The sequence below is a fragment of the Bacillus nakamurai genome, assembly GCF_001584325.1.
Classification (GTDB): Bacteria; Bacillota; Bacilli; order Bacillales; family Bacillaceae; genus Bacillus; species Bacillus nakamurai.
Genome location: NZ_LSAZ01000015.1, coordinates 1 through 57,671 on the forward strand (window position 1 = coordinate 1; position 57,671 = coordinate 57,671).

Genomic DNA, 57,671 nt, shown 5'->3' on the forward strand with positions numbered 1-57,671 from the left:
TCTATGGGGTCAGTCCCGTATGGATCGGGTGTTTTTTATATAATGAGAGATAGCGAGATTCAAAAAAAGCAGACCATTTATCATGATCTGCTTTTTTCAATTCTTTTTTACCAATCTTTTGTAAAACTTAGTAAATGGTTTAAATTGTTCATTTACTAACCCTGTTACCTCTGCTATGATTTGCATAAATACAATCAATACAAAAATGATAAACAGCGAAAGCCAAATCGTCGCGCTTTTCAGCAGGATTGCACTGATGCTGAAAATGAAACCTATTAAATAGATGATAATGACCGCCGTGCGGTGAGACAGCCCGAAGGCCATCAGCCGGTGGTGTATATGTGACTTATCTGGCGCGGAGATGGGCTGTTTATTTAATATTCGCCTGATCACAGCGAATGTCGTATCAAAAATCGGCACGCCCAGAATGATGATCGGAATGATGATACTGAACAACGTAACACTTTTATATAGGCCTAATAATGAGAGAACTGAAATGACATACCCCAAAAAGAGTGAGCCTGTATCCCCCATAAATATTTTTGCCGGATGAAAATTATAAAATAGAAATCCGAGTGTACTTCCAATGACAACAAGCGAAAGTGACAGGATGAGGATTTTCCCTCCGGAAAGCGCCATCACTGCGATGGTTGACAGTCCGATGATCGACAGGCCCGCCGCGAGTCCGTCTAATCCGTCAATCAGGTTCATCGCGTTTGTAATACCTACGATCCACAACACAGTTAACGGGTAAGCGACCCATCCTAATTCTAAACGTTCCGTTAAAAACGGAACTGAGAAAAAGTCCATCTTCAGCCCCGTGCTCACAATCATAATGGCAACGGCTAATTGGACGAAGAATTTCACTTTTGCGCTTAATTGGTATTTATCATCAAGGATTCCTAAAATGACAATAATAAACGCGCCTACCGTGATGGCGGTCAACTTATTTTCATTATATATGCCGGCTGCAAGAACACCTGCCGCCACGCCGATAAAAATGGCCAATCCGCCCATACGGGGCATTATTTTATCATGTACTTTTCGGTTGCTGGGCTGGTCAACTGCACCTATTTTGATCGCAATTTTTTTTACGATAGGAGTTAGGATTAAAACCGTTAGCAGAGAGACAAAAAACGCAACAACTATGCGAAACATGCGTTCGTCAAGCATAAAGAAGTCTCCTTTGGAATTATATGAAGTCTTTTCTGATATTGAACCGTTCCTTCCATTATAATTCTTACTAGTTATTATAACAAGCTTCATCAAAAAGAAACACATATAATAAAAAATGCGCCTTCCCTTTTAATGGGAGTGCGCTTTTTTTAAAATGCCTGTGCATTCCAGCATATGACGGAATAAAACATTCCAGTCCCGGCGGCGGGCCATTTCACGGCGCAATGCCTGATATGATCCGTGCCGGTCTGCTTCCAACAGCGTGTCACAAGCCGAGATAAAGTCTGACGGATCGCTGCCTTCGATGTATTCGTAAACATACTGTTTTTTTATTTTTGCCGTTGAAGAAAGGTTGCAGCCGACAACAGCTTTCCCGGCCGCTAAAAATTCGAAAAGCTTGAGCGGAAAGACCGCATCATTATACGGTGATTTTTTATAAGGCATAATCCCGATGTCAATGAGCTGCATATAGGACGGAACCTCATCCGGCGCGGCCGGTCCCGTCCAAATGACATTCGGGCGGTTCAGAAGAGAAATGAAATCCGGATCGTCCTCTGCGGTATTCGGCCCCACTAACAAAATCGTCCAATCAGGACGCTGGTCTGCTGTCTGTGCTAACAGTGAGAAATCAAGCTTCGGTTTAATGCCGCCGATGAAGCCGAGAACCGCTCCGCTTCTTCCCTGTAAAATGTCTTGCTCAAGCTCCCTGTTATTCCCTGTAAACAGGTCATATTCAACTCCGTTTTCAATGGTAAATACATTTTGACGCTGATCCGCCAGTTTTTTGCCGACTTCGCGGTGGAGGCAGTCTGATGTGCAGGTAATTGAATCGGCACGCTGAATGATTCTCATTTCCGCATGCTTAATGATGTTTCTTCTTACATTTGCCAGAATACTGGAGCGGCCGTTAATCGGAGCCGCCCATAGATCACTGCAATCGTAAATGACTTCATCCCACGGATACAGAGCCGACAAAAGCGGAAAGCCGGGGAAGGTATACCATAAACAGCAGCGCGATCCGTCCCCTTCTTTTTTCAGCGTCTCTACTAATGGGGAGAGTTTGTGCTTGTAAAAAAAATCTGTGTACCTGCCGAACCGGAACATCTTGTTTTGCAGCAGATCCTTCACCGCAAATTGCCGAATCCCCTGTGTAATGTCTGTAAATGAGTCCTCTTGTTCTTTTGGTGACGGACACACCCAGATGACGCTCTTCGTTTCTTTTTGCCGGGCGAGAAATTCAGCCAGCCTGTGCCGTCTGTACCTCAGCTGGTCATGGCCCCATTCTGCCGCGCCGACGATGACATGAATCATTGATTCCACCTTCATCACCTAGCTCTCCGGAACGCCTACAGCCTTTTCATGACTGCGTTTTTCGCATATTGCACAAAGCACCACGAAGCCTTGATAAAATGCAGGCGTTCAATTTCTCTATAGACAAACCATGTTTTTTTTGCAGCTTTCCACTTGTTGCTTGAGATTGAGTTTTGAACCAATCTGTATTCAGCCAAGCATTCATTTAAGCCGTAAGCGGTAAATCCTCTTTTTAAGAGAGCAAGCCATGTCGCCAAGTCTTGCCGCGTTCTTATGTCCGGCATTTGAATCTGCCCCGTCTGTTCTCTGTCAATCATGACCGTCAAACATCCGATAATTGTGTTTTTTAAGGCTTCTTCATATGACAGGCTTTCGGGCGCGTGAATCGTTTTGTCAGTCGGCGATCCGTCCTGCTCCATCACGCTGTATCCTGTGAAGGAAAAAGCACAGGCGCGCTCAGACATAAATGCAAGCTGCTTTTGAAGTTTTTCCTTTTTCCATCTGTCATCGCTGTCCAAAAATGCAACATAACGGCCCTGTGCATGTTCGAGGGCTTTATTTCTGGCAGCGGCGGCTCCTCGGTTTTTGTCTAAATAGACGACGCGGATCCGCTCATCCTTTTTTTCGTATTGCCGTAAAATGTCTCTCGTTCCGTCGGTGGAGCAATCATCCGCAATAATCATTTCCCAATCCGGATGGCTTTGATCCAAAACCGATTGGATCGTGTCTTCAATATATTCACTTGCATTATAAGACGGTGTAATGACAGATACAAAAGGTTTCCAGTTTTTCATGGTCACAACTCCATCGCAGATTTTTAAAAGGACTCTCTAAAAAACTCGGGAATGACAATGTACATAAACGCAATTGCAATACCGATCAAAACCCCCAGAACCGCTTTCTTTTTCGGCGGCATCCCGTGTCCGGCTAATTCATTAGTCGGTTCAGAATTCATGACACTGGCTGCTTTCAAGTTGAGCTGTGTGTTTTTCAGTTCGTATAAAAACCTTTCCTTCTCTACTTTGGCATCCGCACTGACCGTTTCTCCTTCCAGCGCACCGATGCTCTGCCGAACCACCTTGGCTCTTTTTTCAAACAGCGCTTGATCATTTTTCAGAAAAGCCGCTATGATCGCCTGAAACACCGATTCGGCCTCCTGCTTATTTTGATCGGTGTAGCTGACAGTGATCAGTGCATCTGATTCTGTATTGACGGTAAGTTTACTTTTGACGGCCGCTCTGTCTTCGTCTGTCTTATCAGGCAAGGCCTGCTTTAAAAAGGCGTCGCTTGTGATGAGAAGCGGAATTTCTTTTGTATTGTTATAAAGCGGATGATCATAGTTTCCGGCCGCGATCGCGGCTTCTGATGTAAAACTGCTGCTGCCGGTGATTTTCGACGGCAATATATAACCCGCCGCCCCTAAAATGACGGGCAGCGCAATGAGCCAAATGATATTTTTTTTGATACGCCGGGCTATTCTTGTCAACATATCCTTCATCTCGCATCTCCCTGTTTTTCATAGTTCGCCGTAACGGCAGGCTCCTTTTGTGAACGCCTCAGAATGTTAACAGCCGCAATCACGAGTGAGAGAAATACCCAGTGAAAAAATAAATTTGATACGGAGCTTGGGCTGATGCTGCTTACTAAAAAACCGACCAATGCCGTTATAAGTCCTTCTGCGATCAGTTTTGACTGATTTTCCAATTTTCTTTCATGAAATTTGTAAAGTGTCCAAAAAAGGTACAAATAGACCGTGAGATAGCCGAGCATCATAAGCAAACCAAAGTTGGCCATAATCTCGACGAGCCAGTTGTGCACCTCGGCTACACCGCCTGTATCATAAACAGGCTCAGATGCTAAATAGTAAGACACATTTCCCGCTCCCACTCCGAAGCCGTAAGAATCAATCACATAGTGAAACGCGTTTTTCAACAGATTTGCCCGCGCCAGGTTGGAAGGAAGCGGCTGGTGCGCAGACACCATCTGCGGGGCAAAAAACAAATTCCAAACCGCATTGATGATGCGGCCGGCAAATAAAGCGGCAAACACGGCAGCGCCTGCGGCCGCAAAAAAGACGGCGAGTTTTTTTAACAAGGAAGGCAGCAGAATGAAGATATAAACAGCCGCCCCAGCACACACGCCGAGCAGGCTCGCACGCGAACCGGTCAAAATGATTAAGTACAAGGCGCTGAACGCCAGAAGGAGACAGACCGCCTTCACATAGCCGTTTTTAACGTTTTTGACTGCCGCCGCATACAGAAAGAAACTGATTGACAGAAACGTCGCGAAATCATTTTGATTAAAGAAAACGGACGTCGGATAGTGCTGTTTGTACTGCGGCCCGTTATAGAGCGTGGAGGTCGGCAAATGGTGCAGCGTAAAATGGTTGTAAAAGCCGATCACCATGATAAAAACGGTCATCACGAGCCAAATCGTATAAAAAATGACCAGCTGATCCATCTTCTGAATAAACATCACGATGAGATAAATCATAAAAATCCCCATCGCCATTAAAGCTAAATATTTAATGCCGTATGTCACAGATTTTGCCCACAGCAGCGAAACGAGCCCGTATGTAAACCATAAAGCGAAAAACAGCAGTATGCCTTTTACATTCACCCGATTCCATCTGTCGATATGAGTGCGGTTTTTCAGGATGCCGGCAATGTGCAGGCCTCCTGCAGCAATTAATAACAGCCGGTACAAAAATAAGCTGAAGAATCCGAGATGGATGGCGAAGAAAGCTTGATTTAAAAATGTACAGGCGATCAGTAAATAGATCAGCCCCATAAACATCCGGCCGTTCGTTGTGAAGGCGGACAAAAAAGCAAGTCCGGCTGCACCGATCATAAACACAATCAGCAGGACGGTGATTTTTCCAAAGCCGACATCCGTCCGGACCGCCTCCAGCATAATGAAGACTCCTGCGATGACAGCGGCAAGCATCACAATGATATGGACCGCTGAACGTTTGATACTCACATGACAAACCCCTTTCCAAAACCGGCAGCCGAGCCGCGGCGGCCGAGAGCCTGAACCTTTTTCTATTGTGCCAGTTCTTTCATTTGTTCATCAGCATGGACCGCCGGACGGCCGATTGAATGATAGGTGAACCCGGAGGCCCTCATATATTCCAGCGGGAAGATATTTCTTCCGTCAATGATGAGCGGCTGTTTGAGCAGCTTCTTCACTTTCAGAAGATCCATCTCCTTCACTTCCGGCCAATCGGTTGTGATCAAACACGCGTCTGCATTGGCTAGGGCATTGTACAGCTCTGTGTGATATTCAATGCCGTCCCCTAAAACAGCCGACGCTTCCGGAATCGCGATCGGATCAAAAGCTTTAATGTGGGCGCCCTCCTTTTCGAGCCTCGCAATAATATCGAGAGCCGGGGCAGACCGCACATCATTTGTATTCGGCTTAAAGGCAAGACCTAATACGGCGATGGTTCTTCCCTTTATATTTCCAACAGCATTAATCAATTTTTCCGTGATACGCTCCCGCTGCTTTTCATTCGTTTCAATCACGGCTTCCATCATCTTAAACGGATAGTCAGCGGCGTTTGCCATATGCAATAAAGCCGTCGTATCCTTCGGAAAACAGGAGCCGCCGAAGCCGATTCCCGCCTGAAGGAATTTACTGCCGATGCGGCTGTCCAGACCGACACCCTCAGACACTTTAGAAACGTCCGCCCCGACCCGCTCACAAATATTGGCGATGTCGTTGATAAACGAGATTTTAGCGGCAAGAAAGGCGTTTGCGGCATATTTAATCATTTCTGCGCTTTCCAGATCGGTTTTTACAATCTGCGTGTGAAAAGGCTTGTGAAGCTCTTCAATGACCGCAGCCGCTTTATCGCTTGTCGCCCCGATCACTGCCCGTTCCATCTGCATCGTGTCGCGGACAGCTGAGCCTTCCCGGAGAAATTCGGGATTGGATGCGACATCAAACCGATAGTTTCCCTTTGAGGCTTTGCGGATGATATTATAGACGAGCCTTCCCGTCCCGACCGGAACGGTGCTTTTATTCACAATGATTTTATAGCCGTTAAGCTGTTCGCCGATCGTTTGCGCCGCAGCCTTGATATACGTCAAATCTGCTTCGCCCGTCTGTGACATCGGTGTACCGACGGCTATATAGATAATGTCTGCGTTCTTTACCGCTGACGCAATCCCGGTTGTGAAGGACAAACGGCCTTTTCTGACATTCTTTTCGGCTAATTCGTCAAGCCCCGGTTCATATATCGGGATGACTCCGTTTTGTAAGCTTCTGATTTTCGCTTCATTGATGTCGCAGCAAGTGACATTATGACCGATTTCCGCAAAACACGTTCCTGATACGAGACCTACATACCCGGTTCCTAATACAGCGATTTTCTTCACAGCTTCATCCCTCTCTCGAAACATTCTCCTCTTTCGCGGCCCGTTTTATGACGGCCCGGTATCTCTCTTTCAGCGCCTTGGCGTTTTTGCTTGCGTCAAAATGAGTGCTGACGGTTTGATACAATTCATCGGCTGTTCGCGGCGTCCAAGCCCCGCCATGTTCATAATGCCTAATGGCTTGTGCCAGGGCTTCAGGTGAGCCGGGCTTGATCAGCAAATGCCGATGTCTTCCGAATAAGGAAGCCACACCGCCTACATCAGTGCAAATCACCGGAATCTTCAGCGCGAGCGCCTCGATGACAACCGTCGGCATCCCTTCACTGTAGGAAGGCAGCGCCAGCACATCTGACGCCAGCAAGTAGTCCTTTATCTTGTCATTCGGCACTTGGCCTGTGATGATGTGCCCCGCCTGCTCCCCCAATGAAGATTTGGCGGGCCCGTCACCGACAAATACGGCTTGATACGTGCCATCCAATGACTGAACGGCTTTTGACAAGTCGAACACGCCCTTTTCTTTTACGAGCCTGCCGATGAAAACGATCAGCTTTTTGTCCGGCGGAAGGCCGAGCTGCTTTCTGATGTCTTCCTTTGACTTCTTCCGTTCTTGAAAGGCATCAAGCGCGATGCCTATCGGGAGTACGGTGCAATCCGTTTCGCTGAGCTTTTTCATTTCTTCCCGAAGCCTGCCGCTGACGGCATATATGTCCGCGGCGCCTTGCACTGCAAGTGTAAAAGCTTTGTGAGCGCTTTTGCTGTAGTGCGGATAGACATTGACATCACTGCCGTGCAGTGTCAAAACATAAGGAATTCCCAGCGCCTTAGATACGATCGCGGCAGCTCCGCCTGACGGCATGGCAAAATGGGCGTGAATCAGCTCGGGCTTCAAGCCTTGCCTTCTTATGGCGGAAAGAACCGATGCCGCTATTCTTTTATGGGGCTGCGCCCACTTTAATTGACCGGGAACAGCCTGATAAAACGGACGGTGGACAGAGACACCTTCCCGCCATTCATGAGCAGGCCGTGCTTCCTTTTTCCGATATGACTTTTTCAGCATCCGAAACGGTGCGGCCAGTTTAGGCCTCGGGCAGATGACGGTGATCTCCGCGCCAAGCTTTCGCAGCTCCTGCACCTGAGTTTCATGAAAAACGCCTTCTCCCGGTTTTTCAGCGCTCGGATATACACTTGTCATCCACAATACCTTCATAACAAACGCCCTTTTCTTAATTTACTTTTCATATGCGGATACGCTTTTAATAATAGAAATAGATAAAATAACGCGCCGCAAGCCACCGAAATCGCCAGACGGAGCTTCACATCCAAGCTGATGCGCTCCGTCCCGAAGCTGGCTGCAAATGCAATGGCACCCATCGCTGCCGTGAGCAGAAACGGTTTTGCTACGGCTTTGAAATAAGCCGAAAGCTGCAGCTTAATGACATATGCCAAAAGCCAGCGTCCGATCAGAAAATTCAAGATGCTGATAAAGGCGTACGTCCAGGCTACAGTTAAAAGGTTTCCGGACAGGACGGCTGCATACAGAGATGCACCGTACAGCAGCATGACCCCTGCGTCCCAATAAAACGCCAAATCCGCTCGCCCTTTTGCCAGCAGCACAGATCCGTTCGGGTTCATCAACACTCTTAAAATGCCGACAATGGCAAGAACGTTTAAAACAGGAACGGCCGTAAGCCACTTTTCTCCGAAAACCGAAGCAACAAACGCATCCGACACAGAGACCAAGCCGAGCAAAAGCGGAAATGAAACCAGCGCGAGCATTTTTGTCATATTGAGAAATCCTTCTCTAAGGACGCTGTTTTCATGCTTATTTTTCGCAAAGACGGGAAACGCCACTCTTGTAATAATCGGATTAATCTTTAATACCGGAAGCGTGACAATTTGATAAGCCAGATTGTAAATACCGAGCGCCTCGGCTCCCATGAATCCGCCGATTAAAATCATATCAATGTTCGACCCAAGCCGATTCACAAGCCGGGATGACAGCTGAAAGGCTCCGAAAGATAAGAAGCCTTTCATTTCCCTCAGATCAAAAACAAGCGACGGGCTCCATGTTTTCCTGTATGAAGCCCAATACAGAAGGCCTTTGCAGGATTGCAGCAGCACCTGGGAAATCACATATGCGAAAATCGGGTCCATATAAAAAACCGTAACGGCCAAATAAATAAAGGACAGCATATTTGCAAAGATTTCAATTTTACTTAACGCGTTAAATGCCAACGCTTTTTGAAGCATATACTGATATTGCTGTCCGATCGGAGCGATTAAAAACATAATGGCCAGCACACGGATTAAGTGCGTCAGCTCCTCCCGCCGATAAAAATCGGCGATAAACGGGCTGCTGACATACAGCAATGCGAACAGCAGAATGCCAGTTGCGATATTCAGCCAATATAAGGAAGACAGCTGTCTTTCCGTCACATGATCTTTTTGGATCAGCGCAGCGCCAAGTCCCATATCAAGCGCGATTTGGGCAAACACGACAACCGTTGTGATCATGCCGACAAGGCCGAATTCCGCCAATGACATGACCCGGCCGAGCAAGGCAAACTGAATCACCTGTATGACCGTAATACATACAGTCGAGATACTTGTCCACTTAGCGCCGCTTAAAATTTGATTTGTAATACTAGGCATCGTTTTCCCTACTTTTTGTCTGCTGACATGATTTTTCTATCTTGCCCCGTCACCAGTCCAGATCACTTTGCATGTTTTGATCATAATTTTCACTTCCAATGAAAAGGTCAGGTTGCGGATATAATATAAGTCAAACATCAGCTTTTCCCTTGGTGTCATGTCATATCCCCCGTTAACCTGAGCCCAGCCGCTTAATCCCGGCTTAACGGCAAGCCGCTCTGTAAATCCCGGAATCTCAGCCTGAAACTGCTTTGTAAAAACAGGCCGTTCAGGACGCGGGCCGATCAGGCTCATTTCGCCCCGTAAGACGTTCAACAGCTGAGGCAGTTCATCAATACGCGTCCGCCTGATAAAAGCGCCGACCTTTGTCACACGGGGATCCTTTTTCAGCGCCCACACCGCCCCCGATTTTTCAGCATCTATTTTCATAGAACGGAGCTTATACAAATGAAACGGCTTCCCGTTTTTCCCTACGCGCTCCTGCTTATAAAAAGCCGGGCCGGGCGACTCCAAACAGATCAATATGGAGAACAGCGCCATGATCGGCAGCGCAGCCAAAAGCCCCGTCAGCGCAAACAAAATGTCCATGAATCGCTTAAAAGCCAAATAACGGGCCGTTTTTTCCGTTACAGCAATGGAATTGCCTTGCCGCAGTAAATACTCATCATTCACATTCATGCTTTTCTCTGCTCCCACTGACACACACCTCACGATTTGTTTGGGATGTTTGATGACCTATGCCAGTGAGTTTAGCAGATGGATGTTAATTGGAAGTAAAGGCGGTGTTAATGTTTGTTAGAATGTTTCGATTTTTGTTTTTTTATTGTAAATCTATTCATATCCATAAAGGGCTGTTACTATAATGGGAAAAGTAAATTTTAAGAGGGTTTCAGGTTCAGAAAAAAAGCCTGCCGATCATGTTGATCGGCAGGCTTCGGGCAAAACATATAAAGTTATTTATAATAAGATACGGCTCCATCATTTATTGCTTGAGCTGCCTTGTCCTTATAAGCTGCTTGCTTTAATTTACCTGCATCAGACGGGCTTGTAATAAAGGCAGTCTCTACTAGCACACTAGGCATTTTAGAATATTTGATGACATAGAAAGGGGCTGTTTTAACCCCTCTGTTTCTTGTGCCTAAAGCATTTACTACCTTAGGCTGAATCTGTTCTGCTAAACGTTTGCTTGCAGCGGCTTGATACGTTTCATCATAGTATGTCTCTGTTCCATTTGCAGAAGCTGCATCATTTGCATTGCCGTGGATACTGATAAATAAATCCGCTCCTGCTGTTGCGCCTTTATTCACTCTCTCCTGCAAGGAATAAAATGTATCATTTGATCTTGTCATGACCGGCAAAGCACCAGATGCATTTAATTTCGTATTGAGTCTCTTTGCGATATCCAGGTTTACGTCTTTTTCCAAAATTCCATTGCCTATCGCGCCGGAGTCTTGATCTCCATGGCCCGCATCAATCAAAATCGTTTTTCCCGCCGCTGGATTTTTCAGCTGATTTGCCACATTTGAGCTGACAGCCGGCGTATTCCCTATAATGGTAAAGCTGCTCAATTTTTTTCTGCCTATAATCACCCGTGTCTCTTTTGAAAGATTGCTGCCATTTGTAAGGATTATTGATTGCTTTTTCTTTGCAGCCAAAGCTGCACCGGCAATAGAGTCTGCATATCCGAATCCGTTGCTGACAAATACATTGCCTGTCGGCAGATTTAACTGCTGAACAAGATTTGCAGCAAGTTCATATCTGTTACTTCCGCTGATTCTTTTGGGAGAAGGTAGCTTATTATAAACAGAAGCGTTAATGCTCCCGGTGCCCCCGGCAACAATTGAACTTTTGATTCCTTTATTTTTAATAGCTCCTGTTGTCGCACTGTTTATGTCTGTTTGATTAGTAAACAAAATGGGATAACCGTTCATTGCGGCATATGGAATCACAGCTATTGCATCTGCATATAAAAATCCGTTTACAATTACGGCTTTTGATGCGGCCGGCATTTCTTTTGCTACTTTAGCTGCTGTATCATAACGGTTACTCCCGGAAATCCGCTTAATGCTGATTCCCAATGCTTTAATTTGATTTGCCGTATTCGCTGATACAGCAGGTGTTCCGCCGACAATAATCACCGTTTTTGTTTTTAATTCTTTCAGACGTGTTTTTGTCTCCGATGACAGATTATCTTTATTTGTATAAAGCAGCGGAGCATTTTTTTGATAGGCCAGCGGGGCGGCAGAAATAGCATCTGCATACGATCCTCCCCCGACTACAATCGCTGTATCGGCTGTCGAATACACCTGCTTGGAAAGTGCAGCTGCCGTGCCGTACCTGTTGCTCCCCCCTACTCTTTTGACCGCGTTGTCAGCTAATGCTGACGGGATAAATAAGATCAGTCCTAACATAGAAATCACCAGGACTTTAAGATAAGAATGCAATTGCCTTCCTCCTACTCTCGTTGAATTAATAGTTAGTCAATGTTGTGCCGGGATAGTAAAATTTCAAAATCGTACTATATGAATCTCCTGATGCAGCTCTTGCCTTAGCGCCATATTGACTCATTCCGATTCCGTGCCCATAGCCTTTTCCGTTTATGGTAAAAGCAGAACCAGTCTGGCTGACACTCACATAAGTGCTTTTAAATACTGAGGCTCCGATCATTGTTCTCAGCTCAGTTACCGGCACAGTCATTGTCGACGTTTTATTTGTCTCATAATTTCCGTTATTGCTTTTGGCAACATAACTCACTTTTAAAGACGCCGTTTTAGCCCGCTGTCCTTTCGTTGTTCCGCTGAATTTTAAATCTTCTATTTTCACAATTTTAATTGCGGACGCGCTTGTTTCCTTATTCTTCAACAGCCAGTTTTTGATTCCGGTCAGTTGAGCTGCATTCGTCTCATTCTTTGAAGCGAACCAAGATGCCGGCTTATTTAAATCAACGGTATCAGAGTTGATTTGCTGTTTAGATAGAGTAAGTGTCCAGCTTGTTTCAGGATCTTTTGTGTCCTTTTTTGCGGCTAAATAAGGGACGCTGGAACCCCACACTTCATCGCTGGCTTCTGTATATCCGCCATTACTGGAGGAATAAGCAGCCGTAATCAAATTTCCGTTGTAGGTCAGAACTTTATTCTTTGTCTCTTGAACGGCTTTATTGGTTGCAGCATTCCAGCTGTAACCGCCATACACTTGAAATGCTGTTGTATCGGCCACGGTGCTTCCGGCCTTCGTAATGGAGTATGTTCTTGCCGCAACGGTCTGTGCCTTCAGTGCTTCAAGCGGCCAGCTCGCAGGCATTTCATTGGGTACGACTCCTTTTAGATAATCTTCAAATGGAATGTTCTCATTTACAGGCCTGATATATGTGCCCGACTCTATTGAAAAGTTAACCGTACCGAGATACTCTTTTCCATTCAGGCTGATTCGGTTGGATTCGTTGTATGTTTCTGGTTTTATTCTGAGAGAATTCCCGTATGTTTTAATATTTTTCAGATTTAATTTTCCATTATTGATTTGTAAATCATAGGTGCTCCCGCCGGCCAGGTAAAAATGATTTGAAAGCTCATTTTCAACACCGGAAGAAATAGAGCTTGTACTTCCGATAAAGTCGTATGCGTATGAAGCCTTCTCCTTTGTTACTGATTTTGCTGCGGAAGGAACATCATCTTGTTTTATATATAATATTTGACTGCCTTTTTTGGCGGCGAGAGAAGCCCCAACCAAGACGTCCGCGTACTTAGTTCCATTAGTCATTACGACTTTATCAGCCTTCAACTTTAACTGGTTAATGATATTGGCAGTCAATTCATACCTTGTGGATCCCGGTATTCTCTGCACAGTTGAAGTTTTTTTAATTTGATTTTCTACAGCATCACTCACACTGAATGAACTGCCGATAATCAGTACTTGCTTCGGCAAATCATAATCTGGCAGCTTATCTTTTTCGGTAAGTAATATCGGGTAGCCGTTAGCCGCGGCGTATGGTGCAATGGCTAAAGCATCTTGAAAGACTTGTCCTGTTACAACAATTGCTTTATTGTAATTGCCCATTTGTTTTGCGATGTTTTCAGATAGCACATAACGATTTTTTCCGCTGATTCTTTTCACAGCTCCATAAGTTTTAAGCTTGTTTTCAACGTCCTTCGAAATGCTGTTTGCTCCGCCAATGACCAAAATATTATCCGGATTAAACCTAGCAATCTGTTTTTCTGTCGTTTTTGTCAAAGTGTCCGGCTGTGTAAATAACACTGGCGCATCTAACTTCTTTGCCAAGGGAATCACCGGTAATGCGTCGATAAAAATATCGCGGTTGACAAGGATAACTGTTTTAGGATTTGACCACTGGGCGTCGGATGCGAGAGCTGCCGTCTCGTATCGCGATGCACCTGAAAATCGGTCGGTAACAGCCACGTGATCTCCGGTAACTTGATATGACCCCGTTGGAGATAAAGAGATACTTGATTGATTTCCTATGTAATTTGTCAGCTTAACTGATATTTCCGAATCAGCTGCAAAAGAAACCGTCGGTAAAAACAATAAAATCACAGCAAGAGTCAGTCCTATTAATTGTTTGCAAGATTTCAAAATTACAGGTTCCTCCTATTCTTAATTGGTCTGTTCAATATCCTTCAGCAAAAGCTGACCTTTACTATTTTTTTGATACTTTACAGTCACTTTGTCGCCATTATTCAAATCCTTAATATCTTTTGCAGATTCATCAGTAATATCAAAACTGACAGGCTCGTTATCAACAGTGACTTCAATTGTATGAGTATCCGCCATCCCTACATAAGTGCCCTCTTTTGTCACTAGCTTCTCAGCTGCATCTTCGCCTTGGGATTTTTCGTTATTAACTCCGCATCCGGCAAGAAGCAGTATAAAGAACAAACATCCAAATATTTTTTTCATTTTTTTCACCTCATTATGGAGTATCGACAACATATTATTTATTTTAAAGAAAAATTAAGAAACAATGAAACTTTTTTCGATAGTATTCGACTATATTAGGATTTATTGTATTCTATTATAAAAACTTGTATTTGCTGGCAGTCTGGCTTTCAATTAAAACAGATGGGGTGTAATGAATGAGAAGTAAACGAAGAAAAAAGAAAAAGACTTTGTTACTGGTCTTTCTGACAATCATCGGCGTTTTCATTTTAGTATCCGGCGGCTTTACATACTATCTATGGCACAAAGCTGCCTCGACCGTCGCAAGCATTCACGAAGACATTAACAAATCGAAAAAGCGGAGCACTGAGGTGAACATAAACAAAAATGATCCGTTTTCTGTCTTGATCATGGGAGTAGATGAGCGTAAAAATGATAAGGGCCGGGCTGACTCACTCATTTATCTTACGGTTAATCCTAAGACAAACAAGACGGAAATGGTCAGTATTCCGCGTGATACATATACAAAAATAATCGGCAAAGGTACAATGGACAAAATCAACCATTCATACGCATTCGGCGGCACACAGATGGCGGTTGATACTGTTGAAAATTTCTTGAATGTTCCTGTTGATTATTTCATTAAAGTGAATATGGAAAGCTTTAAAGATGTTGTTGATACACTGGGAGGCATTACAGTACACAGCACATTCGCCTTCAGCTATGACGGTTACTCCTTTGGCAAAGGAAATATTTCGCTAAATGGCGATGAAGCGCTCGCCTACTCCCGAATGAGAAAAGAGGATCCGAGAGGCGACTTCGGCCGCCAAGACAGACAGCGGCAAATCATAGAAGGCATCATTAATAAGGGAGCAAATATCTCCTCTGTCACTAAGTTTGGAAATATGTTTAAAGTAGTAGAGAACAATGTAAAAACCAATCTGACTTTCGAGGATATGTGGGATATTCAATCTGGTTATAAAGGCGCCCGTAAGAAAGTGATTCAGCACGAGCTGAAGGGTGACGGCACCAAAATAAACGGAATTTACTATTATAAAGCTGATGAAGGCGAGCTGGCCTCTATCACAAAAGAGCTGAAAAACAGCCTTAATCTCTAAATCTGACAGAAACAGCAGCTTCGCACACTTTATGCGAAGCTGCTGTTTTAATGCACCTCAAACGAGTCAGGACGCTCTTTACGATACCCGTAATAATACAGCAATTCCTCTGCAATACGGCGGGACGCCTGGCCGTCGCCATAAGGATTAGAGGCTTGTGACATTTTTTCATATTCCCGCCCATCCGTTAACAGCTGCTTTGTAAGCTGATAAATTGTTTCTTCATCGGTCCCCGCTAGTTTCAGCGTTCCAGCTTCAACTCCTTCAGGCCGCTCGGTTGTATCACGTAATACAAGAACAGGTTTGCCTAGAGACGGCGCTTCCTCCTGAACCCCTCCGGAATCAGTCAAAATGAAATGGGATCTTGACGCAAAATTGTGAAAGTCGATCACTTCTAAAGGCTCAATTAAATGAACCCGATCCGAGTCACCGAAATGCTTCTGAGCCGCTTCACGTACGGCCGGGTTAAGGTGTACCGGATAAACGACCTGTACATCATTAAACTCATCTGCAATCCGGCGGATGGCTTTAAACATATGTTCCATGGGCTGGCCAAGATTCTCCCGGCGGTGCGCCGTCAGTAAAATCATTTTATCTGCACCGATTTTATCAATAATCCGGTGTGAATAATTGGTATGAACAGTCGTGCGCAACGCATCAATCGCTGTGTTTCCAGTAACGAAAATGGAATCCGTTTTTTTATTCTCATTTAATAAGTTTTGCTTCGCTTGTGCAGTCGGCGCAAAATGCAGATCGGCGATTGCTCCTGTCATTTGGCGGTTCAGCTCTTCAGGGAATGGAGAATATTTGTTTCCCGTCCGAAGCCCGGCCTCAACGTGCCCGACGGCAATCTGATGATAAAACGCTGCAAGGCTTCCCGCAAAAGTCGTCGTGGTGTCACCGTGAACGAGCACAATATCAGGTTTGATTTCCTTAAACAGCCCGTCCAGCTTTACAAGGGCATTAGAGGTGATTTCTGCCAGCGTCTGGCGCTCTTTCATAATATTCAAATCAAAGTCAGGCTTGATTTGAAAAGCATGAAGGACTTGATCCAGCATTTGTCTGTGTTGGGCGGTTACTGTAACATATGATTCAATTTCCTGATACTTTTTCAATTCGAGCACAAGCGGTGCCATTTTTATCGCTTCAGGTCTGGTGCCGAAGACTGTCATGACTTTAAGTTTTTTCATGTGTTTTTCTCCTGTATCTAGTTTCAGATTATATCACTTCTTTATCAATCCATTTTACATGATATACCCCAATGGTTAAATATCTCGTATCATTTTACCCTAAATGAAAAATGATATATCATTAGAGCTTTTCGGATAAAACTTGTTTAATAATGGTTTATCTTATATCATTAAAAGTGTTAAAAATGAAATATCGGGTATACAGAATATATCAGCAAACCTGAGTCTGTATTGATATAATATAACCTATAAATAAAGTGACGCTAAGGAAGGTGCTTTAAAGTGAAAAAAGTACGCAAAGCCATAATCCCCGCTGCAGGTTTGGGAACCCGCTTTCTGCCAGCAACAAAAGCTATGCCGAAAGAGATGCTCCCTATCGTAGACAAACCAACTATTCAATACATCATTGAAGAAGCGGTGGAAGCCGGTATTGAAGACATTATCATTGTTACAGGGAAAAGCAAAAGAGCAATTGAAGATCATTTTGATTACTCACCGGAACTTGAGAGAAATTTAGAGGAAAAAGGAAAAAAAGAGCTTCTGGAAAAAGTCCAAAAAGCCTCTAACCTCGCAGATATTCATTATATCCGTCAAAAAGAGCCAAAAGGCCTTGGTCATGCCGTTTGGTGTGCGCGCAATTTTATCGGTGACGAGCCATTTGCCGTTCTTCTAGGAGACGACATCGTTCAGGCAGAAACACCGGGACTTCGTCAGCTGATGGATGAATACGACAAAACGCTTTCTTCCATTATCGGAGTTCAGCAAGTGCCTGAAGAAGAGACACATCGCTACGGCATTATCGATCCGCTGACAAGTGAGGGACGCCGCTATCAGGTGAAAAACTTTGTCGAAAAGCCTGCACAAGGAACTGCTCCTTCTAACTTAGCGATTTTAGGCCGCTATGTATTCACCCCTGAAATCTTTATGTATTTGGAAGAACAGCAAATTGGCGCCGGAGGGGAAATCCAGCTTACTGACGCTATTCAAAAGCTGAACGAAATCCAGCGGGTATTTGCCTATGACTTTGAAGGCAAGAGATATGATGTTGGTGAAAAGCTCGGTTTTATTACAACTACTTTAGAATTTGCGATGCAGGATCATGAACTGCGCGATCATTTAATTCCTTTTATGGAAAACCTTTTAAAAAAAGGAGAAGTATAAGACAAAAAGCTATTGGATATAAAATCCAATAGCTTTTTTATTTTAATCTGCACGTTAATGTTTTGTTGTCATTATTGATGATGAAAACAGTTTTATCAGTTCCGGTAATAAATTGCTGATTACTGCTGCCCTTTAATACATCTTGATCACTTAAAGATAAAGAAGCCGGCGTAATCGTTGAAATCCCTCTGAAAGTAAGTTGATCTGCCTTACCATCTTTTATCACATAACTGACTTGCCCATTTTTGAGATAAAAGTTTTTTTGACCGTTGGCTGTTTCTTCATGCCCCTTTACTTCCTTCTGTATACGATTTTCACTTTCTCCCAAAAGTGAAACAAGATGTTCAGCGGAAGATGGTGATTGCGTAACATACGGTGCAAAATCGGAGACCTTCAAGTTTGTATTCTTTACATCATCAGCGGCTGCGTCTTGATGAATATAATATGAATTACCGTTTACTTTAATCTTAGCTGCATGTTTGCTTTTGGAATACACTTTGACTTCAGTCCCAAACGAAAGCACGATGCCTGCTTTATCTTTCAGCAGCTTATCTTTATAAACTTGTGTCTGATCCTTTAAAATGTAGCCTGTTTTATTCACCTTTACTTGGTCTTCCAATTGGCCTTTGCCCTTATTGATATCATCTTGATATCCAATCTTTCCGAAGGAAGCGATTGTGCGGAGCGGAGCACTAAAAAACATTGTTCCGGCCATAAACACAAGCAGGATTGATAAAATTGCAATCTGAATCGCATTACCAGCTGATCTGGGTTTATTCTTTTTCTTTTGATCACGGGCAATGGCCTGCTGCTCAGGTGATTCTTTTTTACGTTCAGCAACCTGCTCTTTTTTATATTTTTCCTTTTCTTTTTTGGAAAGCTTATTAAACCAATCAATAAATGATTTGTACTCCTTGACTACGGTCTCGGTATCATCAAACATTCTTAATTCACCGTAGTGCATCCAAGCGACACGATCACACATTTTTTCAATCTGACCGATGGAATGGCTGACAAAGAAAATCGTTTTCCCCTGTTTCTTAAATTCCTGAATCCGGTCAACGCATTTCTGATAAAATGTCTGGTCTCCTACAGATAGTGCTTCGTCAATAATTAGAATATCGGGATCTATATGGACTGAGATCGCAAAACCGAGGCGGGACTTCATACCGCTCGAATAGTTTTTGACCGGCTGATTAATAAAATCACCAATTTCAGCAAACTCAACGATGCTGTCATACATGTCATCGATCTCTTTATTGGTCAGCCCCATCATTAAACACTTAAGCCTTATGTTATCGCGGCCTGTTAATGCATTATTTAAACCGGCTGAAATCGCAATCAGCGACGGCTGGCCATTCATTTCGATTTCACCGCTTGTCGGCGGGATCACTTTCGCAAGCAAATTCGACATCGTCGATTTGCCAGACCCGTTAATTCCCACAAAGCCGATTGTCTCCCCTTCATACACGTCAAAGGAGACATTGCGCACAGCGAAAAAACCATTATCTTTAGCCGGGAAAAACAATCCTTTGATCTTGTCCGATTGTTTTTCATACAGATGATACTGCTTTGAAACATTTCGAAACGAAACCTTTAGTTTCATCGTACAATCTCCTTACGTATTAAAGAAAGTCAATAAACTTATCTCTGAATTTCATGTGCAAGATAGAACCTACTGTCAATAAAAACAATGTAAACAGCCAGAAATACAGTGTGTATTTTACATCTTGGAAAAACCACTGGCCATCTAAGAAACTGTTCCTGAATCCGTCAATGATATAAAAGAGCGGATTCAGCTTCAGGACAGGCACCAGTTCCGGGTGATTTGCACCAAGCTTCGAGTGAATATCCCAAAAGATCGGCAATAGGAAAAATAAAAGCCTTGTCACCGCTTGGAGCAGAAACTGATAGTCTCTGATCAGCACGCTTATAGTTGAGTTGAACAAGCTGAACGAAAATAAGAAGGCCATTAAACACACAAAATAATAAATATATTGCAGCCAATGAAGGCTCGGATAAATTCCGCTGGCGAGCAATGCAATGATATATATTACCATCATGATTGCATAACTGAACAAATTAGAGGCAATGGCAACGGATGGCAATGAACTGATCGGGAAATTCATTTTTGCAACCATTTTAATTCGCTTAAATACACTATTTGATCCGTCTAATATTGTCGGGCTTATAAAAAACCATGGGATCAGACCAGCAAGCATCCACAGAATAAAAGGCACTTCGCCTGCACCTGTAGCCATCGGACCTCCTTTTCTGATCCCCAATCCAAAAACAAACCAATAGGCAAGCATTTGAATAAGAGGATTTAAAAACTGCCATAAAACACCCAAATAATTCATTTGATATTTAGACTTTGTTTCGTAAGCCGCTAATCGCAGTATTAAAGGAAATGATGTTACTTGCTCTTTTAGTATTTTCACTACAGCATTCATTTTAATCTTCCTTAGATTGAATAGATTTTATAAAGCATCGCTGATAATTGTAACAGAAAACAAGTTTTTTTTCACTTTCCAGCCGCATGCAAATGCTGCTAAGAGAAAGCTTGGAAAACCAAAGCCTTTTTACGCATCTCTAATAGAAAAACCCCTTGATACAAAGGGGTTTTTTATTATTCAGACTCAAACACGATCTTCACGACCTTTTCAGAAGACCGTCCTGATTCTAAATAACAGAACTTATCATAAAAAGGTTCGAATGAAACGGGATGCTGATAATCCGGTGAAGAAATATGTTTGATTGCCTCAATTGTTTCCTCTGTTGTTTTCACTAACGGCCCAGGTGCATCTTTTTCGAAATCAAAGTAGAAACCTCTGAGTTTATCCCGATACGTTTCAATATCCGGTACGAAAAATAACATCGGACGCTTCAGATTTGCAAAATCGAAAAATACAGATGAGTAATCTGTAATTAACAAATCTGAAATCATATACAATTCACGAATGTCTTCATGTGCAGAGAAGTCATAAGCAAAACCTTCAAAAGGACCTAGATCAAAATTCTCAGCCACAAGATAATGCATTCTCAGAATAACCAGATATTCATTTCCAAGCTCTTCCCTCAGTTTATGCAAATCTAAATCAAGGTCAAATTTATACCGTCCTTTTGCATAAAACTGATCATCCCTCCATGTCGGTGCGTATAGGATAATTTTTTTGTCTTCTGGCAAGTTCAATCTTCTTTTGATCTCAGTTATCGTCTTCTCATTATTATCATTATGCAGAAAGTCATTTCTCGGATAACCGGACTCAATCATCGTTTTTTCAAATTGGAATGCACGGGCAAATATTTCAGACGAATAAGCATTCGGCGAGATTAAATAATCCCAGTTAGAAGCTTCTTTAATAAAATTCTTTTTATACCTTTTTGTATTTGTTCCCGGCATATGAACTTCTTCCATATCCATTGCAAGCCTTTTTAATGGTGTACCGTGCCATGTTTGAAGGTATGTGGTATGTTCCGGCTTCGGAATCCACAAGGGCAGACGGCTGTTGACTACCCAATACTCTGCCCGGGCCATAGCAAACAGCCATTTGATTGAAAGCCTGTTTATATATTGAATGCCCTTTTCTTTAAAAGGCGCCGCGTACTGTTTATTTACGCTCCAGTACATCTTATATTCAGGATGATTGATTTGCATGTATTCATAAATGGCTCTTGGGTTACAGCTGTATTGTTTGCCATTAAAGCTTTCAAAAATAATGGTTTTGCTCTTAACAGGCATTTTGCTAGCCATTCTGAAAACGACTTTATAGCCTTTTGTAATGAGGGAATTTCTGCGTTTTTTCAGTTTTTTCATTTTAGAAACGAACCGCTTCTTTTTTCCCTTTATAAAAAATTTCACTCTCGTTTTCAGGCTATAATCGTTTACACGTATGCAAACCGTCTGTTTTTTCCTCTTTTTATATACTTCATATCTGACCGGCCCATTTTCAGCGTTCACGATGCTTATAAGGCCTTTCAGTTTATTTTTTCTGTCTCCCAGCACCAGAGGAGTACTGTTAAGAACAATACTCTCAGCCTCCTCATTTTCGCAATGAAATTCCATAAACATACGGTAGACAAACCGTATTTCCGAAGAATAAGGAATATCCTTTAAAGGAATTGTCACTTGAAAATCGTAAATTTCAGGTATAAAGGCATCCTCCCGCAGCTGTTCCAAGTTTTCCGTTTTCTTAGTCATATGAATTGGAAAACGTTCTTCAATAGGAGTTTCTCCGCCTTTTTTAATTAAGAACTGAAGACTTTTTATTGATAGTTGGTTTTCTGAACTAAGGTAACCCGCATATCCAGTTATATTGATTTCTTCCGCATTCAATTGAATTTGATCAAACTTCACAACTTTTGCTTCTCTTTTTATTTTTAAAGAGAAATTGCCTTTATCTGTTGTGTACGGCAAAATCAAAAGTTCAGTCGTATGATCAAGATGGTAAGCACGTTCAATAGCTTCTGCATCAACAGATAAACGCACTTGCTTCGACTGTTCTTCATCCTCCGCCGCCTGTTCACCAAATACAACATAAAAATCATAGGTTTGTCCCATTTCTAAAGGTTCAGGGAACGAATGAATATTAATAGAGGTTTGGTATTGGTGCGGACCCTCTTTCTCTAAAAGAACGAGGTCCTCTGTTCCTGAACGCCGCTCTCTTAATTTTAAATAATATTTCACTTCCTTAGACAATAGTTCTTCGTTTTCAAGTGAAATGGAGAGCGCCAAGTTGCCCGCATTATTTTTTAAGCTTTTCAAAATACATTTAATCACAGTATTTTCATCCATACCTATTTTCTGCTCCTCTGTATCAAAGCTCTTCACTTAGCTGATTTATCTTTAATCAATGTGATCCTTTTTTGTCAATTTGATAGAGAAATTCCCTTTCACAGTCGTATAAGGTTCAAACACATAGCAGTTATTCTCGAACTGATCCTTTTCACCGAACTTGACTTCGCTGCTGGATATCCTTCTGAGGTTCTGAATGTGATCAGCCGTTATAAACTGTATATAAAAATCAAGAACCGAAGTTTGATTAGCCTCGATTTTTTCCATTTTTATGTCTTTCTCAGGACGAACGATAAACTGCTGAGTCATTTGATCCGAAGAAACGGAAATGATTTCAGCTTTGTTTTTTCGATCTATCCCCAGCAGGTTAATCTTTTGAATCGTTTCGTCTTGGCCGGACAATAACACGCTGATCGCTATGCCTGAGTCATCTTTTTTGAAGGATGTTATAGGCTGCTCCTTCGAACCCACTCTTTTGGCAAGCTGTTCTTTTTCTTTTCTGACTTCAATCATTCTAGAAAGGGCCTTCGACCAGTTTTTTATATAATTCGGTTTAGAGTATTTTTCCGCCATTTTAAATGCTTGCTGTGAAAATTTACTGTGAGTGCTTTCATCTTTCATTAAAGAAATGATGGCTTCAGCTAATTTCTCAATATTATATTGCTCGATCACATAGCCGTTTACTCCGTCTTCCACCAGACTTCTGGCCCCGTAATCGTAATCATAAGTCACTACCGGGCATCCATTGCTCAATGCTTCCATATTAGACAGACCAAAACCCTCAAAATGAGAGGTTGAAATTGTCAGCCAAGCTTTTTGGAACTCATAATCCGGATTGTTCGTGTACCCCTTTAGGAATACATTTGCCTGAAGATTTTGGGCTTTAATTTCATTCTTGATTTTTTCCAAATCTTCACCTGACCCGAATATTTCCAATCGAGCATCAGGAATTTCATTAACGACAAGTCTGAACGCTTTAACGGCATGCGTCAGATTTTTCATTGCAGCTAGCCTTGAGATAATAACAGCTTTATTTTTTTCACTAGGAACGTTTAAAACTTCTTCGTCCAGCGGTTTGTTAATGGTATGCGGCGTAAAGAAGAATGTCTCCCGTTCTCCTGAAATCAAAGTGAAATCTTCAATTTGCTCCTCGGTAATGAAAAATACGGCATCTAGATTATTCATCTGGCTGAAAACTTCTTTATAGCGGCCTTTAATTTGATACTTATTATCACCGTAGTGTTTGTTGTGAATGATCGCCGCATAATAGGAAGATGGCGCCTTTTTCACTTTAAAGACATGTTTATCCTGAGGTCTGCTGTCTACAAGAAATAGTTTAGGCTGATCATTTTCATTTTGAAGGCTCTCTATCCAATAACGCCGCATCTCAGATTCATCTTTAAATGTCATCGTATCTTCTTCTGTGTACCATGTAAAATGGGTGAATTGAACTTCTTTACTTTGGCTGTTCCACATATAGTGTTTTTCCAAATAAACCTTATTTTCGGTGTTTATATATTCCTGAAGGTAGATTTGATTAATTTTAGTATCATAATAAGAAACAATGGCAAGAATGCCTGCTTTATTGTATTCTTCTCTTTTTGTCACTTGTTTTTCATCATTCAGATAGTCAACATATCGTACCGCAGCGCCGTCTGAGTAGTAAGTCAGAACATATTCATTTGCTGATTTGCCGAATAACTTAGAGATTGCTTTACTTACTTTTCCCTTGCTGACATGTCTTTTGATTTCATCCAGCTTAATTTTTTCAGAATAGGCCCGCTTGCCCTTTGTCTTTTTGCTTAAGAAATCATCAAATAAATTGATGACTTGAGTATACTCAGAGTCAGCTTTTCCCTTTTCAAACAAATCATTTTTTTTCCTCGCAAATTCTAAATCATATCTAAAAGTAAGAAAGGCTGTATTCTTTTGACTTTCCTCTCCGAATAGTTTAGAACGCAATAATAGTGATTTGGTCAGGCCGCCGTAATTGTCCGGCAGTCCGCCTGAGATAAAATAATACATCATATCGGGAAGCTCATTATTGTAGTTAATAGGCTGATTGGACAAATTTTTTCTCCCTTTCACCATTTGGAATTTAGTAAAACACTGCAAAATAACATCTTTCCCGCAAATTCAAAAAACAAAACCAATTTAAGCATCAAAAAGTACTTCTTATCTATAAATAAGAAGTACTTTGAACAGGTTATTCAATCAATGTAATAAAACTCCCGTATTACACCCCGGCAATTTCTTTTTTAATCTGCGTAGTAGAGATGCCTTCAGTTCTAGGAAGGTAGATCACTTCACATTGATCTTTAAGGAAATCAAATTTGCCTTCCCAATCGTCTCCCATAACGAACACATCGATGTTATGATCTGCTACATCCCGTACTTTTTGATCCCAGCTGTTCTCAGGAATAACCTCGTCAACATAACGGATGGTTTCCAGAATCAACTTTCTGTGTTCATAGCTGTGGTATGCTTTTTTCTGTTTTTGAAGATTGAACTCGTCAGTTGAAATTGCAACGACCAGGTAATCTCCAAGCTGCTTTGCGCGCTCAAGCAGTTTAATATGACCCCAATGCAGTAAATCAAAAGTTCCGTAAGTTATGACCTTCTTCATGAAAACAAAAGCTCCTTTCTGTATTCATACGTATAACAAGTAACTGCCCGCAATAGCGGCGCAGCTGTATCCTTAATCACTAAAGTGCCAATTTCGTACTCATGGAACCTAATTATATCACATAGCCCTGAAAAGGTTAAGCTTATGTAAAGATCAAGCTAATTCCACTTATTAACAAATATTGTTTTACTAGGAGTTTAGCGGGGTTCTATGACGTATGATTTAAAAAATGTTATCTTATTTATCATTTTGTAAAATGATTGTTAAGTTTAGTTGAAGGTTCTATGTTAAAATAAAGCTTAGGCTTAATCACTGAACTTGAGAAAAACCCGTATAAAGGAGGGCGAAACAGATGCAGACTGAAATGGTGCACAACCTTTCTTATGTTAATGGAAATTTACAGGAGTTTATTTCATATTTAGACACTTATTATATCGCACAAAATCAAGGAGCCGTCATTGCGACGGTCAACCCTGAAATCGGATACGCAGCGGCTAAAGATAAAGGTTATCATAATGTCATTTCATCGGCGGATTTCGTCCTGCCGGATGGTATTGGCGTCGTGTTAATGTCGCGTTTGACCCAGCACCCGCTAAAATCAAGGATTGCGGGGTTTGATGTTTTTATCTCGCTGCTCGGTCTTGCAAACCAGCATTCTAAAAAAATATTTTTATACGGTGCAAAACAAGACGTACTGGACGCCGTATTGAATCGGATCAGCAGCGAATATCCTCAGATCGAGGTTGTCGGACACAGTAACGGCTACGAAGCGGATAAGCGTTTTGTCGCCAAACAGATTTCCAGGGCGAAACCTGATATTGTGTTTGTCGCTTTAGGATACCCGCACCAGGAACATTTTATTTATGAATACAAGCATCTCTTTCCTCAGGCTGTAGCAATCGGTTTGGGCGGAAGCTTTGATGTATTCAGCGGCACAGTGAAAAGAGCGCCAAAATGGATGATCAAAACAAATCTTGAGTGGTTTTACAGACTCGTAATGAATCCTTGGAGATGGAAAAGAATGCTGAACATTCCAAAGTATGCTTTCACCGTTCTGAGAGATAATAAATCAAATAAAAGCCTTTACGCCGAACAGGCTGAAGATCAGACAAAACAGCTTTAAACAAAATATAACAGCAAAAGAGATTGGTAATCTATGAACTTGCGATCTTTATTCGCCGCTTTATATTCAATATATTTATCTGTCATCGGCGTCTTGTTCAAACCGGTGAAACCCAGAGATCAGGTCACACTTTTGGTTTCTTTTGAGGAAAATGCACAAGCTCTCATCCGCTCTTACAAGATGCACGCTGAGTCACTTTCCTATGATGTAACGGTTCTTTATACCAGACATGCCGTCAGTTTAAAGAATGAGCTCTCAGGGATTCACTCATTTTATTTTAATGAAAAAAATCCGCTTCACCTTTTGAGAGCTGTTTCTATCCTATTTAAGAGTAAATTTGTGATCACCGATAATTACTTTCTTCTGACAAGCGTATTAAACGGCCGGCCGCAGACAAAGTGCATTCAAGTTTGGCATGCGAACGGCTCTTTGAAAAAATTTGGTCTGGAAGATGTGACAAATCAACTTCGGACTCGATCAGACATTAATCGATTTAAAAAGGTATACAGCTCATTTGATTTTGTTACCGCCGGCTCTGACGCAATGGCTGACATATTTAAAAGGTCATTCGGGATACGGGACAGTCAAGTGTTAAAAACAGGAGTACCTCTGACGGACGTATATTATGATGAGAGCAAACATGCTTTACAACATAAATGGCCGAAAAAAATCATACTGTATGCTCCCACATTCAGGGATTATGATATGCATTCGGTTCGTCTCCCATTCACCGAGGAGCAGCTGGCCGGTCCATTAAAGGGGGAGTATGTGCTGCTTGTCAAGCTTCATCCTGCCGTTCAGCACCAAATCACGATCCCGTCTGAAAATGAATATATCAAGAACGTGTCTGATCTTAAATTGCACGGCCTTTTGAAAGCTGCTGATATATTGATTACGGATTACTCATCCGTTCCTTTTGAATTTGCGATCTTAAATAAACCGATCCTTTTTTTCACGTATGATCTTGAAGAATACGACCGAAAACGCGGGTTAATCGATCATTATGAAACCGTCATACCCGGAAAAGCATGTCCTGACAGTGAATCACTGCTGGAGGAGATCATGAAAGGCTCTTACCATTTAAAAGAAATAAAGCAGTTCTCTGATACATGGAATAAATATTCAGAAGGCAATTCAAGTGAAAAATTATTAACGTTTGTAGAGAAAGAAATAAAGAAAAATGACTGAACACTTGCTGAAAACGGCCGGATAATATTTTTTATAGGTCTGCCGGAACATCATACTAAAAAGGGCTGAAGCGATCACTTCAGCCCTTTTTTTATCCTTTCAGATAAACGGGAACATCATAATAAAGCGTATAGTCATCCAGCAGCGCATATAAGCTGTACATACGGTTTACCTGCTTATATGCCCAGCCGATGTCGGTAGCGTATTGATGGGCTGCAGCTGCGGACCACCTCATTTTGTAGAGAGTGTCCTGTTCGTAGGCTGAATTATGAATGTAAGATGAACCTATAAATTCAGCACCGCCAATAATGGCGGCTTCCGGAGTGAACCAGCCTTGATTATACGCGTATTGGGCGCCGTAGTAGTTCGGATTGCTGTCATAAGCGCCGATTCCGTACATGTTGTAAACTGTTTTTCCATTGTATTTGATGCCGTTTGCAAGCTCTGATGAGCCGTTTCCTGTTTCAAGCAAAGCGTGTGAGATCAAATACACTTCATTTATGCTGTACTTGTTGGCAGCAGTTATAAAGGCTTGTCCTTTCCCCGTAAGAATCCCCTTATTGGCCAGTACTTTTTGGTTGATTTCGGATGCATTAAGCCCAGCCGTTTGAGAGAGCTTGAGAAATTGAAAGTAATATTGGCTGTCCAGCGTGTAGTTGTCTGGATTGACGTATTGTTCGACCTCATCACTGCTGGCATTTCTCCAGTTCATGCTGATTTTGGCCCAGCCGTTTGTTTGGCCGATGATGTTGACTTTGTCGCCTTTTTTCAATTGGCCGATGACATTGCCTGAACTGACTTCCGGGCTTGATCTGACGTTTAAAACATCAGCCGTGACCGTTTTAGAGGCCGTATTGATATACGTAAGCGATGCGTAAGCCGCGGCATCTGTTTGCGGGCTGACTGTCATCTGCTTTTTAACCATATCTTTAAGCGAGATATTGTAATTTGTATTCATGATTTGCGGGCCATTTTTTATTTTCACAATGGACACCGTCCAGCCGTACAGCTGCTTCAGCTTTGCAGAGGCGGCTGATGCCGGCTCCATTCCCGTAAATTGATTATTGATATGAAGCTCGTAAATCGGAAGGCTTTTACTCGTATAGTTTGCTTGTAAATGTTTGGCGCTGAAATAGCTCATGCCGTTGTTTAAAACTGTTTTACTGCTGATCTTCTCAGTTGTGATCACGTACTGTGTATATGCGGTTTTCCCCGTCTCTTTCACAGTGCCGGCCGCTTTGTTTTGCTTAAAAAAAGCTAACGCACGGTCAATGTCATCCTTCTCAAGCAGAGATGCCGTTTCAATCTGGAACTGTGTATACGCCGTTTCCCCTGTTTTTTGTGCAGAGGCGGATACTTTTTTCCCTTTGAAGAAATCCAATGAACGATTGATTTTTGCTGTATCAAGCAGTGATTCAGTTGTGACTTGATAAGCTGTGCCCGTTTGCTTTGTCACCGTTTTTGAAGAAGCGCTCAGCTTATATCCCGCCAACAGATTTAATCCTTTTTTAATCTTTGATTGGTCGGTTGTCTCCTGAGAAAGGAGCTGATATTCATTTTCTGTTGTTTTCCCTGCTGCGGTTTTTGTCGTTTTCACACCGTGCTGACGGAAAAATGCATCCGCTTTGTCAGCCTGAGCAGCCGTGATCTGTGCCGCAGTGATTTGGTAAATGGAAGCTGAGGCTGTCTTTTTTGCAGGAGACGCTGAGCAGTGCCATTTCTTCTTTTTAAAGAAGGATTGAATGCTTTGCAGCTGCTGAGCCGTCAGGCCGTTCATGATGACTGTATAATTATTTTTCGTGCCGGCTTTTTGGTAAGTACCGCTGATGCCTGTATTCGTCTTGATTTGGCTGACGGCATTTTTTACAGCGCTTACTCCGTTAAAATAACCCGATTGAGCATTGTACACGTTCACCGTTTTGTTTCGGGTGATCTTTTGAACAGAGCCTTTGATTCCCGTTGTCTGTTCCAGCTGCTTGGCTAAGCTTGCCGCGCTGTTTGCGTCCTTCATATCAGAGGTCGTCACGGTGTAATTTGACCGGCCTTTTGCCGTCATGTTCAGCGATGATTTTAATCCTGTTTGTCTCTGAAAATCGGTTTGGATTTGAGCGGCTTTTTGGTCTCCGATAATCGTCCCGGATTGAATCTGGAACTGGGCGGCTGCCTGTTTAACCGGCTGGTATGCGGCTTTAACACCTGTTTGCTTTGTCAGGTCTTGAATCAGCGCTTTTGCATTCGCTTCCGATGCCAGCTCTGAGGTCACGACCTGTACGTACGGCTGTTTTGAACCTTTCGGCTTGACGCCGCCGGTCACTCCCGTTTCTTTCTTCAGTTTGGCAAGAAGGTTTTTCGTCTGCTGTTCGTCCGATAAAACACCTGATGTGACGGTTACATACGGCTGTTTGCTGCCGCTTGCGCTGTAGGTGCCGCCCACACCCGTCTGTTTTGTAAAATCATTCAGCACCGCTTTTGCATCAGCTTCATTGTGTAAGCCTGATGCTGATATTTGATAAGTGAGCGGCGCATTTCCGGCTGCCTGAACGTCAGCCTGCCATCCCGTATCCTTTTTCAGTTTGCCTGCTGCTTGCATCGCCTGGCTTTCTGAAGGAAATTGCTGTTTCGTTTCCAATTGATAAATGGAATAGTCGCTGTACACAGCCTTTGCAGGAAGCGATATTGTGCCAAAGACAAGGAAAACGGCGGACACTAACATAGGTGCAACGAATCTCTTTTTCATTCCTTCTCCTCTTTCTTATTCTATTGTTATCTATCAAACTAGTTTATTTATCGGCGGGATTTCTTCATTTTTACAGAGAGAAGGCTTCCAATTTACAAATAAAAAAACTTAATCCCATTCCTGAGATTAAGTTTTGATTTTTATATATGAGAGACGATTAATGTACATTCGCCGTTTATTGTAAAGTCCGGCATCTGATCCGGCAATATGAAATGGGCGCCTTTTTCAAGCTTGCGGGAGGTCTCTTCATAGCTGAGGATTCCGCTCCCCTCTATGACGCTGCACAGCATAAACGGGGCATCCTGCGTCAGCTCGGCTGTGCCGCTGATATCCCATTTGTATACAGAAAAGTATTCTCCCTGCACGAAGGTTTTGATGGTGGCGCCTTTTCTGGATTCTGTTGATTCATCTATAAATCCGTCCACATGAGGAACGGTTGCGGCGTTGATTGCCTTACGGAGATGAAGATCACGCTGGCTGCCGTTTCTATCCGTACGGCCGTAATCATATATCCGGTAAGCTGCATCTGAGTTTTGCTGTGTCTCCAGGACGAGCGTTCCGGCGCAGATGGCGTGAATGGTTCCGCTCGGTACGTAATAAAAGTCCCCGGGTTTGATTTTCACGCGGCGCAGCAGGCCTTCCCAATCTCCGCTGTTGATCATCGTGACAAGCTCTGCTTTGGATCGGGCTGTATGGCCGTATATGATCTCCGCATTTTCTTTACAGTCAATGATATACCAGCACTCTGACTTGCCCGTTTCTCCGTTTTCATGTTCCTCGGCATCATAATCATCCGGGTGGACTTTGATGGACATGTCTTGTTTGGCATCCAGCATTTTCGTCAGGAGCGGAAAGCGGTCTCCTTCGATTCCGCCAAATAATTCTCTGTGCCGGTCCCATAGTTCCATTAGGGTTTTTCCTTTATGTGGACCGCTTTTTACTGTGCTCAATCCGTTCGGATGAGCGGAAATCGCCCAGCATTCTCCGGTTGTGTCTGAAGGTATGTCGTATCCGAATCGTTCGCGTAATAAAGTGCCGCCCCAAATTTTCTCTTTACATACAGGCTGTAAAAAAATCGGCTCTTGCGTCATGTTCGTTCCCCTCCCCTTAAAAAGCGGCTCATATCCCATTCCCGCTGTGTCTCTGTTACAAACACAGCGAGTGCCGCTGCTAAAACATATGTATAAATGGCTGACCTGCTCATTATACCATTCAGACGGGGCCGAAAGCTCAGTCATTTCCTATTCCAGAATAAATCTCCTTGTTTGTCGCAAATTAAAATGACTGATGTAAAGGAGGGGGAACGCCGTGGCAATAAATGCTGAGCTGAAGCGCAATCTCGAGATCTTAAAAAAGCGGTTCGGCCAAAATGATGACATCATATTTTATTCCTTTACTTACGGAGACGATGAATGTGACGCCTGTCTGCTTTATATAGACGGGCTGACAGAAAATAAATTGCTTGCACAATATATTATTTCACCGATGCAGGCCGCCGGGAAAAAACAAGAGGATGGGTCTGAAGAACCGCTCTCAGCCATATCTTTCGGTTACCACCACACTCAGCTATCCTCATTAAAAGACGTTGAAGCAGACATTTTTTCCGGAAAATCGGTTCTGCTGGCCGATGGCTGCGGTGAAGCTCTCTCCTTTGAAACAGAAACGTTTAAAATGCGTGATATTGAAGAACCGCCGTCAGAACTGCTTGAACGCGGGCCGAGGGTAGGCTTTGTCGAAAAGCTTCGCACGAATACCGCGCTTTTGCGGGAACAGGCCGGAGATCCCAACCTGCTGATCAAGGAGATCACACTCGGCAAGAGGACAAAAAAGAAAATCGCGGTGGCGTATATTCGGGATATTGCCCCGGATTACGTGGTAAAAGAAGTGTTTAAGAGACTGGATTCGATTGTGATTGATCATATTCCTGAGTCTGGCACTATCGAACAGCTTATTGAAGACAATACGTACAGCATTTTTCCGACGATTTTAAGCACTGAGCGTCCCGACCGGGTCATCGGCTCTTTGTTCGAAGGACGGGTTTCCATCATTGTAGATGGCACGCCTTTTGTCCTTTTGGTTCCCGCCACTGTCGATGAGTTTATTCATTCTCCGGATGATTACTACCAGAGATGGATCCCTGTTTCATTGCTCAGGATGCTTCGGTATACAAGCATTTTAATTACCATTTATTTACCCGGCCTTTACATATCACTTGTTACGTTTCATGTAGGCCTCTTGCCGACAAGAATGGCGATTACGATTGCCGGGAGCAGATTAAATGTCCCTTTTCCTCCTTTTGTTGAAGCATTTATTATGATTTTTACAATTGAACTGATCAGGGAAGCGGGGCTCCGGCTGCCGAAGCCGATCGGGCAGACCATCGGATTGATTGGGGGGGTTGTCATCGGACAGGCTGCCGTTCAAGCAAATATCGTCAGCGCGATGATGGTGATCGTTGTCTCCATTACTGCCTTGGCCTCTTTTACGGCTCCGTCTTACGCATACAATTTCCCGCTGAGGATTATTCGCATTTTCTCGATGATTTCTTCCGCCGTCTTGGGATTATACGGGCTGATTATGTGCCATCTCCTCGTTATCGGGCACATTATGCGCCTGAAAAGCTTCGGCCAGGACTATATCATTCCGATCATGACCCAGCCCGGACAAGATTTGAAGGATACGGTCGTCCGGCTTCCGACACGGTTTCTCAAAAGGCAGCCGACCAGAAAAGCGACGAAAGATAAAATCAAACAAAGGTGATACCCATGAAGCAATCTGAAGATAAGCTGTCTTTTATGCAAACCTCCATCATGGTAAGCGGAACGATGATCGGCTCCGGCATTTTAACGCTCCCCCGTTCTGCCGCATTAACAGACAGCCCGAGCGGGTGGATCATTATTCTGATTGAGGGCGCCGTGTATATCGGCCTCGTCCTGCTTTTTATGCCTTTTCTGCTGAAGAACAGTGAAAAAACCATTTATGAGCTGAATCGGGACATTATGGGCCGCGTCCTCGGGTCTTTATTGAATGTATTTATCAGTTTTTATTTCATTCTCACCATTTGTTTTCAAGCCCGGTTTCTCGGAGAGGTCACAAATTATTTTTTGTTAACAAATACGCCGATGGGTGTGGTCGTATTTATCTTTCTGGCGGTCGGCCTTTATCATGTGACAGGCGGCGTCTATCCGATCGCTAAGGTTTATGCCTATATTTTTCCGATAACGGTTATCATTCTTTTTGTGCTGCTGATGTTCAGCCTGAGATTGTTCAAACTGGACTTTATTCGCCCTATTATGGAAGGCGGATATAAAAGCTTTTTTGATCTGTTTCCAAAAACTCTTATTTATTTCTCAGGCCTTGAAGTGATTATTTATTTAGTGCCGTTTATGAAAAACCCGAAGCAGGCGAAAAAAGCGGTAGCCTTTGGAATCGGGAGCTCCACCTTGTTTTACAGCATTACTTTGTTTATCGTGATCGGCTGTATGACGATTGCTGAGGCCAAAACGGGAACGTGGCCGACGATTTCCCTTATTCATGCGTTAGAAATTCAGGGCATTTTCATTGAGCGGTTTGATATCTTTTTGCTGGTCATGTGGACCTGCCAGCAGTTTACCTGCATGCTCGGTTCTTTTAAAGGAGCGCATCTCGGATTAAATACCCTTTTCCGGCTGAAAAATAAAAATAATGTCTGGCTTTTGACGGGATTATTGGCGGTCACATTCGGTTTTTCCATGTATCCCGAAGACATCAATAGCGTGTTTGAATACGGAACGATGCTCGGGTATATGTTTTTTGCCGTGATCATGATTCCTTTTCTCATTTGGTTTTCAAGCTGGATGAAGAAAATATTCAGGAGGAAACAGACGTCATGAAACATTTCATAAAATTGACGGCGGCGCTGTTCACACTGATTGCGCTTTCGGGCTGCTGGGACGCCAAGGAGATTGAGAGGCTTTCATTCGCGCGGGGCTTGGCCATTGATGAGACGAGTGACCATCAATATAAATTAACCTATCAAAACCTGCTTCCCCAAAGCGAAAACAGCCAGGCTTCCGGCAGGCCCGCTTTTGTGAATGTGACGTCGCGGGGGGATACCATTCTTGAAGCGGTCAGTGACATCTCTTTAAAGGATCCGCCCGTTTACAGCGATCATTTAAAGGTTCTTATTTTCAGCGATAAATTGCTGGCTGACCAAAATATACTGCAAATGATGAATCATTTTATCCGTGATGATGAATTAAGGCGGAGCAGCTATATTTTTGCGGCAAGGGGAAAAGCATCCGATATTTTGACAGAGCCGACGCCGAACCAGCAGCTGCCCATGCCGGCAGAGAAACTGATCGAACTCACCAATAACGGAGGCTATAACGGAAAAATATTAAAGCCGCTTCGGATTGGAAGGGCATCGGTTTACTGTCATAACAAACTCAGCTTTCTGATTCAGGCGGTCGTGAATAAGAACGGGAAAACGGTGTATGACGGAGCCGCGATTATAAAAAACGGAAAACACAACAGACTCGCCGGTTTTCTGTCTGCTTATGAGACACAGAGCCTCAATTGGCTGATGGGGACAATTGAGGGCGGTGTTTTGCCGGCAGAGATTGAACAACGCCCCATTACTTTTGAAATTAAGAAATCGAAGTCTAACATCACCCCACACTTAAAAAACGGAAAGCTGTCATTTCACGTAGCTGTGAAAACAAAGGGGCTGCTGTCCGAAAATCAATCGACCGCTGAAGATTCATTCGATAATCGATATTTAGACAGGCTGGAGCGGATTTTCGAAAAAAAATTAAAAAGTGACGTAAAAGAGGTCATTGCTAAGCTCCAAGGCCAATATGAAGCGGACCCTGTGTTCTTTTCCGAAAGTGTCAGAATTCACTATCCGGATTATTGGAAGAAGGTCAAACATCATTGGGATAAAACCTTTTCTGAAGCGGCGTTTGATTATGACATCTCTCTTCAAATTGTCAATTTCGGAATGATGGGACGATAAGCTTCAGCGTTTTTTTTCAACGCGAAGCAGAATTTGGTATATCCGGCTTTGTTCAGGCAGCTGCGTAACAGGAAATTGCATAGTCTGCGCCAGGCGGGTAATTTCCTGTAAAAACAGCTGCACCCGCCCATCAACATGGACATACGTATAGGCCTGCTTCTTCACTTCAAATTGGTCTTGCGGAAAGAGTGTATGCACCGTTTGCGGCGTAAAAAACCGCAGGTGGGTGCGGTCCAGAATGCCGGCGTCTCTGTAATTCCATTCACCGAGAAGAAGCGGAAATAACGCTTCCGCATGAGAAATATTCGGAATGCTGCAAACGATCGAGCCTGACGGAGATAAATGGGCCGCATAAGATTGAATGACGCTCCACGGGTCCTTTAAGTGCTCCAGTATGTCAGCAAATATCATACAATCAAAAAAGCCTTCCGGATAAGGAAGCTTCACTTCTTCAACGTCTTCTTCCAAAACTGCTTGGTAATGTCCTTTTGCAGCTTTTGCCGCCAATGGATGCAGCTCGACACCGTACAGCTCACAGGACTGCCTGTTCATCAGCTCTAATCCCGTAGCTCCCGCACCGCATCCGGCATCAAGTATCCGTTTTGCTTCCGGCGGCACAAGCGCAGCAATTTCCGGTCTTGGGTGGGTGAAATAAGTGAAATCGGTGCCCCATTTTTCTGTAAAGCGCTGGCGGTTTGCCATATACAATTCATTGATATTGATATCTTGATTGGCCGTAAATGTGGCGTGGCCGTGGTGGTGTACAAAAGCATCGAGGGCGATTTCCAAGCCGTAGCCTTTTTGCAGGGCCCGCAGGCATAAATCATCATCTTCAAAGGAACCGTATCCGAACCGTTCATCAAACGGCCCTATTTCTTCGATGACGTCTCTTTTGACAAGAAGGCAAAAGCCGACAAGCCGCAGCACTCGTTTCGTTTTGTGCTTTTCCCTTACACAATAAGCCTCTGCAAAGGGCTCCATTTCTTCTAATGTTTGGTACGTATCAGGAAGCATTTGCGCGCCGCTGACATAGTTGCTGACAGGACCGACCATTCCGGTCCGCTCCGATTGATAGAGCACCCGCAGCATATTGCTGAGCCAATTTTTCGTAACCATTGTATCGTTGTTAAGAAAAAGCAGATTGTCCCCCGCTGCCGCTTCGATTCCTTGGTTGCAGCCTTTAGCGAACCCGAGGTTTTTTTCATTTAATATCACTTTGGCGTCCGGGAGCTTTGATAAATAGTCTTTTGTTCCGTCTGAAGAACCGTTATCCACTATAATGAGCTCAATCTCTTCCTGATCGGTGTATTTATCTATGCTGGCCAGACATTTTTTCGTCAGCTCCAGCTCATTGTATGTCAGAATAATAATGCTCGTTTTCACCGGCATCCCCGCCTTTTCCGTGACTTTGTTCTAACGTATGAAATGACCTGGGCTTTTATGTGATAGCATGTGATGGGCAGTCATGTGAAATCCCCTCCAAAATTCCCTTTAATATGATATATATCCTATTTTTTAATGAAAAGTGAAACATCCCCTCCGTCCTTTCGTCCAATGTAATAGGCTGATCTCCCACGAGCACCGGAGAGAATGCTGTAAACAGAGGAGAAATGAGAGGTAGAAAAGTGGAACGATCCGAGCGTCACAATAAGAAAAAGCGCCTGAAAAAATGGGCGGTGATTTTGGCAGCAGCCGCTGCTTTTTTTCTGTTTATCGCTGCTGCAGCCGGAGTTTACGCCTATGTAAAACTGAATCATGCTTCTAAAGAAGCCCACGTTGAACTGGAGCGGGGCAAGCAGTCCGTCAAACGGATTAAAGAATTTGATCCGAAAAAAGATTCTTTCACGATATTACTGTTAGGCATTGACGGGAGAGCCTCACAAGGTGAAACGGTCGATGATGCAAGAAGTGATGCGAACGTGCTCGTTACGTTCAACCGTAAAAAGAAAACAGCGACGATGCTCAGCATTCCGAGAGATTCTTATGTCAATATACCGGGCCATGGCTATGATAAATTCACCCACGCCCATGCTTTCGGGGGATATACCCTCAGTTATAAAACGGCTGAAAGCTTTCTTGATATACCGGTAGATTATGTGGTGGAGGGAAATTTTGAAGCATTCAGAGATGTGGTGAATGAATTAGACGGTGTCCAGGTCAATGTCAAAAACCAAAAAATCGCTGATCAAATAAAAAAAGATACAAAAGGAAAGGTCGCATTACAGCCTGGTGTGCAAACGCTTGACGGGGAAGAGGCGTTAGCTTATGTGAGAACTCGTAAAGCGGATACTGATTTTAAGCGCGGCGATCGGCAAATGGAAGTGCTGAAATCCATTATCAAAAAATCAAAATCGTTAAGCTCGATTCCTTCTTATGACGATATTGTCGATACGTTAGGAAAAAATATGAAAATGAGTCTGTCTTTAAAAGAGGCGATCGGTTTGTTTCCTTTTATGGCGTCGATCAAATCAATCGATACATTGCAGCTGACCGGATCAGATCAGTATCTTTATCATAAGGGAGAGGGAAAAAAACTCTACTACTTAAAGTTAGATGAAGAAAAACTGGAAGAGGTAAAAACGAAGTTAAAGGAAGAACTGGCTTATTAAACGGCGGAGAGGGCCGGTTTGACACCGCCCCCTCTCCTGCCTGATATTACAGATTAGCCGTTTGCTGTTTCGCGGCCGATCCCGAGCCTCCGTTACGGTTTCGCAAATCGTGTTCAATTTCTTCAAGGCTTTTCCCCTTTGTCTCAGTCACTTTAAACCGGACGAACAAGAATGCTGCGACGCCGATAGCGGCATAAATGATAAATAAATAGCTGATACCGACGGCCTCCATTAACATCGGGTACGTCAATGAAACAATTAATGTTCCGGCATGAAGCATTAAGGTCGAGACGCCCGTGCCGATTCCTCTGACATGAAGCGGGAATAATTCAGGAAGCATGACCCACACGACAGGTCCCCAGCTGACAGCAAACACGACGATAAACACGCCTAAACAAATGACCGTCGTCCATGATGCAGCCGCCGTATGTTCAAAAAAGAGATTGACTCCGGCCAGAACGAGCAGACTGACGACCATGCCGGCGTTCCCCGCCAGCAGCAGCGGCTTTCTCCCGACCTTGTCAATGATTTTAATAGCCGCAAGCGTCATGATGACATTTACCGCTCCGATTCCGACCGTCCCTAAAATAGACGCGGAATTGCCGAATCCGACATTCGTAAATGTTTTTGGCGCATAATAAATGATTGTATTCGTTCCAATAAACTGCTGCAGAAACGCAAGCCCGAGACCGGCAATCAGCGCGGGTCTGACCCACGGCTCAAACAGTTCTTTCAAACCGCCTTCGTTTTCTTTCTCCGCTTCTTTCATTTCAATCAATTTCTTCATCAATATCCTTCGTTCCCCGCAATGATTCAAGAATCTTTCTCGCTTTATCTTCTTTGCCGATCGTAAACAGCCAGCGCGGGCTTTCCGGCATAAATAAAATCCCGATCAGCAGAACGACTGACGGCACAGCCGCCAAACCGAGCATCCAGCGCCAAGCTTCAGATTCGGCAAAGATGTAATTCACGATATAAGAAATGAGAATACCGACCGTAATCATCAGCTGATTCAGTGAAGACAGCGCCCCGCGTGTATTTTTCGGGGCCAATTCTGATAAATACAGCGGAACGATCGTTGTGGACGTTCCGACGGCAAGTCCGAGAATGATCCGGAAAAGGACCATCACCTGTGTATTCGGAGCCAGCGCGACGCCGAGGGCGCCGAAAAAATAGAGCCATTTATTCGAATGTATGCTTTTCATGTGTGCGGACTCCCCTCATCCTTCGCTGATCGTCTGTATCAGCGAAGGAGTTTTTTCTAGACATCCTTTAGCCTGTTTTCTTTTATTTCAAACCTTTCGTCCTGCTAATTCCCATTTTTTCACTAATTAATTTTTCTCAAAGTGACGAAACATTTCCGGATTCCTGCCGTCAAATATAGTGTGAACCTGATGCAAAATTAACAGAAAGATGTTGTCGAAATAGAGAGAATGCTCTGGAATCTCCCCGGATGAAGATTTGCTCCTAGTCAACTTTTATGGTACGCTTCACAAAGAATAGAAACGAGAGGTAATGATATGGAACGATCACAACACAGGAAAAAGAAACGACGCCTGAGAAAATGGGTGAAATTTGTAATGGCCACCGCTGCTTTCTTATTGGTTATTGCCGGTTCCGTCGGCACTTACGCCTATGTGAAACTCAATAACGCAACGAAAGAAGCACACGTCAATCTTGACCGCGGCGACCAATCCGTAAAACGGATTAAAGAGTTTGACCCGAAGAAAGATTCTTTCACGGTATTGCTCTTAGGAATTGACGCCCGTGATAATAAAGGCGAAACAGTAGATGATGCAAGAAGTGACGCCAACGTGCTCGTCACCTTCAACCGTAAAAAGAAAACAGCAACAATGCTGAGTATCCCGAGGGATTCTTATGTAAACATCCCCGGACACGGCTACGACAAATTTGCGCATGCTCATGCTTACGGCGGTTATAATTTAACTTATAAAACAGTAGAAAACATGCTTGATATTCCGGTAGATTATGTGGTTGAGAGTAACTTTGACGCGTTCCGGGATGTCGTAAATGAATTGAACGGCATTACGGTAAACGTGAAAAGCCAAAAAATTGCCGATCGTATCAAAGTGGATACAAAAGGAAAAGTGGTGCTAAAGCCGGGAGTCCAAACCCTTGACGGTGAACAAGCGCTTGCTTATGTAAGAACACGTAAAGCCGATACCGACCTGATGCGCGGACAAAGACAGATGGAAGTGCTGAGCGCCATTATACAAAAATCAAAATCATTAAGCTCCATCCCTTCTTATGACGATATTGTCGACAGCTTAGGGAAAAATTTGAAAATGAACTTATCTCTTAATGACGCCATCGGTTTATTCCCGTTCATCACATCTCTAAAATCAGTTGATTCTTTGCAGCTGACGGGAACTGACAGTTATATTTACACCCCTCAGTACGGCAAAAATATTTATTACTTCAAACTGAATGAAGAGAAGCTTCAAGAAGTAAAAACAAAATTAAAAAATGATTTAGCAGAATAAAGTCTGACGGTGAGGTTTTGTAATACCTCACCGTTTTTTTGTTGAAAAAAAGAAGATGAAGGTATAGCCTTTTACTAACGGCTTTTCTGTTGGTTTCGCAAAAAGCTGAACATACTAACCGAAGCAGCTTTATTTTTAAGGAGGGTATCCATACATATGAAACTGATAGCAATTGACTTAGACGGCACATTATTAAACACGGATAGTGTGATTTCTCCGGAAAACAGAGCGGCTTTAAAAAGAGCGGACGAGGCGGGCATTCTCGTGGCCATCTGCACGGGCAGAGCCACTTTTGATGTAAAAGCGCTTCTCGAAGGTTTGGATATTCCGATCATTGCGGCGAATGGGGGCACAGTCCACGATAAAGGCTACCGCCTCGTCAGCCGAATGCTGATGGACCAGCAGGCCGGAAAAGATATCGCCGCTTATTTAACGGCAAAAGAAATTTATTTTGAGGTGTATACGGATGATCATCTGCTCTCACCTTATGATGGTGAGACAAAGCTTCAGGCCGAGCTGGACATCCTGAAAAGCGCCAATCCCAATGAAGATTTTCAGACGCTATGGCAAGGCGCAAAGACGCAGTTCAAGCAATTCGGGATTAAGCCCGTTCAGGATATACAGGCGGTATTTAACGGAGATGAACATATTTACAAACTGCTTTGCTTCTCCTTTGATATGGAAAAACTGAAAAACGCCAAAGAGGAAATCAAACATCATCACAAACTGTCCCAAACCTCTTCCGGCAAGCACATTATCGAAATCCTCCCAGCAGATTCCGGCAAAGGACGGGCCCTGACGGAACTTGCTTCACTTTACGGAATCGAGAAACAAGATATTTACGCCATCGGCGACAGCCCCAATGATTTATCCATGTTTGCAGCAGCCGGCAACAGAATCGCTATGGGCAACGCGATTGATGAGCTGAAGGAACAAAGCACGTACATTACAAAAAGCAATGATGAAAACGGCGTTGCGTATTTTATTCATCAGCTGCTTGAGAATCAAATATAAAATCCGCTAACCGGCGGCAAAAGTCAGATCATTACATGATCTGGCTTTTTTGTTTTGCTGTCCGAAAAATAATACCCAAAACTTAAAATAAATTGTAAAATAAAGAAAAAAGGAGTTATATAATGTCAAATGTTATGTTTGTGCTTGGATTTCTCGCTTTTCTCCTTGCACTTGGCTACGGATTTTTCCACCTCATATGCAAAGCTGTAAAAAAAGAAAAACGATTTTCAAAACGACTGTTTTGGCCGCTTCTCATCGGCGGACTCGCCCTCACCCTCATCGGCGCATCCTTCGCCGAGCCGGATATTTCCGCAAAAAAAGCTGATGAAAAATACAGCGCGCTCGATACGGCTTATCAAAAATTATCTAAAGAGCATGCTGCGCTCGAGAAGAAATACGAAAACATCAGTACAGAGGCCAAAAAAGAGAAAGCCGAAGCAGAGGCAAGCAATGAAAACAAATTCAGCAAGCTGAACAATGAAATTGACGAGCTGAAAAAAACCATCAAATCGCTCAAATCAGAAAACAAGAAATTGCAGGATTCCCAAAAGAGGCTTGAAAAAAACAACAAAACACTGAAAGCTGAAAATAAAACAATCCAGCGGCAAAAAGAAGAAACGAAAACAGCCGAAGCTGCTGAAACGGCACAGGGCGCCGCCCATTCCTCCGGAGGAAGTTCAGACACGAAAGCAGCCGACACCGCTCAAGGCTGCAGCATTAAAGGCAGCCGTAACGGTATTTATCATACACCGGGGAGTACATACTACGACCGGACGACAGATCCCGTCCGAATGTTCTGCTCCGTTGAAGAAGCACAGGCCGCCGGATACAGACCGCCGAAACGATGAAAAAAGACTTCAGGAGTTCCTCTGAAGTCTTTTTTTATGGAATCCTGACACTGCCTGCATACTTATCCTTCCAGTATTGGCTTGTGTTCATATTGGTAATGGTGACACCGGACGATACGGTGGCGTGAATTACTTGGCCGTTTCCGATATAGATGGCCGGATTTAAGCTTTCCGCTTTAAAGAAGACTAAATCACCAGGCTTTACGTCTTGTTTATCAATCGGAGTTCCCGCCTGCATTTGTTTTTCCGCATAACGCGGCAGGCTGATGCCTGCGGCTTTCTGATAGACGTATTGGATAAAGCCCGCCGTATCAAAGCCTGTTTCCGGTGAGACGCCGCCTTTCTGATATGGGGCGATTCCGATATAGAGAGCCGCCTCTGAAACGATCGGGTTTTCTTTGGAAATCGACAAATTATTGAATCGGCGCACACCGGAAAGCCGTTTTTGCCAATAATCTTCCGATAAGTAAGAAATGGTGACCTTTTCTGTGCGGCTGGCATGGATGAATCTGCCCCCGCCCGCATAAATCCCGGCGTGAGAAATTCCTTTTTTATACGTGTTGCGGAAATAGATAATGTCTCCGGGCTGCATATCTGTCACTTTGATTTTTTCACCGACCGCCCACTGCTGTTCAGCAGATCTTGGCAAATAAATGTGCAGCTTGTTTTCAAATACATATTGAACAAATCCTGAACAGTCGAACCCTTCTTCCGGCTTGCTTCCGCCAAAAACATACGGAATGTCGAGATACCGTTCGGCTTCCTGCACAATCGGGTCATTGGCCAGTTCCGGATCTTTTGAAATTCGTCTTGCGCCAAGGTATAAGTTCGTCCAATAGCTGCTTTTTTGAAAACGGGTAACGGTTACTCCGGCGGACTGGGAGCTGTGAATCATCTCCCCGCCTCCGATATAAAGGCCTTCATGGACAGGCGTGTTTCCTGACGAATCTGATTTTCTGAAAAAGACAATATCACCAGGTGAAAGATCGCCTTTTTTTACAGCGGCTCCGACTTTCCATTGATCACTGACCGTTCTCGGCAGATGAATGTTCTGCTTTGCGAAAAGATAATGAATGAATCCGGATGGATCGAAGCCTTCCTTCGGCTGTTCACCCCCGTAAAGATATCTATATCCGACAAGCGTTTGCGCCTCTGCTAACATCGGCGCAAACGCTTGAGAATCCGCTTCGGCGATTTCTGTTCTCGTTATTACAGGTGTCACAAGGCAAATCATAAGGCCAGCAAGCATGTACTTCCTCCAGCTTGTGAGCATGTTCCCTATTCACTCTCCTCCTATTTAGTAGTTTTAACATCGGTATCTTTTAACAAATGTTTAGGAGGAAGCATATAAAAAAGAATGCCTAAAAGAGGCATTCTTTAGATGCCGCAAGCAAAAAAAAAAGACTTGCCGGGGAGCCTGAATACAGGCTGCCGGCAAGCCGGGAGCAATTGCTGCTTATTTTGCGTCTGACGTATCTTCTTGCTGAATTTTCTGCATTTCAGCATCGATTTTTTGTTTCTCTTGATCCGTCAGCTGATCGTTAAATTTAAAAGCTGACATAAACATAAATACCATAATAATAGCTGCGAACGGCCAGGCTGCTTTAATGATTTTCATTGTTCATCACTCCGCTTTCTTTTTTAAAATATCGCTGTGATCGACATCAAACGTTAATTTTCCGTCTTTGACACTCCACTTGAAATTCGATTCTTTTGTCAGTTCACGTATAATCGTTTTTTCATTGATGCTGCCTTTTTTGACCGGCGCAGGCGTCGCTTCATGAATTTTCATCGGCGTGATTTCAAAACGTCCCGTGCCATTTTTCTGTAAATGATATTGGACAAGCGCGCTGTCTCTTGTTCTCGTCCATCCTTGGTCGAATACGAAGTTCCCCAGGCTGTAGAAAATGACGGTGCCGTGGTACATTTCGATCGGCTCTAATACGTGCGGATGGTGACCGACGATAATATCCGCGCCTGCATCTGACATGGCTCTTGCCAATTGGCGCTGCCTGTCATTCGGATCGTTATCGTATTCCTGGCCCCAGTGTGTCTGGACAACGACAAGATCCGCGTTCTTTTTGGCCTTAGAAATCATCGGGATAAACAGCTCCGGATCAGCCGGCAGTACGCCCGGTGCATTTCGTTTGGCGGTAAAGTTTTTTCCGTATACATCTGTAAATCCTAAAGTTGCGATTTTGATTCCGTTTACATCTTGATAAGAGATATTCTGCTCAGCTTCCTTCAGCGTGGAACCTGCTCCGACGAGATCAAGCTTTTGCTGTGAGAATTCATTAAGTGTATCCCGGATGCCCTGTTCGCCGTAATCCATCGCATGGTTGTTGGCGGCTGTCAGAACAGTGAAATTCATATCTTTTAATACTTTTACGGCATCTTTATTTGACTGTAAGTGAATGTTTTTATCCGCTTCTTTGTAGTTCTTTTTATATGTGACCGGGTTTTCAAAGTTCCCTGACACGTAGTCGGACGCTTGGAAGAATGGCTTCGCATAACTGAAGACGCTTTCTGTTCCCTTATGTCCTGTGACTTTTTCCACATATCGGCCCATCATGATATCTCCGACAAAAGAGGCTGACACTAGGTCATCGGCATTCCGTTTCACACTCGGCGTTTCCGCCTTCCCTGTCAATATGCAGACAAACATCAGGCAAAAGACGATGGGCAGAGCGATAAAAACGTGAAGATTGGTCTTCTTTTTCTGCTGTTTTGTCAGCTTCAGCAGTTTTTCTTGAAAGCTTAATTGTTTTTTCATCGTTTGACACACCTTACATTAGATTAAGTAGTAAGCAAACATAATGGCAAAAGTTGCGCCGCTTAAGAACAGCGTGCTGGCAAATGTGATCGTTAATCCTTGTTTCTGAATGGTGTTGGCAATCAATCCCGGGACAATGATACCGATTCCGCGGAATTCGGATATCTCAAACGGGACAATCGGATAGAGAAAATCAAGTGCAATTTTTAAGCATATCCCTGTAATAAGCATTGCTGCGAATTTTCTGCGGCCGTACAAAATCATAAATCTGGATAGCCCGTATTTGACGATGACGTATGTAAGAAGACTGACGAATAGCACGAGCAAAATAAAGACCGGCTGATTAAAAACAAGCCCCAAATATCCCGGGACAACTAACCCGGCAGGCACAATACCCGTTTTTTCCGCAAAAATTAAACTGATTAACACGCCTAAAATAAGTGAGATATATAAATCTGATCCGAACATTTATCCTTTTCCTCCTAGCTAACGAGCTGTTTCACCTTATACTCTTGGATTTTTTCGATTAAAGGTTCCGCTGAACCGTGGATGTTTCCGACGCCATATATGACACGGTTATGCATTCTTGTTTTCAGTACTTCCATAATTTCATCCGTTGATTTGTATTCAAGATCGTGCAGCGTATCGGCCGGTATTTTGCCTTCTTCATAGGCTCTGACAATCGGTTCCGTCGTTTCGCCGATCAGGATGAGTTCTTTCGTTTTAATATACGGCAGTACATCATTAGCGAACTGGATGGTTCTGTCCACACGGTCGGCGCGGCAGTTCATGATGACAACCGGTTCATCTGTCGGGTAGCCGATTTCCTTTACGCGTTTCCATATATTCAAAGTAGAAGATGCATCATTTGCGGCAAAGCCATTAACGAAATGACCCGGCTCGCTCGTACTGAGAAGCGGCAAAATTCTCATGGCCCCTGGATCAGGCGGCGCATTCAGCATTCCTTTAAACGCTGTTTCTTCATCAATGCCGAGCGCTTGGGCAACGCCGAGCGCAAGTGAAGCATTATCCGGGAAGACCATATATTCAAATTTCCGCAAGTACTCATCCGTAATTTTAGAATTATCGGCAATGATGACCTCGGTATTCCGCTCTGCGGCTTTTTCTTTAAAGAAATCTGTGTATTCACTGTCTGTAATAATGAGATGGCCGTTATAAGGAATCGTCGCGGTAAACGCTTCGGCAATTTCATCAAGTGTCGGCCCCATTACATCCATATGGTCTTCAAGCACGTTTACGATGACGCCGATGTTGGCTTGAAGCAGTTCTTCCTGAAAGATAATCTGATAATCCGGATTTACCGCCATACACTCACTGACAATGGCATTAGCTCCGCGTTCTACGGTTTCCTTCATGACTTCTTTTTGCTCGCCGATATTAGGTCCTTGCGGTTTCCGTTTGATCGGCTTTTCCTCAGGCGTATCCCAATAGATCATTCTCGCATCTGTTCCCGTCGTTTTTCCGACTGTTTTGTAGCCCGCCTCCACTAGTATTCCGGTCGTCAGCCTCGTAACGGTCGACTTGCCGCGGATACCATTAATATTGACGCGTACTGGCAGAGCATCGATATTCTTCTGATGCCGCCTTTTTTCTATGATTCCGATGACTAGTACGGCAGCACAGGCTATAATGAGTAACCACATTGATTTTTGACATCTCCTTCTGTATTGATAAATTCATTCATCAGTATATAGGTTCACTATGAATTCTCAATCGGCATTATGTAACATAATCTTCCCGCCCTCACTGAGCCAAACTTCTCTATTACTGGCGCTTTTCTTCCTATAATTCAATTGCTTTTTTTGGGAATAGACAGGACTTCACTCTTACTCCGATTTTTCCGCCGTCAAATGAATCCGTTTACATTGTGACATGCTTTTGAATTTAGACTGATTGGACTACGAGAGACAGGCGAAAAAAAGATGCACTTGAAATCCATCTTTTTTCAGCCCGTTCTGTCAGCCTTTCCCGCTAATGGCGCACGTTTTCGGCTGTATTTCCACAGATGGCCGGACAGGCTGTTTTTTTAAGGATAAGGTCATAAAGTCATTCATTTTTGCCCCGCATCCGTCGGACAGTCCTATTCCAAAATAACTACCAGTGCAGCATGAAAATGACAGAGAAAGGGGAGTCCGGCTTCTTTGCAAGAAATAAACATTTTCTATGCGGAAAGTCCATCTTCTTTTTCTTCGTTTACAGGCCATATCTCACCCTTTTGAAACAATTTTAACAATACTTAATATTCGTTCATGAAATGTTCATCCATAATTGAGCAGACTTTGGCAAAACATCAAGGAAAATCAAGAAATTCCTCCGTTTTATAAAATGAATAAAAACGGAATGCCCGCTGAAAACTACAGATAACCCTGAGAAAGGAGGCGGTCTGATGCCTGAGAAAAGCAAAACAGGCTGTTACCGGGCGATTTTGAATCCGCTGTCCGAAAAATGCAGGAGCTTATGTGTGTTTGCGGAGATTTAAAGATACGAAGGATCAAACTGCAGGAACGCTAAAACGCTTTTTTTTATATTGAACACATGATTGAGGAAAAGAAGCTGAATGAGTTTCTGTTAAGCGACCCCGTGCAGAGCGGCTCGCTTGAGAAAACAATCGATTCCATCAGCAGCACAGAAACAAATGAGATCCGCAGCATTGTGGACGGCATTCTGGCGGGGCAAGTGGTTTATCTCAGCGACGCTTCTGACAAGGCGAAGCTGTTTTCCGTCGGGCAAAACCCGCTGCGTGCCATTACGGAACCTGAATCAGAAAGCATTGTCCGGGGCGCCCATAATGGCTTTGTGGAAAGTTTGGATACGAACATTCACCAGCTGCGGTTCCATATTCAAGACCGCCACCTCTCTGTTCATTACATGGATATCGGAGAAAGGGCCAAAACGAAGGTTGCCGTGATCTATATCGAAAATATCGCAAATCCCGAAATTGTTGATGAAGTGAAGCGGCGCCTGTCCTATCTGCGAATTGACAGTTTGCTGGCGCCGGGAATTATCGAGGAATCGATAGAAGACAATTCGTTTTCCATTTTTCCGCAGATCATTCATACGGAACGGCCGGATAAAGCAAAAGCCAGTATCATGGAAGGCTGCGTTATTGTCATGATGGACGGGAGCCCGTCCGCACTGATTGCGCCGATTACCTTTTTTTCTTTTTTCCAATCGCCCGATGATTACAGCACTAGATGGATTTCTGCCAGCTTTTTGAGAGTGCTCAGATTTTTCGCTTTTATGATTGCGATTACGCTGCCTGCTTTTTATATTGCGTTAATTGCGTTTCATTTCGAGGTCATTCCTAATGATCTGATTATTACGATGAAAAATTCAATTGTCGATATCCCTTTTCCTCCGCTGATTGAAGCCATGATTATGGAAATTACGATTGAGCTGATCCGCGAAGCCGGTATACGGCTCCCGAAACCGATCAGCCAGACAATCGGCATCGTCGGCGGGCTTGTTATCGGTGACGCCGTCGTTAAAGCAGGTCTTATCTCAAATATGATGGTTATCGTCGTAGCCGTGACGGCTGTTTCGTCTTTCGTGCTTCCTTCATATGAAATGAGCACGTCCATTCGCACCGTCAGGTTTCCGCTCATGTTTCTGGCGGCTTCGTTCGGTTTTATCGGAATCGGGCTGGGATTCGGAATCATTCTGATGAACTTATGCAAGCTCGAGTCGCTCGGCGTGCCTTATTTATCATCTCTGACGCCTTTTCATTTCAGTGATTTAAAGGATGCCTTTATCCCGGCTTGGTTCATTAAAAGAAGACCTTTTTATCTAAGACCGAAAGATTCTAAACAAATTAAACATGTTCGGGGGTGGAGAAGAGATGAAACCTAAAAAAATCAGCCAGCTTCAAGCGGTGTGTTTCATCCTTCAGACGCAAATCAGCATCGGTGTGCTGGCGCTGCCTCATTTGCTGATAGTGAAGTCGGGAAGCAGCGGATGGATTTCCATCCTGCTGACGGGGGTGATCGTTCAGCTCACCTGCAGCCTGTAACGGACAAACCGTGAAAGTGGAAGGCTCGGCTTTGTTCAGAGGGCAAAAAAAAGTGACCGAGGTGCTCGGCCAGGATTCCACCCTGCTGACGCTTTTAAACGGCCATTTTTCTAAAACGGCCAACATTAACCTGAAGCTGTGGAACAAATATAAAATGGATATTGAAAATTATATCTCTCTCACCATTACCGATGCAACGCAAAAGATTACATTTTTGAATGCAGACCCTCAGCATATCAAAGTGAAGATTTTCTTAAAACTTAACGCACGCGTCGATGAATATCCGAAAGACAGGCTTGATTCGTATGAGATTGCACAAATCAACAAACAGTCCTCGGCAAACTTAAATGAACAGGCCAAATCAGTCATCCGCCACATACAGCAACACAACACTGACATCTTTGGGATCGGCCGAAAATATCAATCGCATTATTTTAAACAAGGCAAACGCCTCAAATGGCGGGAGGTCTACCCTTCCATCGAGATTATCCCTGATATTCATGTAAAAATTTCTCAAATTGGTATTGTCGATTAAAAGGAGGCCGCCCTCCTTTTTTTATTGCCAACAGAAAATGTTCGTGATAATCTTGTATATGTAAACGGTTACACAAATCAAAAGGAGGCGTGCTTGTTGGCAACGATTAAGGATGTCGCAGGCGCTGCCGGCGTCTCTGTTGCCACGGTCTCCCGTGTGCTCAATGACAACGGCTACGTGCATGAGGACACAAGAACAAAGGTTATGCTCGCGATGAAAAAACTGAATTATTATCCGAATGAAGTGGCCCGCTCTCTTTATAAAAGAGAATCCAGGCTGATCGGGCTTTTGCTTCCGGATATTACGAATCCCTTTTTCCCGCAGCTTGCCCGCGGCGCTGAAGACGAATTGCAGCGCGAGGGCTATCGGCTGATCATCGGCAACAGTGATGAAGAATTGGAAAAAGAGCTCGATTACCTTCAAACGTTTAAACAAAACCAAGTTGCCGGGATTTTGGCGGCCACAAATTACCCTGATCTTCCCGAATACAGCGGCAGCTTTTACCCGGTTGTTTTTCTGGATCGGACAAAAGAAGGCGCTCCCTCCGTATTCAGCGATGGACGGGCCGGAGGAAAAATCGCGGCCGAGGAAATGCTGCGCGGAGGAAGCAAATGCATCACGCTTGTCAAAGGCCCGGATCATCTTCCAACCGCTCAGGAACGGTTCAGCGGCGCACTTGACGTGCTGCAGAACACAGACGCACAGTTCCAAGTGATGTCAGCCGCTTCATTTTCACTGAACGATGCTGCGGCTTTAGCGGAAGAATTGTTTGCCGCATATCCGGAGACCGACGGAGTCATTGCCAGCAATGATATTGCAGCGGCGGCCGTTTTGCATGAAGCGCTGCGGCTCGGAAAGAAAGTCCCGCAAGATATTCAGATCATCGGTTATGACGATATTCCGCAAAGCAGTCTGCTGTTCCCGCCCCTTTCCACCGTTCGCCAGCCGGCATATGAGATGGGAAAAGAAGCCGCAAACCTGCTGTTACATATGATAAAAAAAGAGCCGCTGACAGAGACGGCCATTCAAATGCCTGTCACTTTCATCAAAAGACAAACGACGAGAAAGGATGATGACCATGAGTAAAATTTGCGTAATCGGCAGCTGTTCTATGGATTTAGTCGTTACATCGGATATACGTCCGAAGGCTGGTGAAACCGTACTGGGCACAGCTTTTAAAACCGTGCCCGGCGGAAAAGGCGCCAATCAGGCCGTAGCCGCTTCCCGCTTAGGCGCTAACGTTTATATGGTAGGGAAAGTCGGAGATGACAGCTATGGAAAAGCAATTGTCGGCAACTTACAAGCAAACGGCGTAAATACGGAATATATGGAAACGGTTACACATAAAGAAAGCGGTACGGCTCATATCGTGCTGGCGGAAGGAGACAACAGTATCGTCGTCATCAAAGGCGCGAATGATGACATCTCTCCTGACTATGCGAAAAAAGCGATCGCCGAGCTACCCAGCATTGATATCGTGCTGATTCAGCAGGAGATTCCGGAAGAAACCGTTGAGGAAGTATGCAGATACTGCCGCGCCCGCCATATTCCGGTCATGCTCAATCCGGCGCCCGCCCGTCCGCTGAAAGCAGCAACCATTGAAGATGCCGCATATGTAACGCCGAATGAACATGAAGCATCTATCTTATTTCCTGATCAGACTAAGGAAGAAGCGCTGGCTGATTATCCCGGCAAATTGTTCATTACCGAGGGGAAAAAAGGCGTGCGGTACTCAGATGGCGCCGCAGAACGCCTCGTTCCCGCCTTTCCAGTTGAGGCAATAGACACAACCGGGGCGGGCGATACCTTTAATGCAGCATTTGCCGTCGCTCTTGCGGAAGGACAAGACATCGAACAAGCGCTGCTGTTTGCCAACCGCGCCGCCTCCCTGTCGGTGCAAAAATTCGGCGCCCAAGGCGGCATGCCGTCCAGAGAAGAAGTTGAGGAGCTGCTGTCATGAAAAAACACGGTATCTTAAACAGCCACATTGCCAAACTATTAGCCGATTTCGGCCATACAGACCTCATTGCGATCGCAGATGCTGGTTTGCCCGTCCCCGACGGAGTGGTCAAAATTGATTTGTCCTTACAGGCGGGTGTCCCCGCCTTCCGGGACGTCGCCGGATTACTTGCTGAGGAAATGGCCGTTGAAAAGGTCATTGCCGCTTCAGAAATCAAAGACGCAAACCATAAGAATGCAAGCTTTTTAGAAAGCCGATTTTCAGAGCAGCCGATTGAATACATTCCCCATGAAGAATTTAAACGGCTCACACAGAAAGCAAAAGCCGTCATTCGGACGGGTGAAATGACACCATACGCCAACTGCATTCTGCAGGCGGGTGTGATTTTCTAGAAAGAAGGGATACAGAATGCACATCGTCATGACAGATATTCATAAAGCATTCGGGAAAAACCAGGTGCTCTCCGGCGTCTCATTTGAGCTTCAGCCGGGGGAAATCCATGCTTTAATGGGAGAGAACGGAGCGGGCAAATCCACGTTGATGAACCTGCTCACCGGGCTGCACCGCCTCGACAAAGGGCATATCTCAATTAACGGAACAAAAACGAGCTTCTCCAATCCGAAAGAAGCCGAGAAGCACGGAATCGCTTTTATCCATCAGGAACTGAATATATGGCCGGAAATGACGGTGCTGGAAAACCTCTTTATCGGCAAAGAGCTGACGACAGCATTCGGGGTTTTGGATATGAAGAAAATGAAAGCGCTAGCAAAATTACAGCTTGAGAAATTGGGTGTCTCTCTTCCTCTTGATCTGGAAGCCGGACAATGCTCTGTCGGCCAGCAGCAAATGATTGAGATTGCCAAGGCGCTGATGACAAACGCCGAAGTCATCATTATGGATGAACCGACCGCAGCGCTGACAGAACGGGAAATCAGCAAGCTGTTTGAAGTGATGACGGCATTAAAAAAAGACGGCGTGTCCATCGTCTATATTTCGCACCGAATGGAAGAAATCTTTTCGATTTGCGACCGCATCACGATTATGCGTGACGGCCTCACTGTCGATACGGCACACATCAAAGACACAAGCTTTGATGACGTCGTCAAAAAAATGGTCGGGCGTGAGCTGACTGACCGTTATCCGGAACGCACCCCCTCTCTTGGCGAAAAGGTGCTTGAAGTTAAAAACGCTTCAAAAAAAGGGAGCTTTTCACAAGTCAGTTTCCATGTGCGCGCCGGAGAAATCCTCGGCGTCTCCGGATTGATGGGTGCGGGACGCACAGAAATCATGCGGGCGCTGTTCGGCATCGACCGGCTTGACTCGGGGGAGATATGGATGTCAGGACAGCAAACAAAGATTCATGGGCCGCATGACGCCATCCGCAAGGGACTAGGCCTGATCACGGAAAACCGCAAGGATGAAGGATTGCTGCTGGATACATCGATTCGGGAAAACATCGCATTGCCGAGCCTTACGAGTTTCTCCCCTAAAGGCATCATTGACCGAAAACGCGAAGCGGAATTTGTCGAGCTGCTCATCAAGCGGCTGACCATTAAAACCGCCTCTCCGGAAATTGCTGCGCGCCACTTATCCGGGGGAAACCAGCAAAAAGTCGTCATCGCCAAATGGATCGGGATCGGCCCTAAAGTCCTCATCCTGGATGAACCGACAAGGGGTGTGGATGTAGGAGCGAAAAGAGAAATTTATTCATTAATGAATGAACTGACCGATCGCGGCGTTGCCATTATTATGGTGTCTTCCGAGCTTCCGGAAATTCTCGGCATGAGTGACAGAATCATCGTGGTCCACGAAGGGCGCATCAATGGAGAAATCAATGCAGCAGGCGCCACACAAGAACATATTATGACACTTGCCACGGGAGGGCAGCAGGATGAAAACTGAACCAATGAAATCAACTGAACAAAAGCGTTTTTCTTTTGATACATTTACGCAAAAACTCGGCCCGTTTCTCGGATTATTGATTCTCGTGATCATCGTTTCTATTTTAAACCCGAGCTTTCTTGAGCCGTTAAATATTCTCAATTTGCTTCGCCAAGTCGCGATTAACGCGCTGATCGCATTCGGAATGACCTTTGTGATTTTGACGGGCGGCATCGACCTTTCTGTAGGAGCCATTCTCGCCTTATCCAGCGCCTTGGTCGCCGGAATGATGGTGTCCGGCATTGACCCGATTCTCGCCGTCATCCTCGGCTGTGCGATCGGCGCGGTGCTCGGCATGATCAACGGTTTATTAATCACAAAAGGAAAGATGGCGCCATTCATTGCCACTTTAGCAACAATGACGGTCTTCCGCGGATTGACTCTCGTGTATACGGACGGCAATCCGATTACGGGACTCGGCTCTGGTTACGCTTTTCAATTATTCGGGCGCGGGTATTTTCTCGGCATTCCCGTTCCGGCCATTACCATGCTGATCACGTTTGCCCTTCTGTGGATTCTTCTGCATAAAACACCATTCGGGCGGCGGACGTACGCAATCGGCGGCAATGAGAAAGCGGCGCTGATATCCGGAATTAAAGTGCCGCGGATCAAGATCATGATCTATTCCCTGACAGGTTTGTTATCGGCTCTGGCCGGCGCCATTCTGACATCTCGCTTAAATTCTGCGCAGCCGACGGCCGGAGAATCATACGAGCTGGATGCCATTGCCGCGGTCGTTCTCGGCGGAACGAGCCTTTCCGGCGGACGCGGGCGCATTGTCGGAACGTTAATCGGGGTTTTGATTATCGGGACGCTCAATAATGGATTGAACCTTCTCGGCGTGTCGTCTTTTTATCAGCTCGTCGTCAAAGGAATCGTTATTTTAATCGCGGTATTGCTGGACCGCAAGAAATCGGCATAGGAGGATATATATGAAGAAAGCCATCATTGCGATTGTCACATTATCATTGTTTTTGCTGTCAGCCTGTTCACTTGACCCGCCTCAATGGGCGAAACCGTCAAACTCGAAACATAAAAAAGAATATACGATCGGCCTGTCCGTCTCCACGCTGAACAACCCGTTCTTCGTGTCACTAAAAGAAGGGGTTCTGAAAGAAGCGAAAAAACGGGGCATGAAGGTCATTGTCGTAGATGCCCAAAATGATTCATCTAAACAGTCAAACGACGTGGAAGATTTGATTCAGCAAGGAGTCGACGCATTGTTAATCAATCCGACTGACTCATCGGCAATTTCAACAGCCGTCGAATCGGCGAATTCACTCAGCATCCCTGTCATTGCGCTTGACCGCTCCGCTGAACACGGCAAAGTCGAATCGCTCGTTGCGTCTGACAATATCAAAGGTGGCGAAATGGCGGCTGACTATCTCGCGGATCAACTCGGAAAAGGCGCCAAGGTCGCTGAACTGCAAGGGGTTCCGGGCGCTTCTGCGACGAGAGAGCGCGGCACCGGCTTCCACAACATTGCTGACAAAAAGCTGAACGTCGTAACAAAACAAGCAGCCGATTTTGACCGGACAAAAGGACTGACCGTCATGGAAAACCTGCTGCAAGGCCATCCCGACATTCAAGCCGTGTTCGCCCATAATGATGAAATGGCGCTCGGCGCGCTCGAAGCAATCAACAGCTCAGGCAAACACATTCTTGTCGTCGGCTTTGACGGAACGAAAGACGCCCTTGCTTCGATAAAAAACGGGAAGCTGACAGCCACTGTGGCTCAGCAGCCGGAACTGATCGGAAAACTGGCGGCTGAAGCCGCTGAGCAAGTTTTGAAAGGGGAAAAAGTCAAAAAAACCATCTCTGCGCCATTAAAGCTTCGGACACAAAAGTAACCGCCTGATGTTTATTCTTTAGCCAAAACGTGAAAAGAATAAAATAAAAGGAGAGAGATAGATGAAGAAACCAGCAAAAACAGTGTCCATTCTCACCCTGGCCGCAGGGATTACGGCGGCTTCCGCGGCCGGCATCGCGCCGATTCCGAAAAGCCAAGCTGCAGAAGCCGTCAAAATTGACGACCTATACAGCTATCCGTTAGACTCTTATCTCGTTTCATCTGAGGCATTGCACGTACGAACAAAAGCGTCAGCAACAAGTCCGAAAGCTGATATCCTTCATTTAGGCGACAGCTTAAAGGTTATTTCATATCCGAATGCCGACTGGGCTAAAGTACATTATAAAAACGGCAAAACCGGATTTGTATCAACTCATTATATTGTCAAAGAAGCAACGACGGTGAAAACAACAGCTAAAACAAAGGTATATACAGAAAAAGCTGTCAAAACAACCCTTCCTAAAAACACAAGCGTTTCTTTTCTAGGCTGGAACAAGACCCCGCATGGCGGCTTTGATTTCGGCTGGGCGCTTGTCGATTACGGCGGCTCAACCGGATATATCAGCACAAAAGATCTGCAAAAGTTAAAATAATGTCAAAACGGATTTCGCAATTCGGCGCGAAATCCGTTTTTTATTCCCTAACGGCAGATAGAAATGTCGAAGACCGGAATATTTCCTGAGAATGCACAAATGTGCAATACACAGTCATATGTGCTATGTTTGCGCTTTCAGTATACGGTTTCATGTCAACTGAGTCAATCATTTTTTATATAGAACAAATGAATGATATAAAGCCGATTCGTTTACCTTAATAAATGGAGGTGGCATCATGGATCATTTTGAAGAAGCGTATGAACAATATAAGCACCGCGAGACTGAGAAACAGCCTACGGCACATCCGGGTGAGGAAGAAATTATCGCTGTCAGAAGAAATGATGACGGCAATATCATCGCCGTGAAGACAAACAGGGGCAGGGAACTTGATTACCCTTCAGCATTGGCGGAAGCGAAAGCCGGCCTGCTTGCCCACACGGACGTCTTTCATAAATACGGGCGGGATATATTGCGCAGCGAGCCGGACGGGATAAAGGAAAATAATTTAAGCGAGCTGCCTGAGTTTTAACAAAAAAAAGCCCTGATGATCAGGGCTTTTGCTTAAAATGATTTTTTGATGTAGCCGGCCAGCCGTTTTGCGCTGTCGGCAATGTCCGCCGCACCGGTGTTCATTACGCCGTAAAACGCGAAAGGCGGCAAATATGTCATGCCGGTAAAATTGCACGTTGCCTGAAACGGTTTTAAAAGCTCACTTAATGAAAAATGATTGGCGCCGCCAGCCTGGTATTTATCCTCTTCGGCACCTACAGACACAGCCAGCATCAATTCTTTGCCTCGGAGAGCATTTCCTTCAGATCCGTAAGCCCATCCATAAATCAGCACGTGATCAAGCCATTTCTTTAAAAGCGGAGGCGAGCTGTACCAATACAGCGGAAATTGAAAAACAATCCGATCATGCTGTTCACACAGCTGCCGCTCTTTCTCCGCATCAATTTCTTCATTCGGATATTCTTTATAAAGCTCACGGACAGTAATATCATCATGTGTTTTTAATTCTTCCGCCCACGCCTTATTGACTGCCGAGTTTTCCATATGGGGATGAACAATTAAAACCATTGTTTTCACAGCAACCACACCTTTACCCTTTTGACTGTATTTTACCTTATTGCGTTCAGCCAAACAAAAAGAAAGCCCTCCTGAAAAGGGGCTTTCTTTTTGTTTGATTATTCTGGGCTTCCTTCTGTCGTTTCAATATCTTTCGCAAAGTCAGGGTTATCTAAATTTGCGTTGAAGAAGTCCGCCGTGTTCGGAAGTTTGAGGTTCATGTTCATTTTTTGTGAAATGGTGACGGTGCACTCTTCAATCACATAGTCAAACACGTGTCCGCCGGAATTGCGGCCTTCATCAATAAAATGCAGATGATAGCCGGAAACAGCAATGCCGTTTGCATAACCGGGCGTCCAGAAACCCGCGATCGTTCCTTTAATGTTGTCGAAATTAAACACAGGCTGCGTTTTTACCGCTTCCACCATCGGCACGTACGGCTTCTCCTGACGTTCTACCGTTCTTGTCTGCACCTTCTTGAACACGCCGTCTAAACGGATCGCATAAAATAAGTTTTTGCTCGGCAGAAGGCTGGCGATTTCCTGTTCAAATTCCTCACGCGTCATTCTCGCATCAATTTTGTGCGTCATATCCGGTGTAAAGAA

At 44.3% G+C, this 57,671-nt stretch carries 48 protein-coding genes and 3 pseudogenes (1 of these 51 running past the window's edge); 22 read left to right on the forward strand and 29 right to left on the reverse strand.

The genetic code is table 11. The features are described from left to right. Window positions 1-96: 96 nt before the first annotated feature. The 12 genes from AXI59_RS08600 to AXI59_RS08655 all read right to left on the reverse strand — a co-directional run bounded on the left by AXI59_RS08600 (window position 97) and on the right by AXI59_RS08655 (window position 14,429). Window positions 97-1,173 (reverse strand): glycosyltransferase family 4 protein, encoded by a 1,077-nt coding sequence (locus AXI59_RS08600; RefSeq protein ID WP_061522649.1) that lies wholly within the window; start codon window positions 1,171-1,173, stop codon window positions 97-99. Window positions 1,174-1,305: 132 nt separating this feature from the next. Next, window positions 1,306-2,502, reverse strand: a complete 1,197-nt coding sequence (tuaH, locus tag AXI59_RS08605) for a teichuronic acid biosynthesis protein TuaH (protein ID WP_061527945.1) — start codon at window positions 2,500-2,502, stop codon at window positions 1,306-1,308. A gap of 20 nt (window positions 2,503-2,522) precedes the next feature. Beyond that, entirely contained in the window at window positions 2,523-3,281 is a 759-nt protein-coding gene (gene tuaG / locus AXI59_RS08610) for a teichuronic acid biosynthesis protein TuaG (protein ID WP_061527946.1), read from the reverse strand. 23 nt (window positions 3,282-3,304) lie between these two features. After that, window positions 3,305-3,985, reverse strand: a complete 681-nt coding sequence (gene tuaF / locus AXI59_RS08615) for a teichuronic acid biosynthesis protein TuaF (RefSeq protein ID WP_061527947.1) — start codon at window positions 3,983-3,985, stop codon at window positions 3,305-3,307. Next, window positions 3,982-5,469 carry a teichuronic acid biosynthesis protein TuaE gene (gene tuaE / locus AXI59_RS08620; RefSeq protein ID WP_061527948.1) on the reverse strand — a complete coding sequence of 496 codons (1,488 nt, stop codon included), beginning with the start codon at window positions 5,467-5,469 and terminating at the stop codon, window positions 3,982-3,984. Before tuaE ends, tuaF begins: the two co-directional genes overlap by 4 nt. A gap of 62 nt (window positions 5,470-5,531) precedes the next feature. Next, complete coding sequence (tuaD, locus tag AXI59_RS08625; protein WP_082791752.1) at window positions 5,532-6,869, reverse strand: UDP-glucose 6-dehydrogenase TuaD; 1,338 nt, start codon at window positions 6,867-6,869, stop codon at window positions 5,532-5,534. Between the two features lie 4 nt (window positions 6,870-6,873). Beyond that, a complete protein-coding gene (gene tuaC, locus AXI59_RS08630) occupies window positions 6,874-8,073 on the reverse strand; it encodes a teichuronic acid biosynthesis protein TuaC (protein ID WP_061527950.1) in 1,200 nt (399 codons plus the stop codon). Continuing rightward, on the reverse strand, window positions 8,070-9,518 hold the full coding sequence (gene tuaB, locus AXI59_RS08635; protein ID WP_061527951.1) for a teichuronic acid biosynthesis protein TuaB: 1,449 nt from the start codon (window positions 9,516-9,518) through the stop codon (window positions 8,070-8,072). The genes tuaC and tuaB overlap by 4 nt, the downstream gene beginning before the upstream one ends. A 36-nt stretch (window positions 9,519-9,554) precedes the next feature. Then, entirely contained in the window at window positions 9,555-10,214 is a 660-nt protein-coding gene (locus AXI59_RS08640; RefSeq protein ID WP_061522641.1) for a sugar transferase, read from the reverse strand. Between the two features lie 257 nt (window positions 10,215-10,471). Beyond that, window positions 10,472-11,962, reverse strand: a complete 1,491-nt coding sequence (locus tag AXI59_RS08645) for an N-acetylmuramoyl-L-alanine amidase (protein WP_061527952.1) — start codon at window positions 11,960-11,962, stop codon at window positions 10,472-10,474. Between the two features lie 25 nt (window positions 11,963-11,987). Then, window positions 11,988-14,105 carry a SpoIID/LytB domain-containing protein gene (locus AXI59_RS08650; RefSeq protein ID WP_061527953.1) on the reverse strand — a complete coding sequence of 706 codons (2,118 nt, stop codon included), beginning with the start codon at window positions 14,103-14,105 and terminating at the stop codon, window positions 11,988-11,990. Between the two features lie 21 nt (window positions 14,106-14,126). Continuing rightward, window positions 14,127-14,429 (reverse strand): hypothetical protein, encoded by a 303-nt coding sequence (locus AXI59_RS08655; RefSeq protein ID WP_061527954.1) that lies wholly within the window; start codon window positions 14,427-14,429, stop codon window positions 14,127-14,129. A 176-nt stretch (window positions 14,430-14,605) separates the two neighbouring features. On the opposite strand from AXI59_RS08655, the gene tagU reads away from it, so the two are divergent. Beyond that, window positions 14,606-15,526: a polyisoprenyl-teichoic acid--peptidoglycan teichoic acid transferase TagU gene (tagU, locus tag AXI59_RS08660; protein ID WP_061527955.1), complete on the forward strand. Its 921-nt coding sequence runs from the start codon at window positions 14,606-14,608 to the stop codon at window positions 15,524-15,526. A 47-nt stretch (window positions 15,527-15,573) separates the two neighbouring features. On the opposite strand, the gene wecB is transcribed toward tagU, so the two are convergent. Beyond that, window positions 15,574-16,716: a non-hydrolyzing UDP-N-acetylglucosamine 2-epimerase gene (gene wecB / locus AXI59_RS08665; RefSeq protein ID WP_061527956.1), complete on the reverse strand. Its 1,143-nt coding sequence runs from the start codon at window positions 16,714-16,716 to the stop codon at window positions 15,574-15,576. Window positions 16,717-16,998: 282 nt separating this feature from the next. Here wecB and galU point away from each other — a divergent pair, with 282 nt between their 5' ends. Continuing rightward, the gene (gene galU, locus AXI59_RS08670) at window positions 16,999-17,877 is read left to right on the forward strand and encodes a UTP--glucose-1-phosphate uridylyltransferase GalU (RefSeq protein ID WP_061527957.1); all 879 of its coding nucleotides are present in this window, start codon (window positions 16,999-17,001) and stop codon (window positions 17,875-17,877) included. A 37-nt stretch (window positions 17,878-17,914) separates the two neighbouring features. Here galU and tagH read toward each other — a convergent pair whose 3' ends face one another. The 5 genes from tagH to tagD all read right to left on the reverse strand — a co-directional run bounded on the left by tagH (window position 17,915) and on the right by tagD (window position 25,298). Continuing rightward, window positions 17,915-19,483, reverse strand: a complete 1,569-nt coding sequence (gene tagH, locus AXI59_RS08675; RefSeq protein WP_061527958.1) for a teichoic acids export ABC transporter ATP-binding subunit TagH — start codon at window positions 19,481-19,483, stop codon at window positions 17,915-17,917. A gap of 19 nt (window positions 19,484-19,502) precedes the next feature. After that, window positions 19,503-20,330 (reverse strand): teichoic acids export ABC transporter permease subunit TagG, encoded by an 828-nt coding sequence (gene tagG, locus AXI59_RS08680; protein ID WP_061527959.1) that lies wholly within the window; start codon window positions 20,328-20,330, stop codon window positions 19,503-19,505. Between the two features lie 176 nt (window positions 20,331-20,506). After that, window positions 20,507-22,672 (reverse strand): teichoic acid poly(glycerol phosphate) polymerase, encoded by a 2,166-nt coding sequence (tagF, locus tag AXI59_RS08685; protein ID WP_061527960.1) that lies wholly within the window; start codon window positions 22,670-22,672, stop codon window positions 20,507-20,509. Window positions 22,673-22,723: 51 nt separating this feature from the next. After that, entirely contained in the window at window positions 22,724-24,742 is a 2,019-nt protein-coding gene (locus tag AXI59_RS08690) for an alpha-glucosyltransferase N-terminal domain-containing protein (RefSeq protein WP_061527961.1), read from the reverse strand. A gap of 166 nt (window positions 24,743-24,908) precedes the next feature. After that, the gene (gene tagD, locus AXI59_RS08695) at window positions 24,909-25,298 is read right to left on the reverse strand and encodes a glycerol-3-phosphate cytidylyltransferase (RefSeq protein WP_003151361.1); all 390 of its coding nucleotides are present in this window, start codon (window positions 25,296-25,298) and stop codon (window positions 24,909-24,911) included. 352 nt (window positions 25,299-25,650) lie between these two features. Between tagD and AXI59_RS08700 the strand changes: the two genes are divergently transcribed. Further along, window positions 25,651-26,421 carry a WecB/TagA/CpsF family glycosyltransferase gene (locus tag AXI59_RS08700; RefSeq protein WP_061522630.1) on the forward strand — a complete coding sequence of 257 codons (771 nt, stop codon included), beginning with the start codon at window positions 25,651-25,653 and terminating at the stop codon, window positions 26,419-26,421. Between the two features lie 33 nt (window positions 26,422-26,454). Next, window positions 26,455-27,609 carry a CDP-glycerol glycerophosphotransferase family protein gene (locus AXI59_RS08705; protein ID WP_061527962.1) on the forward strand — a complete coding sequence of 385 codons (1,155 nt, stop codon included), beginning with the start codon at window positions 26,455-26,457 and terminating at the stop codon, window positions 27,607-27,609. 91 nt (window positions 27,610-27,700) lie between these two features. Here the strand turns inward: AXI59_RS08705 and AXI59_RS08710 are convergent, their stop codons facing one another. Beyond that, window positions 27,701-30,346 carry an N-acetylglucosaminidase gene (locus tag AXI59_RS08710; protein WP_061527963.1) on the reverse strand — a complete coding sequence of 882 codons (2,646 nt, stop codon included), beginning with the start codon at window positions 30,344-30,346 and terminating at the stop codon, window positions 27,701-27,703. Between the two features lie 140 nt (window positions 30,347-30,486). After that, window positions 30,487-31,437 carry a mannose-6-phosphate isomerase, class I gene (gene manA / locus AXI59_RS08715; protein ID WP_061522719.1) on the reverse strand — a complete coding sequence of 317 codons (951 nt, stop codon included), beginning with the start codon at window positions 31,435-31,437 and terminating at the stop codon, window positions 30,487-30,489. Window positions 31,438-31,654: 217 nt separating this feature from the next. On the opposite strand from manA, the gene AXI59_RS08720 reads away from it, so the two are divergent. From AXI59_RS08720 to AXI59_RS08730, 3 genes are read left to right on the forward strand one after another with little or no spacing between them, the layout of a single operon-like run. Next, window positions 31,655-33,106 (forward strand): spore germination protein GerBA, encoded by a 1,452-nt coding sequence (locus tag AXI59_RS08720; protein WP_061522627.1) that lies wholly within the window; start codon window positions 31,655-31,657, stop codon window positions 33,104-33,106. 5 nt (window positions 33,107-33,111) lie between these two features. Next, complete coding sequence (locus tag AXI59_RS08725) at window positions 33,112-34,218, forward strand: spore germination protein (protein WP_061527964.1); 1,107 nt, start codon at window positions 33,112-33,114, stop codon at window positions 34,216-34,218. After that, the gene (locus AXI59_RS08730; RefSeq protein WP_061527965.1) at window positions 34,215-35,342 is read left to right on the forward strand and encodes a Ger(x)C family spore germination protein; all 1,128 of its coding nucleotides are present in this window, start codon (window positions 34,215-34,217) and stop codon (window positions 35,340-35,342) included. The genes AXI59_RS08725 and AXI59_RS08730 overlap by 4 nt, the downstream gene beginning before the upstream one ends. Window positions 35,343-35,345: 3 nt before the next feature. Here the strand turns inward: AXI59_RS08730 and AXI59_RS08735 are convergent, their stop codons facing one another. After that, window positions 35,346-36,731 carry a glycosyltransferase gene (locus AXI59_RS08735; RefSeq protein ID WP_061527966.1) on the reverse strand — a complete coding sequence of 462 codons (1,386 nt, stop codon included), beginning with the start codon at window positions 36,729-36,731 and terminating at the stop codon, window positions 35,346-35,348. A gap of 236 nt (window positions 36,732-36,967) precedes the next feature. Here AXI59_RS08735 and AXI59_RS08740 point away from each other — a divergent pair, with 236 nt between their 5' ends. After that, entirely contained in the window at window positions 36,968-37,951 is a 984-nt protein-coding gene (locus tag AXI59_RS08740; protein WP_240491501.1) for an LCP family protein, read from the forward strand. A gap of 46 nt (window positions 37,952-37,997) precedes the next feature. On the opposite strand, the pseudogene AXI59_RS08745 reads toward AXI59_RS08740, so the two are convergent. Further along, window positions 37,998-39,120, reverse strand: a pseudogene (locus AXI59_RS08745) (sugar porter family MFS transporter); the annotation flags it as partial. Window positions 39,121-39,471: 351 nt separating this feature from the next. Here AXI59_RS08745 and AXI59_RS08750 point away from each other — a divergent pair. The 3 genes from AXI59_RS08750 (at window position 39,472) to AXI59_RS08760 (ending at window position 42,317) form a co-directional block, all read left to right on the forward strand. Further along, a complete protein-coding gene (locus tag AXI59_RS08750; protein WP_061522623.1) occupies window positions 39,472-40,455 on the forward strand; it encodes an LCP family protein in 984 nt (327 codons plus the stop codon). A 156-nt stretch (window positions 40,456-40,611) separates the two neighbouring features. Next, window positions 40,612-41,469: a Cof-type HAD-IIB family hydrolase gene (locus AXI59_RS08755; RefSeq protein WP_061522622.1), complete on the forward strand. Its 858-nt coding sequence runs from the start codon at window positions 40,612-40,614 to the stop codon at window positions 41,467-41,469. Window positions 41,470-41,591: 122 nt separating this feature from the next. Next, entirely contained in the window at window positions 41,592-42,317 is a 726-nt protein-coding gene (locus tag AXI59_RS08760) for a sunset domain-containing protein (protein ID WP_061527968.1), read from the forward strand. 34 nt (window positions 42,318-42,351) lie between these two features. Here AXI59_RS08760 and AXI59_RS08765 read toward each other — a convergent pair whose 3' ends face one another. From AXI59_RS08765 to pgsB, 5 genes are all read right to left on the reverse strand, one after another. Continuing rightward, on the reverse strand, window positions 42,352-43,590 hold the full coding sequence (locus tag AXI59_RS08765) for a C40 family peptidase (RefSeq protein ID WP_061527969.1): 1,239 nt from the start codon (window positions 43,588-43,590) through the stop codon (window positions 42,352-42,354). 183 nt (window positions 43,591-43,773) lie between these two features. Further along, on the reverse strand, window positions 43,774-43,935 hold the full coding sequence (edmS, locus tag AXI59_RS19990) for an extrachromosomal elements maintenance protein EdmS (RefSeq protein WP_167348368.1): 162 nt from the start codon (window positions 43,933-43,935) through the stop codon (window positions 43,774-43,776). A gap of 6 nt (window positions 43,936-43,941) precedes the next feature. Next, window positions 43,942-45,090, reverse strand: coding sequence for a CapA family protein (locus AXI59_RS08770; RefSeq protein WP_061522620.1), 1,149 nt, complete (start codon window positions 45,088-45,090; stop codon window positions 43,942-43,944). Between the two features lie 18 nt (window positions 45,091-45,108). After that, complete coding sequence (pgsC, locus tag AXI59_RS08775; protein WP_061522619.1) at window positions 45,109-45,558, reverse strand: poly-gamma-glutamate biosynthesis protein PgsC; 450 nt, start codon at window positions 45,556-45,558, stop codon at window positions 45,109-45,111. Between the two features lie 14 nt (window positions 45,559-45,572). Continuing rightward, entirely contained in the window at window positions 45,573-46,754 is a 1,182-nt protein-coding gene (pgsB, locus tag AXI59_RS08780; RefSeq protein ID WP_061522618.1) for a poly-gamma-glutamate synthase PgsB, read from the reverse strand. Between the two features lie 802 nt (window positions 46,755-47,556). On the opposite strand from pgsB, the pseudogene AXI59_RS08785 reads away from it, so the two are divergent. From AXI59_RS08785 to AXI59_RS08830, 11 genes and pseudogenes are all read left to right on the forward strand, one after another. Next, window positions 47,557-48,960: pseudogene (locus tag AXI59_RS08785) on the forward strand (spore germination protein). Next, window positions 48,950-49,117: pseudogene (locus tag AXI59_RS19745) on the forward strand (GerAB/ArcD/ProY family transporter); the annotation flags it as partial. The pseudogenes AXI59_RS08785 and AXI59_RS19745, both read left to right, overlap by 11 nt. 34 nt (window positions 49,118-49,151) lie before the next feature. Beyond that, the gene (locus tag AXI59_RS08790) at window positions 49,152-49,655 is read left to right on the forward strand and encodes a Ger(x)C family spore germination C-terminal domain-containing protein (protein WP_240491503.1); all 504 of its coding nucleotides are present in this window, start codon (window positions 49,152-49,154) and stop codon (window positions 49,653-49,655) included. A 96-nt stretch (window positions 49,656-49,751) separates the two neighbouring features. After that, the gene (locus AXI59_RS08795) at window positions 49,752-50,741 is read left to right on the forward strand and encodes a LacI family DNA-binding transcriptional regulator (protein ID WP_061527970.1); all 990 of its coding nucleotides are present in this window, start codon (window positions 49,752-49,754) and stop codon (window positions 50,739-50,741) included. Further along, a complete protein-coding gene (gene rbsK, locus AXI59_RS08800) occupies window positions 50,734-51,615 on the forward strand; it encodes a ribokinase (RefSeq protein WP_061527971.1) in 882 nt (293 codons plus the stop codon). Before AXI59_RS08795 ends, rbsK begins: the two co-directional genes overlap by 8 nt. After that, window positions 51,612-52,007, forward strand: a complete 396-nt coding sequence (rbsD, locus tag AXI59_RS08805; RefSeq protein ID WP_061522615.1) for a D-ribose pyranase — start codon at window positions 51,612-51,614, stop codon at window positions 52,005-52,007. The genes rbsK and rbsD overlap by 4 nt, the downstream gene beginning before the upstream one ends. A 16-nt stretch (window positions 52,008-52,023) precedes the next feature. Next, window positions 52,024-53,517, forward strand: coding sequence for a sugar ABC transporter ATP-binding protein (locus tag AXI59_RS08810; protein ID WP_061527972.1), 1,494 nt, complete (start codon window positions 52,024-52,026; stop codon window positions 53,515-53,517). Further along, a complete protein-coding gene (gene rbsC, locus AXI59_RS08815) occupies window positions 53,507-54,478 on the forward strand; it encodes a ribose ABC transporter permease RbsC (RefSeq protein ID WP_061527973.1) in 972 nt (323 codons plus the stop codon). Before AXI59_RS08810 ends, rbsC begins: the two co-directional genes overlap by 11 nt. A gap of 10 nt (window positions 54,479-54,488) precedes the next feature. After that, a complete protein-coding gene (rbsB, locus tag AXI59_RS08820) occupies window positions 54,489-55,406 on the forward strand; it encodes a ribose ABC transporter substrate-binding protein RbsB (RefSeq protein ID WP_061527974.1) in 918 nt (305 codons plus the stop codon). 61 nt (window positions 55,407-55,467) lie between these two features. Next, window positions 55,468-55,998, forward strand: a complete 531-nt coding sequence (locus AXI59_RS08825) for an SH3 domain-containing protein (protein WP_061527975.1) — start codon at window positions 55,468-55,470, stop codon at window positions 55,996-55,998. A gap of 238 nt (window positions 55,999-56,236) precedes the next feature. Next, complete coding sequence (locus AXI59_RS08830) at window positions 56,237-56,530, forward strand: DUF3892 domain-containing protein (protein ID WP_061522607.1); 294 nt, start codon at window positions 56,237-56,239, stop codon at window positions 56,528-56,530. Window positions 56,531-56,562: 32 nt separating this feature from the next. On the opposite strand, the gene AXI59_RS08835 is transcribed toward AXI59_RS08830, so the two are convergent. Together AXI59_RS08835 and budA are read right to left on the reverse strand one after the other, a co-directional pair. Beyond that, a complete protein-coding gene (locus tag AXI59_RS08835) occupies window positions 56,563-57,087 on the reverse strand; it encodes an NAD(P)H-dependent oxidoreductase (protein WP_061522715.1) in 525 nt (174 codons plus the stop codon). 98 nt (window positions 57,088-57,185) lie between these two features. Then, window positions 57,186-57,671 carry the 3' portion of an acetolactate decarboxylase gene (gene budA, locus AXI59_RS08840; protein ID WP_061522606.1) on the reverse strand. It continues 282 nt past the right edge of the window, so the window shows 486 of its 768 coding nt (coding positions 283-768); its start codon lies beyond the right edge, outside the window; it ends in the stop codon at window positions 57,186-57,188.

Bases quoted from the DNA above. Each gene is read 5' to 3' on its own strand.
- AXI59_RS08725 (WP_061527964.1), top strand. From the start codon at position 33,112: ATGAAGCAATCTGAAGATAAGCTGTCTTTTATGCAAACCTCCATCATG.
- AXI59_RS08765 (WP_061527969.1), bottom strand. From the start codon at position 43,590: ATGCTCACAAGCTGGAGGAAGTACATGCTTGCTGGCCTTATGATTTGC.
- AXI59_RS08700 (WP_061522630.1), top strand. From the start codon at position 25,651: ATGCAGACTGAAATGGTGCACAACCTTTCTTATGTTAATGGAAATTTA.
- wecB (WP_061527956.1), bottom strand. From the start codon at position 16,716: ATGAAAAAACTTAAAGTCATGACAGTCTTCGGCACCAGACCTGAAGCG.
- AXI59_RS08830 (WP_061522607.1), top strand. From the start codon at position 56,237: ATGGATCATTTTGAAGAAGCGTATGAACAATATAAGCACCGCGAGACT.
- tagG (WP_061527959.1), bottom strand. From the start codon at position 20,330: ATGAATGCTGTAGTGAAAATACTAAAAGAGCAAGTAACATCATTTCCT.
- AXI59_RS08825 (WP_061527975.1), top strand. From the start codon at position 55,468: ATGAAGAAACCAGCAAAAACAGTGTCCATTCTCACCCTGGCCGCAGGG.
- AXI59_RS08760 (WP_061527968.1), top strand. From the start codon at position 41,592: ATGTCAAATGTTATGTTTGTGCTTGGATTTCTCGCTTTTCTCCTTGCA.
- AXI59_RS08750 (WP_061522623.1), top strand. From the start codon at position 39,472: ATGGAACGATCACAACACAGGAAAAAGAAACGACGCCTGAGAAAATGG.
- tagF (WP_061527960.1), bottom strand. From the start codon at position 22,672: ATGGATGAAAATACTGTGATTAAATGTATTTTGAAAAGCTTAAAAAAT.
- tagU (WP_061527955.1), top strand. From the start codon at position 14,606: ATGAGAAGTAAACGAAGAAAAAAGAAAAAGACTTTGTTACTGGTCTTT.
- tuaC (WP_061527950.1), bottom strand. From the start codon at position 8,073: ATGAAGGTATTGTGGATGACAAGTGTATATCCGAGCGCTGAAAAACCG.
- AXI59_RS08730 (WP_061527965.1), top strand. From the start codon at position 34,215: ATGAAACATTTCATAAAATTGACGGCGGCGCTGTTCACACTGATTGCG.
- AXI59_RS08770 (WP_061522620.1), bottom strand. From the start codon at position 45,090: ATGAAAAAACAATTAAGCTTTCAAGAAAAACTGCTGAAGCTGACAAAA.
- AXI59_RS08710 (WP_061527963.1), bottom strand. From the start codon at position 30,346: ATGAAAAAGAGATTCGTTGCACCTATGTTAGTGTCCGCCGTTTTCCTT.
- rbsC (WP_061527973.1), top strand. From the start codon at position 53,507: ATGAAAACTGAACCAATGAAATCAACTGAACAAAAGCGTTTTTCTTTT.
- tuaF (WP_061527947.1), bottom strand. From the start codon at position 3,985: ATGAAGGATATGTTGACAAGAATAGCCCGGCGTATCAAAAAAAATATC.
- AXI59_RS08735 (WP_061527966.1), bottom strand. From the start codon at position 36,731: ATGCCGGTGAAAACGAGCATTATTATTCTGACATACAATGAGCTGGAG.
- edmS (WP_167348368.1), bottom strand. From the start codon at position 43,935: ATGAAAATCATTAAAGCAGCCTGGCCGTTCGCAGCTATTATTATGGTA.
- rbsD (WP_061522615.1), top strand. From the start codon at position 51,612: ATGAAAAAACACGGTATCTTAAACAGCCACATTGCCAAACTATTAGCC.
- AXI59_RS08600 (WP_061522649.1), bottom strand. From the start codon at position 1,173: ATGCTTGACGAACGCATGTTTCGCATAGTTGTTGCGTTTTTTGTCTCT.
- pgsC (WP_061522619.1), bottom strand. From the start codon at position 45,558: ATGTTCGGATCAGATTTATATATCTCACTTATTTTAGGCGTGTTAATC.
- rbsB (WP_061527974.1), top strand. From the start codon at position 54,489: ATGAAGAAAGCCATCATTGCGATTGTCACATTATCATTGTTTTTGCTG.
- manA (WP_061522719.1), bottom strand. From the start codon at position 31,437: ATGACGCAAGAGCCGATTTTTTTACAGCCTGTATGTAAAGAGAAAATT.
- rbsK (WP_061527971.1), top strand. From the start codon at position 50,734: ATGAGTAAAATTTGCGTAATCGGCAGCTGTTCTATGGATTTAGTCGTT.
- tuaG (WP_061527946.1), bottom strand. From the start codon at position 3,281: ATGAAAAACTGGAAACCTTTTGTATCTGTCATTACACCGTCTTATAAT.
- AXI59_RS08755 (WP_061522622.1), top strand. From the start codon at position 40,612: ATGAAACTGATAGCAATTGACTTAGACGGCACATTATTAAACACGGAT.
- AXI59_RS08655 (WP_061527954.1), bottom strand. From the start codon at position 14,429: ATGAAAAAAATATTTGGATGTTTGTTCTTTATACTGCTTCTTGCCGGA.
- pgsB (WP_061522618.1), bottom strand. From the start codon at position 46,754: ATGTGGTTACTCATTATAGCCTGTGCTGCCGTACTAGTCATCGGAATC.
- AXI59_RS08810 (WP_061527972.1), top strand. From the start codon at position 52,024: ATGCACATCGTCATGACAGATATTCATAAAGCATTCGGGAAAAACCAG.
- tagH (WP_061527958.1), bottom strand. From the start codon at position 19,483: ATGAAACTAAAGGTTTCGTTTCGAAATGTTTCAAAGCAGTATCATCTG.
- tuaB (WP_061527951.1), bottom strand. From the start codon at position 9,518: ATGCCTAGTATTACAAATCAAATTTTAAGCGGCGCTAAGTGGACAAGT.
- AXI59_RS08705 (WP_061527962.1), top strand. From the start codon at position 26,455: ATGAACTTGCGATCTTTATTCGCCGCTTTATATTCAATATATTTATCT.
- tagD (WP_003151361.1), bottom strand. From the start codon at position 25,298: ATGAAGAAGGTCATAACTTACGGAACTTTTGATTTACTGCATTGGGGT.
- tuaH (WP_061527945.1), bottom strand. From the start codon at position 2,502: ATGAAGGTGGAATCAATGATTCATGTCATCGTCGGCGCGGCAGAATGG.